Source organism: Xanthomonas cucurbitae (genome assembly GCF_002939885.1).
Classification (GTDB): domain Bacteria; phylum Pseudomonadota; class Gammaproteobacteria; order Xanthomonadales; family Xanthomonadaceae; genus Xanthomonas; species Xanthomonas cucurbitae.
In genome coordinates this window covers 1-56,267 of the sequence record NZ_MDED01000022.1, presented here as the reverse complement: position 1 = coordinate 56,267, position 56,267 = coordinate 1, and the positions used below count along the sequence as shown (strand labels likewise).

Genomic DNA, 56,267 nt, shown 5'->3' with positions numbered 1-56,267 from the left:
GGGTGGGCGTTGGGCGGGTGCGCACGGCCGCAGGAGGAGATGGCCGCAGACGCCGGCGCTGCGGCGGCGCCGGCGTCTGCGCCGGTCACATCCGGCGCGTCACTGGCCTACGAACACGATGTCCGCATCGAATTGCCTGCCGATCAGATCGGCGAGCGCGTCGCTGCGGTGCGTAGCGCCTGCCAGGGCGCGCAGTACGGCAACTGCGCCGTGTTGACGGTGGAGCAGAGCGGCGGGCGCGACGCCAGCGGCAGTGTCAGCGTGCGGCTGGTGCCCGAGGGTGTCGAGCCAATGGTGCAACTGGCCGGCGAGCATGGCGATGTGGCGGCGCGCAGCACGCGTGCGCAGGACCTGGCCCAGCAGATGGCCGATACTGGCCTGGCGCAGGCACGATTGCAGAAAGAACACGCGCGACTGCAGGAGTTGCAGCAACGCCGTGATCTGGCGGTAGGTGACCTGCTGGCGGTGTCCAAGCGCCTGGCCGAGATCGAGGCCGAGTCACAGCAGACCCAGCAGGACGCTGCGCAGCAACAGCGTCGTGTACGCACCCAGTTGCTGACGCTGCATTTCAGCGGCACCTGGAGCGAGCAGGGCAGGGGCGAAATTGCGGAGGCGGCTGCCGAATTCGGTCAGGTCTTTGCGGTCAGCATGGCCTTCGTGATCCGTGCGGTGGCGGCGCTGCTGCCGGTGGGCGCGGTTGCCGCCGTGATCGGCTGGCTGGTGCTGCTGGTCTGGCGCTGGCGCCAACGGCGTCGCAGGATGCCCTGAACCAAGGTGTGGCGCTGTGCCGCGTCGCCGAGGTGGCGCGCGCATGCCGTACCGCGCGGTCCTGCGGCGAAGAAACCGTGTTCTGCAAGGGAATGCGCCGTCTGCTCCTTGCAGGCGGCGCACAGCAAACCGGGTCGGGTGGCGGGCCGGCGCAGCATTGCTACGCACGCAGGCGGCGCTCAGCCCTGAACCGATGCTCAGCCTTCGTCGTATTCGTATTCGACAAACACGTCCAGCTGCAACGCCAGTTCCTGCACCGCGTTGCGCACCTTCTGTGCGGTGGCTTCGTTGCCAGCTTCCACTTCGAATTCGTGGCTGCCCGGACCTTCGTCGTCCGAAAGGCCCGCCGAGCTGGAATCGTCGTCGTCCAGGTGTGGCATCAGGTCGTCGACTTCTTCCACGTGCTCGATGCCTTCGATGCTTTGCAGCAGGTTGGCGATGGCGCGCGCGTCGTCGTCGGTGCCGGTGATACGCAGGCGAACAGTGGGCATGGGCGTGTCCTGGGGATTGGGGACCCCAAGCCTAGGCAGCGCCAGGACAAAACGAGGTGATGGTGCCGGCGCATCCGTTCACGGCGAATGCGCCAGCCAGGCAGCGCTTTCCGCGTGTTCGGCATGTAGCAGGCGCTGCGCTGCGGCACGCAGCATGGCCGGCACGATGTAGTGGTGGTGCACATGGAGGATGGAGGCTATGTACACACGTCCCAGCCAATTGCGGCAGCTGACTTGCGTGGCCATGGTCAGCGCGATGCGCTGGTCGCCGATGCGGCGCAATGCGATCAAGGAACGAAAACGCAGATGCTTGTCGTCGGCGCCGAGGACGACCTGAATCTGCTGTCCATCGGCATCGCTGCGTTGTGCCAGCACCGGGAAGCGCCCGGCGAACAGGTGTGTTGCGGACGGATCCAGCAACGGCGACACGGGACAACCCCGACGCGAGGTGCGCCACCCCAATGGCGCAACCAGCAGATTGCGCAGCTGCATCAACCCGCTGACACCCCTGGGTGGCTGGTCCACGAACGCTTGCAGCAGATCACAGAGCACGCCTTGCAGGGTGTCGCTGTGCAGCTGGCGCGCATCCAGCTCCAGTTGATGGCCATCCTGGAAATGCACGGCGCTACCGAGCTGCCCATGCAACAACGCCTCCGGCGGCAGTGCCGGTAGCGGGCTGACCTGCGGCAGGGGCAGATGGGTGGCGACGAATCCCGGCCGGCGCGCGCGCGTCAGCGCCTGGCGCAGCCGGCCGCTCCAGCGCCGCGCGCGGCTGCAGGCGCGTTGCTGCCAGCTCTCAGGGCTGGCGTGCAGCGACAGCGACACGGTGGGGACATCGGCGGCGGCCGGCGGCGCGGCCTGCAACAGGGCAGTGACCGCAGCGGGCAGCAATTCGGTCAGGCTGGCGATGGTGGCCTGGCCCTGGTGGACCAGTGTCTGCTGCGCGTCGCTCAGCACGCCGCCGGCTTCGTCCGGGTGGCAGGACAACGCAAAGAACGCCGAATGCGCAGCATTGCTCTGCGCCGGTGCGAACTGATGCCAGGTGCCGCCGCCGAAGCGCACGGTGAACAGGCTGTCGCCGGGCAGGTTCACATAACGCAGCGCGCGCACGAACGCGTTGGGGTCGGCGTCGAGCTGTTGCAGGGAAGCGGTGGAAAAGCGCAACTGTGCACCGCCGCTGCCGGTGATGGCAGTGAACACGCGATGGCCGGCGTGGCAATGGAACGGGTGTCCCTGCGGGCCCACCGAAAACGAGAACAGCGAGGTGGGGTCCCCATGACTAAGGTCCGGTGCCGACAACTGCGCGGAGGGTTCGTCCAGCGCGTCGTGATGGGCCGGGTGCTGCCGCTGCCGCTCCACTGTCTGCGCGATCAGGCTGTCGCCTGCGCCGGGATCGAGCTGGGCGATCAGTATCACTTCCACCGGCCGGCCGCCGCTGTGCGAGGGCAGCGTCACGCGCGGAAAACTGCGGTCGGAAACAATCCGTGGGTGGTCCATGGCAACTCCTTGCGGTGGGAAGACGGCAATCAGCGAGATTTTTTGGCCAATTTGCGCGATTCGCGTTGCAACGGACCGGCGACCGGGCAGATTTCGAAAGCGAATCCGCTGAGCGTGTTGACCATATTGTCCGGTGTCAGCCGATACACCACGAACTGCCCGCGCCGCTCGCTGCTGACCAGGCCGGCCGCCGACAGCACCGACAGGTGACGCGAGATGGCTGGCGCGCTCATCGCAAAGCGTTCGCCGATCTGCCCGGCAGTCAGTTCCTGCGCGGACAGGTAGGCCAGGATTTCCCGGCGCGGGCGCGAGGCCAGGGCTTCGAAAATGCGGTCAGCAGACATGATTTGGTTTAGATAATTAACGAATTAGCTAATTAATGATCTTGATGGAATGCTTGTCAAGCGATTTCTTATCGGCCTGCCAGGTGACGTTTGCAAGCCCCCCCCCTCCTTACGGGGCGGGAAGGCACCGCTTGCGCGCCACTGGCGCGCGTGCCGTGGAGCGCCCGCGCCGCAAGCGCGGGCCGGGGCACGGAGCAGGGGGTGAGGGGGCGGGGCGAAGCCACACCTGTACCCAGACTCCACCAGACTTCGCTCTCCCCCTCATCCGCCCCTTCGATGCACCTTCTCCTCCATGGAGGAGAACAATGTCCCGCAGAGAGATGGCACATCGAGATTTTTCACGCACTGCCAGGATTTTAGTGCGACTTCAATTCGCTGCCGATGCCTGACGCGAGTTCCGACGCCCCCGCAGCTTCTGCACACTTTCGCTCGGCGGCAATGCCAACAGCTCGGCGGGCAGCGCCGGCATCGGCGTGCGTTCATCCAAGGCTTCGCGCTTGAGCCAGTCGATGAACACCGCAGCGGCGGGGCTGGGCTCGCGGTGGCTGGGGTGCACGATGTAATAGGCGTAGCGCGCCTTGAGCGTGGGCCCGGGCAGGCGCACCAGCTCGTAGCGCTGCAGGTAGGGCTGGGCGATGTGCTTGCGTGCCAGCACCGCGCCCAGGCCGTAGACGGCCGCGCGCATGGCGTCGGTGCTGTCGTTGAAGGTGTGCATCGGCGGCAGCGTGGTGCCGCGCACCTGCGCGGCGCGGAACCAGTCGCGCCAGCCTTGCGGTGACATGTCGCTCAATAGCGGCAACTGCGCGATCTGCGCCGGGGTGCGCAGCGCAGCCACTTCCGGCAGCGATGGCGATGCCACGGGGAACAGCTCGTCGTCCATCAGATGCTGCGAGGTCAATCCGGGCCAGGCACCCTGTCCATAGCGAATGCCCAGCTCGGGGCCGCCTTCTTCGAAGCGCGAGAACGCCGGGTCCGATTGCAGGTCCAGGCGGATATGCGGATGCGCGCGGCAGAAGCGCGGCAACCGCGGCAGCAACCAGCAGTACGACAGCGAGCGCAGCGTGGTGACGCGCAGCGGAATGGCGTCTTCGCGCGGATGCAGGTTGCCGGCCACCGCCGCGATCTCGGACAATGCGGCGGAGGCGGCATCGGCCAGCTGGCGCCCCTCGGCAGTGAGCTTGACCCCGCGCGCCAGCCGCTGGAACAAGGTGACGCCCAGTAGCGCTTCGAGCTTGCGTACATGGTGGCTGACCGCACTGGCGGTCAGGTGCAGTTCTTCGGCCGCGTGCGCGAAGTTCTGGTGGCGGGCGGCTGCGGCGAACACGCCCAGCGCGGGCAACAGGGCGGGGCGCAGGTTCATCCAGGCATGAGTCAGATTTGTGGCTGGCTGCGATACTACGCGCTTGTCGCGCCTGCGGGCGCGGCCGATGCTGCACCCTCCCATCGCGATGATCGTGCCATGCCTGTGCAGCTGCCGGATGTTGTCCTTTGCCTTTGCAGCACAGCACGGCATGCCGCCGGAGCGCGGCGATGAGCGCGCAGCCGTCGATGCAGCCGGCCGTTGCAGCACGGCAATGGCGCACGCCGCTGGAGCTGGGTTTTCTGGGCATTGTCTGGGGCTGCTCGTTTCTATTCATGCGCGTGGCCGCACCCACGTTCGGCACCGTGGTGCTGGTGGAGATTCGCCTGGCGCTGGGCGCGCTGGTGCTGCGGCCGTTCCTGTGGCTGGCGCGCGAACGCTTCCCGCTGCATCGCTGGCCGATGCTCGCGGCCATCGGCGTATTGAATTCCGCATTGCCGTTTCTGCTGTTCGCCTGGGGCGCGCAGCACGCGCCCGCCGCCGTCGGTGCGATCTGCAATGCGATGACGGTGTTGTTCACCGCGTTGATCGCGTTCCTGCTTTTTTGGCGAAAAGATCGGCACGCGCCGCGCGCTGGCCTTGCTGGTCGGATTCATCGGCGTGCTGGTGCTGGCGACCGGCAAATCGGCCGGATTGAGCGTGGGCCCGGCCGCACTGGCCGGCGCCACTGCCTCGCTGCTGTACGGCATCGGCTACAACCTGGTAAAGCGCCAGATGGGCGACCTGCCACCGGCGGCATCGGCGGCCTCCACGTTGGGCTGCAGTGCGTTGCTGCTGGCGCCACTGGCCTGGTGGCAGTGGCCGACCACGCCGGTGCCGGCCGTGGCCTGGGCCTGCGCGACCGCGCTGGGCGTGGTCTGCACCGGGTTGGCATTCCTGATGTACTACCGTTTGATCCAGCGCATCGGCCCGGCGCGTGCATCCACCGTGACCTACCTCGTGCCGGTGTTCGGCGCACTGCTGGCGTGGTCGCTGCTGGGCGAACCGCTGACCTGGACCATGTTGTTCGCTGCAGTGCTGATCCTGGGCAGCGTCGCCTTCAGCCAGCGCGCCCGCTGAGCAGGCGTGGCCCGCTCTTGCGATTCCCGATTCCCGATTCCCGATTCACCCAGCAGGCGGCGCCCGCACCGGCAGCGGCACATTGCACAGGTCGATATGCCCGGCCGGGCGCTTGTAGAAATCGTCCTTGCGATTACGGCGCGCTTCGGCCACCTCGCGGAAGGTCGGGCTGTCGGTGCGCAACAGCTGCAGCGGCGTGCGTTCGGGCGCCGGCACGTCGCTGACCAGGCGGATCGCGCGGATCGGCGAGCGTTGCGCCGCATCAGCATAGAAGCCCATCGGGTCTGGCCCGCGCGGAATCACGCTGAGCAGCTCCATGCCCTTGACCACGCGGCCGACCACGGTGATGTTGCGATCCAGCTGGCGCGGCGACTGCCCGGTGACCACATACAGTTCGGCGCCAATGCTGCTGTCTTCATCGTTGTTGCGGCCTGCGCCCAGCGTGCCGTAGCAATGCGCCAGCCAGGTCTTGCCGCTGGCGGCATCGCGCCCGACCGGGAAGCCGTCGACGAAGCCTACTTGCGGCGCCCAGCCATCGCTGTCGGGCAGGCGCTGAAACGCCAGGCCCTGCGAGGCGCGTTCGAATTCGGCCGGCAGATGCGTCCTGGCTGACCCGAGCGACTTGGCCTTGCCCGGCGTCTCGCCATCCGGGTCGCCGAACTGCACCACGAAGTTGTCCTGCGAGCGGTAGATGCTCAGCCCGTCCCAGAAGCGCTCATGCGCCAGCGTGCGGATATTGGCGACATGTTCGGGCGCAAACTGCGGCGCCAGCTCGATGACGACCCGCCCTTTATCCAGCTCCAGGTACAGGGTGCGCTCGGGATCGAGCACGCGCCATGCGCTGGCCGGTGAACTGTCCAGTATCTGTTGCGGGCTGCGATAGGCCGCGTTGGCGGCAGCGGGCAGGACCAGGGCGAGCAGGCAGGCAGAAGCAACGGTGCGCAGCAGCATGAAGGCAGCCAGTCGGGAAGATGCCCGATTCTTGACCAATGCGCGCCAGGACGCAAAGCGCGGGTTCGCTGCGCGGCGCCATCGGCGGCGTGCGCATCGTGGATGTGGGTGGAAGTCTGTCTGCCTGCAGTGGTTGGCGTTCGGCGTGGGTTGGCGCTGCACTCGCGTGCTGGTCTGTTGGTCAGTGCGCCGGCTTGCGTTTGACGTAGAGCTGCTTGCGCACGCGTGCCACCACCTCGCCATCGCGGTTGTGGATCTCGTTTTCAAACCAGTGCAGATGCTTCTCGCCGTTGGCGGTGGCCTCGCGCAGTTCCTCAAGCACGCTAGTGTCGATGACGAAATCCGCGCTGACCGTGCCGCGCCCGGGTTTGACGAAGTCGATGCTGCCGGCCTTGTCCCACACGTAGTAGTCGCGGCCCAGGTTCTGCATCACCAGCAGCATCCAGAACGGGTCGGTCATGGCGAACAGGCTGCCGCCGAAATGGGTGCCAACGTAGTTGCGGTTCCATGGCCGTTGCCGCAATTCCACCCGCGCGAAGCGATAGTCGGCCGACAGCACAATGACATGGATGCCGGCGAACAAATATGGCGGCCACAGGTTGATACCGAGCTTGAACAGTGAAGCGCGCATGCGGGCCTGATGCGATGGCGGAGGCAGTGCATAGCGTAACATTCGCATGCGTATGGATATGGGCCGCAGCGACTGTAGGAGCGGACCCGGCCGCGACGGCGCGTTACCGGGAATGCCTCATCGCAACCGGGCGCCGTCGCGTCGCGGCCAGGTCCGCTCCTACGTGTGCTTCGGGTTGGCGGTGTTGGGGCCGGTGCTGCCGCTTGTTGCAGTGCTGCCAGGTGACGTCAGTCCTGCCGCCCGCCTTGGTAGGAGCGGACCCGGCCGCGACGGCGCGTTACCGGGGAAACCCTCTTCGGCGACCGACGGTAATGCCTCGTCGCGGCCAGGTCCGCTCCTACGGGTCCATGTGGCGCCGCAGCGCCATTGGCTGTCAGAACACCAGCGCCGACATCTTGCGGCGGTAGCGGCCCACCAGGTCTTCGTCTTCGATCACACGGAACGCATCGATCAGGCTGCGGCGCGGCAGGTTGTCGTCGAAGGCGCGGTCCTGGCGCAGCATTTCCAGGAACTGCTCCAGCGCCGCTTCGTCGTTGCCGTCGAGCAGATGGCGCACGCCCAGCAGATGACGTGCGCGCAGGTCGGCCTCGTTGGCGTCCACGCTGGCCTGCAGTGCGCCCGCGTCCGGGGCGTCCTTGAGCACATTGGCAAAACCCAGACGCGCCTTGGCGCGCACCGCGCGGTCGTCGGTGGCCAGGTTGGCGGGCAGGGCGTCGATCAGTTGCTCGGCCTCGGCGGTGTCGCCGGTCTTGAGCAGCGCCAATGCCAGATCCAGCTTGAGCTCGTCCTTGTCCGGCTCGGCGGCGATCGCCTCGCGCAGCGCGGCGGCCTGGGCTTGCGGGTCCAGCGGTGCCTCGGGCGGCAGTGCTTCGACGACCTGCGGCTCGGCCGGCAACACGCCGTGCTGGGTCAGGAATTCGCGGATCTGGCCCTCGGGCATCGCGCCCGGGAAGCCGTCCACCAGCTCGCCGCCCTTGACCAGGAATACCGTTGGCACCGAGCGGATCTGGAACGCGGCCGCGATCTGCTGTTCCTTGTCCACATCGACCTTGGCCAGTTCGAAGGCGCCGTGGTAGTCGGCCGCCAGCTTCTCCAGGATCGGCGTCAGGGTCTTGCAGGGCCCGCACCAGGTGGCCCAGAAGTCCACCAGCACCGGTGTCGTCAACGATTTCTGCAGGACCTCGGTCTCGAAGGTGTCGGTGGTGACATCGAATACATGCGGTTTGTCGGACATGGGTTTCCTGAAGTGAGAACGGCAACAATGGACCGTAATGGTGGCAAACCCGGCCGACACAAGGCCGGCGTGACACGTGCCAGGGGTTCACGCCACGCCCGCCCGGCCCGACAATGCCGCGTTCTGGTGGCGCACGGTGCCACGATGCGGAGCAGCACAATGGCAAGTACCGACGGCGCGCAGCGCTACCTGGGCCTGGTCGCGGCGAGCGTGTTCGTGCTGGCGGTGGCCGGTTTCGGCGCCACGCTGCCGGGCTACCTGCAAGCCAGCCACCCGGTGGCCTTGCTGGGCGCAGCCGGGGTGCCGCATGCGCTGGGCTTCAATCTGCTGGCCTTCGTGCTGGTGGGCGCGCTGGGCATGCTGACGGGGGTCAGTCTGCTGGCGCGGATGCCGCTCAAGGCCAGTTGGAGTCTGCGGGTGGGCGGGCAATTGATCGTGCTGGCCGGGCTGGCCTTTGTCGGCATGGGCCTGTTGCCGCTGGATCCTGCCGACCTGGATGGCCGCGCCAGCCAGGCGCATGCCACTGCCTGGCTGCTGTGGGCAGTGGCCTTCGTGCCGGCCATGCTGCTGATCGCCGCCGCGCTGCTCAACGCCCCCGGCACCCGTGGTCTGGCCTGGCTCAGCCTGGCCGCCGGCCTGCTGGTGGCGGTGCTGGCATTCGGCCCACCCGGCCTGCTGCGGCAGGCCATCGCTCAGCGCCTGGCGTTTCTGGCGTGGGTGGGCTGGCTGGCGGTGGCGTGCTGGATCTGGCCGGCGAAGGCGCCCGCACGGCGGTAATGGTTTGGAGCACCTGCTGCACTGCGGTACCCTGTACCGCTTTGCACCGCCCGAGCATCCGCTCCCAATGTCCACCGTCGAACCGAACGCCTACGACCCGCAGCAGGTCGAATCCTCCGCCCAGCAGTTCTGGGACGCCACCCGCGCCTTCCAGGTCGATGAAACGTCGGACAAGCCGAAGTTCTATTGCCTGTCGATGCTGCCGTACCCGTCCGGTGCGTTGCACATGGGGCATGTGCGCAACTACACCATCTCCGATGTGGTCAGCCGCTACAAGCGCATGACCGGCCACAACGTGATGCAGCCGATGGGCTGGGATGCGTTCGGATTGCCGGCCGAAAACGCCGCGATCAAGAACAAGACCGCGCCAGCCAAGTGGACCTACGCCAACATCGCGCATATGCGCGGGCAGCTGAAATCGCTGGGCTACGCTATCGATTGGTCGCGCGAGTTCGCCACCTGCACTCCCGAGTATTACGTGCACGAGCAGCGCATGTTCACCCGCTTGATGCGCAAGGGTCTGGCCTATCGCCGCAACGCGGTGGTGAACTGGGACCCGGTCGACCAGACCGTGTTGGCCAACGAGCAGGTGATCGACGGCCGCGGCTGGCGCTCCGGCGCGCTGGTGGAAAAACGCGAGATTCCGCAGTGGTTCCTGCGCATCACCGATTACGCGCAGGAACTGCTGGACGGCCTGGACCAGCTCGACGGCTGGCCGGAGTCGGTCAAGACCATGCAACGCAACTGGATCGGCCGCTCGGAAGGCCTGGAAATCCAGTTCGACGTGCGCGACACCAACGGCGCTGCACTGGACCCGCTGCGCGTGTTCACCACCCGCCCGGACACGCTGATGGGCGTGACCTTCGTGTCGATTGCTGCCGAGCACCCGCTGGCGCTGCATGCGGCCAGATCCAATCCGGAACTGGCGCGCCTGCTGGAAGAACTCAAGCACGGCGGCGTGTCCGAAGCCGAGCTGGAAACCCAGGAAAAACGCGGCATGGCCACCGGCCTGACCGCGGTGCACCCGATCAGCGGCGAGCAGGTGCCGGTGTGGGTGGCCAACTTCGTGCTGATGGGCTACGGCACTGGCGCGGTGATGGCTGTGCCCGGCCACGACCAGCGCGATTTCGAGTTCGCCAACAAGTACGGCCTGCCGATCGTGCAGGTGGTCAAGCTGCACGAGCCGCGCAACGAAGACGAACAGAGCTGGGACGCCACCCAGTGGCGCGACTGGTACACCGACAAGAGCCGCGCGCTGGAACTGATCAATTCGGCCGAGTTCGACGGCCTGGATTTCGGTGGCGCCTTCGAGGCACTGGCCGAGCGCTTCGAGCGCAAGGGCCAGGGCCAGCGCCGGGTCAACTACCGCCTGCGCGACTGGGGCGTGAGCCGCCAGCGCTACTGGGGCTGCCCGATTCCGGTGATCTACTGCGCCAAGTGCGGTGCGGTGCCGGTGCCGGAAGACCAGCTGCCGGTGGTGTTGCCGGAGAACGTGGAATTTGCCGGCACCGGTTCGCCGATCAAGACCGATCCGACCTGGCGCCAGACCACCTGCCCGGACTGCGGCGGCCCGGCCGAGCGCGAGACCGACACCTTCGATACCTTCATGGAATCGAGCTGGTACGTGGCGCGCTACACCAGCCCGAACGCACGCGACATGGTCGACCGCCGCGCCAATTACTGGATGCCGGCCGACCTGTACGTGGGCGGCATCGAGCACGCGATCCTGCACCTGATGTACTTCCGCTTCTATCACAAGCTCATGCGCGACGCGCGGCTGGTGGACAGCGACGAGCCGGTGACCAACCTGCTCACCCAGGGCATGGTCATCGCCGACACCTTCTACCGCGATGCCGACAACGGCGGCAAGGATTGGATCAACCCGGCCGACGTGGAGATTCAGCGCGACGAGCGCGGCCGCGTCACCGGTGCGGTGCTGATCGCCGACGGCCAGCCGGTGCACATCGGCGGCACCGAGAAGATGTCCAAGTCCAAGAACAACGGCGTGGACCCGCAGTCGATGGTGGCCAAGTACGGCGCCGATACGGTGCGCCTGTTCTCGATGTTCGCCGCACCGCCCGAGCAATCGCTGGAGTGGAACGAAGCCGGCGTGGACGGCATGGCGCGCTTCATGCGCCGGCTGTGGGTGCAGGTGCACAAGCATGTGGGCGAGGGCAGCGCAGCGGCGCTGAATGCCGTCAGCCTGAGCGCCGAACAGAAGGCCGTGCGCCGCAAGACCCACGAAACCATCGGCAAGGTCAGCGACGACTACGGCCGCCGCCACAGCTTCAATACCGCCATTGCCGCAGTGATGGAGCTGTCCAACGCGCTGGCCAGGTTCGACGACGCCAGCGACCAGGGCAGGGCGGTCCGCCAGGAAGCGCTGGAAGCGATGGTGCTGTTGCTCAACCCGATCACCCCGCATGCCAGCCATGCGCTGTGGCAGGTGCTGGGCCGTGGCGAGACCTTGCTGGAAGACGTGCCGTTCCCGCAGGCCGATGCCAGCGCCCTGGTGCGCGATGCGCTGACCCTGGCGGTGCAGATCAACGGCAAGCTGCGCGGCACCATCGAGGTGGCGGCGGACGCGGCGCGCGAGCAGGTCGAAGCATTGGCGCAGGCCGAACCCAATGCTGCGAAATTCCTCGACGGGCTGACGGTCCGCAAGATCATCATCGTGCCTGGCAAGATCGTGAATATCGTGGCGGGCTGATCGTTACTGCTCGCTCGGGTTGCCATTGCCGCTCCCGGTAGTTTCCCGGAGCAGCGTGCTGGGCGAGCCGGTGCAAGGTGGCTGCGGCGGTTTTGGCAATGTGTTGCACTGGCGCGTGGTGCTGCGCAGGTAGGGATGCCGCAGTGGTATTCGGCAATGCGCTGCACCGGCGCGTGGCGACGCGTTTTTCATGTTGGGCGCCGCAGTTGTAGTGCGGCACCTTATCAAGCCCCGTTCACGCCGGCTGCGTCAGGCTAGCCGCCTGTTGCCGCCGCCGGGGCGCTCCTCCAGACTGTGCCCATGATCCGATTTCCTACTGCGTTCGCTGCGTCGCTCGTGCTGGTCTCCAGCCTCACCGCCTGCGGCTTCCATCTGCGTAACTCGCTTGCGCTGCCCCCCGATACGCCGGCGGTGAAGGTGCAGTCCAGCACCCAGTACAGCGAGCTGGCCAAACTGCTGCGCCGTGGGCTCAAGGCCGCTGGTGCCACCGTGGCCGATGAAGATGCCAAGACCGGCTTTGCGCAGTTGCAGGTGTTGTCCGAGCGCTGGGGCGACCTGCCGATCGCCATCGACAGCCAGGGCCGTGCGCAGGAGTTCAGCCTGCGCTACGCCGCCATCTTCACGCTCACCACCGCCAATGGCGCGGTGCTGGTGCCGCAGCAGGTGATCGAGCTGTCGCGCGATTACGTGTCGCCACCGGTGGACGCCACCGGTACCGCCACCGAGCGCGAGATCCTTGCCGACGAATTGCGCAAGGACATGTCGGCCTCGATCCTGCGTCGCATCGACAGCGTGGTCCGCGCACGCGTACAGCGTGGCGAGGGCCTGGAAAGCACGCCGAGCGCACCGCTGCCGCCAGCCACCACGCCACCGCTGCAGCCATCCACACCCGAGTCCAGCGTGCCGGCATCGCTGCCGCCAGCACCGACGTCCAACAACTGAGGCCGTGGGCATCGAGACGACCTCGCCAGCGTCGGACCAGCGCGGCCTCGGCCTGAGGCTGCTGCGCGAAGTGCCCCGACAGCGCCGCTGGCATCGGGTGTGCGCGCGCGCGTTGGCGTGTCGCCTCTGGCCGACCACCACCGACCCGAACGTGCGCCGTTAGACATGGAACTGCGCCCCGAGCAACTGGCCGGCCAGTCCAACCAGCCCCTGCAGCCGGTTTACCTGATCGCCGGCCCGGAGACCTTGCGGGTGCTGGAAGCGGCCGACGCCGTGCGCGCCCGCGCGCGCGCAGAAGGCATCGGCGAGCGTGAGGTCTTCGATGCCGATGGCCGCGACTTCGACTGGCACCAGCTCGACGCCAGCTTCAACGCGCCCAGCCTGTTCAGCCCGCGCCGGCTGGTGGAGGTGCGCCTGCCCAGCGGCAAGCCGGGCAAGGACGGTGCCGAGGTCATCACCCGCTTCTGCGCCAACCCACCACCGGACGTGGTGCTGCTGATTACCGCCAACGACTGGAGCAAGGCGCACCAGGGCAAGTGGGCCGATGCGGTGGGCCGTTTGGGCACCATTGCGGTGGCCTGGGCGATCAAGCCGCATGAACTGTCCGACTGGATCGAACGCCGTCTGCGCAGCCAGGGCCTGCGCGCCGACGCGGCCGCGGTGCAGCGGCTGAGCGAGCGGGTGGAAGGCAACCTGCTGGCCGCCGCGCAGGAGATCGACAAGCTCGCCCTGCTGGCCGACGGCAAGACGCTGGACCTGGAAGCGATGGAATCGTTGGTGGCCGACGCCGCCCGCTACGACGTGTTCCGGCTGGCCGAGACGGTGTTTTCCGGCCACCCGGCGGCGGTGATCCGCATGCTGGCCGGCCTGCGCGCCGAGGGCGAAGCGGTGGCCGCGCTGATGCCGATCCTGATCAAGGAACTGCTGCGCACCGCCGCGCTGGCCAAGGTGCAGGCCAGCGGCGGCAACCTGGCTGCCGAAATGAAATCGCAAGGCATCTGGGAATCCCGCCAGGCCCCGTTCAAGCGCGCACTGCAGCGCCACCCCGAAGCGCAGCGCTGGGAGCGCTTCGTCGCCGAAGCCGGGCTGGTCGACCGCATGGCCAAGGGCCGCGCGGACGGCGACGCCTGGGTCGGCCTGGAACGCCTGCTGGTGGCGGTGGCCGAAGCGCGCGCGGTGAGATTGCTGGCGTGAGGGCGGGGAGAGCCGGGACCCGGGACCCGGGACCGGGGGCCCGGGAAGGGCAAGGTGAAGGGCAGCGGGTCCATTCCGACCAGCGTGCGCAGCCCAGCCTTGTAACCAGCTCTTCCGGATCGCAGGAACAGCAACACTCCCATCCCGACCACGGTGCGGACCCCGGCTCTTCCGATTCCCGACTCCCGATTCCCGATTCCCAGCTCCATCTTTACTACGGCGGCACCTTCGACCCGATCCACCTGGGCCATCTCGCCATCGCCTGCGCGGCGCGCGGGGCGCTGGGCGTGGTGGTGCATGTGGTGCCGGCCGCCGACCCGCCGCATCGTTCCGCCCCCGGTGCCACCGCCCCGCAGCGCGCGCAGATGCTTACGCTTGCGCTTGCCGGCCAGCCCGGTCTGGTGCTCGATACCCGCGAGTTGCAGCGCGCCTGTGCCAGCGGTGCGCCGTCCTACACGGTGGAGACGCTGCGCGAGCTGCGCGCAACGCTTGGCCCGCAGACCCCGATTGCCTGGTTGCTCGGCGCCGATGCGTTTGTCGAGCTGAGCCAATGGCATGAATGGGAAGCGCTGTTCGGGCTGGCCCATTTCGTGATCGCCGCGCGCCCGGGGACGGCGCTGGATCTGGCCGATTCCCCTGCGCTTGCCGCAGCGGTACAGGGCCGTTGGGCGACCAGCGTGGACGAACTGTCCGCTTCACCGGCCGGCCGGCTGTGGCGTCTGCAGGCGTCGTTGCGCGGCGAATCGGCCAGCGCGGTGCGTGCACGCATTGCCAGTGGCGGCGACTGGCGGGCGCTGGTGCCCGCAGCAGTGGCGGACTTCATCGCGCAGCAAGGGCTATACGGTTGCGCCTGCCCGGCTAGCTGAACACGTCGCGGCCCGGACGGGCCTATAATTCACGCTAATTCCATCGAGTTGCCCGCTTTGACCAGCCAAGCCCAAGTCATCAAGACCTCCATTCCGAATCCGCCGCCGTCCGTGCCGGCCCTGTTGGCCACCGTGCGCGAGGCCGTGGAAGAGCTGAAAGCCAAGGACGTGGTCGAGATCGATGTGCGTGGCAAGTCCAGCGTCTGCGATTACATGGTGATCGCCTCCGGCACCTCGACCCGCCACGTCAAGTCGATCGCCGACGAAGTGGTCAAGTTCGCCAAGCGGCTGGACGTGATGCCGTTGGGCGTGGAAGGCGAGCGCGAAGCCGAATGGGTGCTGGTGGACCTGGGCGATGTGGTGGTGCATGTGATGCTGCCGCGCGTGCGCGAGTTCTATGCGCTGGAGCGCCTGTGGACGGTGGGCGACCAGCGTCCGGACGAAGCGTCTTCCGCCGATTTCGAGTAAGTGATCCACTGAGTCATTGATCCTCCATGCCCAAAACTACCGCTGCCTCTCCTTCCAACGCACCCGTGTCCACGGCATTGCAGCAACTGAGCCGGCAACCCGGCGATGCCGGTGGCCAGGAAATGTCGCCCGCACGCAAGCGCTTCGACCGGCTGCTGCGCGATCTGCAGCGCCATCGCACCGACTTGCATGACTGGCGCGAGGCGGTCGAGCAGTGGCGCGCACGCTATCAAGCCGAAGTGCTGCCGCTGTTCGAGCAACAACGCGTGCTGGAGATCGAGCAGATCCATCTGCTCGATCGCATCGATGCCACGGTCAAGCTGAGCAGGATCGATCGGGACTTCGTGTCCGATGAAATCTGCGATCTGGCCGGTCCGCTGATCGAGATCGGTCATGTCGAGCTCAAGCCCATCTACGAACGGCACAACGAGGTCGGCTACGACGATGAGCTCGATGAATCGGATGAGCTGATGAAACAGGTCATCGGCCAGTTGTATGGGCTGGATCCGGAGGAGCTGGCCTCGGTCGATTCGCCCGATGAACTCTTCGAACGGGTCAATGCGCGCCTGGACCAGGCGCAGGCAGAGGCCGACGCTGCTGGCGAGCACGCCAGGCAACCAGGTGCCGGCGAGCGGCGGCGTCGCCCGGAGAAGAAAACCGCCAAGGCCAAGGCCCAGGCCGAGCCGCCTCCGCTGCGCGAGTTGTATCGCAAGCTGGCCAGCAACCTGCATCCGGATCGCGCCAGTGACGCGGACGATCGCGCTACGCGCACCGAGCTGATGCAGCGGCTCAATGCCGCTTACAAGGGCAACGACCTGCTTGGCCTGCTCGAACTGCAGGCGGAGATCGGCCTGCTCGATGCACAGGGCGTGGACGCGATCAACCCGACGCGGTTGAAGGAGTACAACCGCGAGCTGGATCGCCAGTGCAAGGAACTCAAGTACCAGCTGGCACAGCATGCAATGGATTTCTGCTACGCCTACGATCTGGATCTGCCAGCACAACCCAAGCCCGAGGGGCTGGACAGACTGATGACCAAGTTCAAGCGTCAGGTCGCCAACGAAGTGCTTTACCGGCAAGCGCTGCTGCGCGAGATACGCGAGTTGACAGACACAAAGGCGATCAAGCGCTGGCTCAAGCTGCAGCGCGACAGCGTTGGGTTCTACTGACTGCTGCGGCAACCAGGTGACCTACCCGCAGTGGGTAGGCGCTGGCCTGGACCAAGCCATGCTGTGCGACTTGTGACAGCAATGCAGACGCCCGTTGCCTGAGCGTCTCGGCGTGGGCAAGCGTTGCCGGCGGATCGCCCGCAGGGGCGGCTGCCTGAAGGGTGCCCGCCCTCCAGACAGCGGCCACTGCCTTACAACGGCCCGCGCTCCCATGGCCCGGTGATGGCCAGGGTGATGCCCGGGGTCTGGATGTTGACGAACAGGGTGCGCGCCAACGGGTCCCAGCAGGCGCCGCAGAACTCGGTATCGCGGTAGTCGCCCTCGGCGATCGTCTTGCCGGCGTTGGCGATCTGCTGCGAGGTGAGCTGCACGTTGTTCTTGGCCAGATAGAACGACTCGCCCTGGCGGGTCAGGCCCAGCAGGCGCGCGCCGGGGCCGTATTCGTCCGGGCTCTCGCCGCCGTCCTCGCACAGCACCACGCCGCCGCGCGCGCTCACCGTCACGTTGTCCGGGTTGTGCGCCGCCAGCTGGTTGCCGCTGACGAACAGCGCGCTCAGGCGCTGGGTGAACAGGTCCAGCACCCACACCGCGCCATTGCCGTAGCCGCGCCGGCCCTGCGCATCCACGCCGGTGCTGGTGTCGACAATGAACAGCTTGCCGTAGCTGTACCAGATGCCTTCGCCGCGGCTCATGCGCAGCGCGCCATCGGCCCAGGCCTGCGCAAACGGGCCGCTCAAGGTGTCGTTGGCGCCGATATCGGCAAAGCCTGCCGGCGCGGCGATGCTGTCCAGATCGGGCTCGCTGATATCCACCCATTCCAGCTGGAACTGCTGGCCGATGCTGGCCACGGTCAGATCGGCATTGCGGCGCCCGCGCACGCGTGCGGCCTGCAGCCGGCCACCGTTTTCCAGCGACCCGTTACGTCCGTGGCGATCATTGGGAATGAAACGGTACAGCCCGGCCTTGTTGCGGTCGTCTTCGGTGAGATAGACGATGCCGGTGCGCGGGTCGATCGCCACCGCCTCGTGGCTGAAACGGCCCAGGCCCACCAGCGGCCGGCCGGTGGTGCGGTGGCTGTCCGGGTCCACTTCGAACACGTAGCCGTGCTTGCGGCCGGTGCTGGACACCGCATTGGTCTTGATCTCTTCGCAGCTCAGCCAGGTGCCCCACGGGGTGGGGCCGCCGGCGCAGTTGACCAGGGTGCCGCCCAGGCTGGGCTCCAGGCTGCCCCAGCCACGGCGGCCGTAACTCAGCGTGGTGGTGCCGCCGCCGGCGGACTGGGTGCCGCTGACGATGCCAGTGTCGTACATCGCCGGTGCGCGGAACGGGCTGCCGGCGCCGCGTTCGTGGTTGCGGATCAACACGTATTCCAGGCCGCGCAACGGGTCGCTGCCGGGGCGCCAGTCGGGCCGGCGCAGGCCGACCACGGCCATGCCGTCGTGACGGTCGGGACAGGGCTGGCCATCGTCCATGCGATCGCCACTCCAGCCGAACGAGCGGTAGCTGAAACCGCGCGGCAGCTGTAGCAGCGGTAGCCCGGTGCTCTGGTCGGCCACCGGTGCCAGCGGGCCGTAGCGGCTGGGAACCGGCGCGAGCCGCACCGACGGGGACGTGGCGGCCTGGGCCTGGCGGGATTGCAAGGCGCCCAAGCTGCCAAGGGCACCGGCGGCCATCACGGCGGCGCTGCCCTTGAGAACCTGGCGGCGGGCGGGATCGAAAATCGGCATCGAACGACTCCTGCGGGCTGGGTGGTCGGGCGACACTAATTGCCGGCTGTAACCACGCCATGACACGCGCCGACAAATCGTCGCGGGATGCCCGGGCTGTGACGCGGATATCATGTGGCGATGAAATGCCGATTGATCGCCACTGGCGAACGTGCCCCGTCGTGGGTGGCGCAGGGGTTTGCCGAATATCAGAAACGTCTCTCGCACTGGATGCCGCTGGAGCTGGTTGAGATCGAACCCGGCCTGCGCGGCAAGGGCCGCGACGCGCAACGTGCCATCGACGACGAAGGCCGCCGCGTGCTGGCGGCGTTGCCGAAGAACGCCTATGTGGTGGCGCTGGACGTGCCGGGCCGTCCGCTCAGTTCAGAGCAGCTGGCCCAGCGCATGGAGCATTGGCGCGGCCAGGGGCGCGACCTGGCATTCCTGATCGGCGGCCCGGAAGGTCACGCCGCCGATGTACTGAGAAGCGCCAGCGAACGCTGGTCGATCGGCCCGTTGACCCTGCCGCATATGCTGGTGCGCCTGATCGTGGCCGAGCAGTTGTATCGTGCGGCGGCCATGTTGGCCAATCATCCTTACCATCGCGCCTGATCTTGCACAGCCAACTGCGGCGGTCGTGTTAGCCGCCGCGGTTGACTGCCCTTCCATCGCCGGTGTCGTCAGTTGAGTGAAAAGCTCACCGGCACCAGGCCATAGGCCTGCACCGCCTGGCCGCTGCGCATTGCCGGCTGGAAGCGCCAGTTGCGCAACACCTGGCTGCGTGCCGCCAGGTCGAGGACGCGATGGCCGCTGCTGGTCTGCACGCTGACCTCGGCAGCACGCCCATCGGTGCCGACCAGTACGCGCAGCAGCACCGTGCCTTGCTGCCCGGCACGCAACGCCGCGACCGGATAACCCGGTGCCGGCGAACTCAGGTATTGCAACTGGCCTGCCTCGACCGGCCCGCTGGCGGGCGTCGCTGTGACCGGCGCCGTTTCGGCCACCGGGTTGGCCGCCGCAGGGATGGCCAGTGGTGTGCTGTCCACCACCGGCGCCTGGTTGAGCGTGGGGGTCTGCACCTGCACAGGCACCGGCTTTGGCGGCACCTGCGTCTGCGGGGTGAACTTCACTTCGATCGGAAACACCGGCGGCGGTGGCGGGGTGGCGATCGTGACTGGCATGACCCAGCGCGGTTCCGGCGCCGGTTGCGGGATCGCCCGATACGACAGCGGAATCAACAACAAACTGCCGGCCAGCAGATGCAAGGCCACCGCGGTGCTCATCGCCAGGACGCGCGAAGCATCGATGCCTGTGGGACGGGAGGAAACCTGCGATTGCGTGCGAACCATCATCCACCTCCAGAACGGAACTGCGGAAAGGACCAGCGCGTCCCGGACGCACTACACCATCCGGTCGCGTAGGTTTACCGCAGCCGGGGCGGCCGTACAAGGGATCCCCGGTGGTGCCCCTGGTTTTTTGTTCGTCCGCGCGCAGCTGCGGTGGTCGCGCTGGCGAGGTTTGCAGCGGTCCAGAAAAGCCCGGCCCTTTGCAGGGCCGGGGAAACGACGCTGACGGGAGAGGGCGTCAGTAGTCGTAGGACACCGAGAACATGGCATAGCGCGGTTGGGTGAAGAACGCGCCCATGCCGTAGGTATTGGACAGCGTGAACGGGTTGTCTTCCCAGGTGGCATCGACCTGCAGCGGCTTGCGTTCGTTGAAGACGTTGAAGGCTTGCAAGGTCATGGCAAGCTTGTTGTCGGCGAAGGCGGGGCGGTAGGTCAGCGCGAGGTCGACGATCTTGGTCCACGGCAGCCGTCCGGCATCGCCTGGGCGCGACGGCTGGCCGTTGCAGGTGTGGTACGAGGAGCCATAGCCCACCGGGTCGCCAGCATCGGAATCTTCGCTGATGCCGTTGATGCTGACGTAGCCCAGGCAGGACTTCGGCGTGCCGGACAGCACGCGGATATTGCCTGCGACCAGCCATTCGGGCGCGATCTGGTAGGAGCCGTAGAGCTTGATCTGGTGGCGCCGGTCGTTGGCCAGATAGCCGCCGGAATACCACATCAATGCGGCCGCATCCCAGTCCTGCGTCTTGGACACATCGGTCTGGCCGATGTCGGACTTGATCTGGCCCTCGGTATTGCCGAAATTGCGCGACCAGGTGTAATCGATGCGGCCTTCCCACTTGCCGTCGAACGGATGCTGCAGGAACAGGTCGACCGCCAGATAGGTGCGTTTGGCCTGCTTGTCAAAGCCCCAGTCCGAGGGCGACATCGTCACCGCCGTGCGGCCGGGGCCATTGAGGTTGGCCAGGCTGAAGGAGTTGGTTTCGCCGGGATTGAAGATGACACAGCCCGGCACGTTCACGCTGGCCGGATCGATGCCCGAGGCGGTGAGCTTGGTGCGCATCCGGTCCGAATCGCAGACGTCGTCGATGGTGGCTCCCAGCGTGCGGTAGGTGGCCTTGGCGCCGGTGACCCAGTTAGTGCCCAAGGTCTTGTCGAAGCCGAGCATGAACTCATCCTGGTACATCGACTTGAGGTCGGTAGCAGCGATGCCGGCCGCATCCGGTGCCTGGCCACATTCCAGACCGGCGGAAACGGTGTTGCCGGCGCAGGTGAAACCTGCCGATCGATCGACTGCAACCGGCGTCAGCCCGGTCGGATTACCCTGCGCGTCGATGCCGGTATAGGTGAAGTATTCGTTGGTGAACGTCGAGGGCGATGCACCGCGGATCGCCACGCTGTTGGGCAGCGCCAGATAGTAGCGACCGGCGTTGCCGTACACCTTCAACGAGGAATCGCCGAACACGTCCCAGCTCATGCCTAGACGCGGTGCCCATTGATCGCCGCTGCGCACGTAGGGCGTACCCACGTCGTTGAAGTTGGTGAACTTGTCGTTGCGAATGCCCAAGGTCAGTAGCAGCGTATCGGTGAGCTGCCACTTGTCTTCGAGGAAGTAGGCTTTTTGTTCGACCGACATGCTGGTTGCCGTGTTGAAGACGGTCCGGTTGACGAAGTAGCCATTGCCGCCGGCCGGGCCGACGCCGAGCGCAGCCCTGATCGGCGATGCGGGGCGAGAGGAGAAGCCATACGTCCAGGTGAAGCCGGGCCCGGTCGTGATGACGCCCTCGTTGCGTGCGTTGAAATACATGTTGTCCACACCGGCGGTCAGGGTGTGGTTGCCCAGCACGTACTCCAGATCGATGCGCAGGCCGCGCGTGGCGTTTTCTCCGTCACGCGCCTGGCTGGAGGTCTGGTTGTTGCGAATTTCCTGGCCGCCGTTGATCGCGGGGTCCTGCTGGCTGGTGCCGGACATGAATGCCGCAGTGCTGGGATTGTTGCGGAAGTCGGTCTGCTGGCTCTTGCCGTAGGTGGCACTGAGGGTCAGATCGCTGGTGATGTAGCTGGTGTATTTGCCGATGTAGTAACGATCGTTGACCTTCACCGTGTCGGCGAAGGCGCCTTCGGCATTGCTGGGAACACCCGGATAGCCGGTGAAGTCGGAGTAGGCGCCCCGGTCGCGAGAGCCGTTCTTGATGCCGGTCAGTTCGAGGAGATTGCTGTCGTTGATGTTCCAGTCGATCTTGGTGTAGATCTTGGGCCTGTCGGTCCGGAAGTTGTTGCGGCCGATGACCGATGCATCCCTGCTCGCGGTCGAGACGCCCTGGGTGCGCTCCTGCTCTGCGGCAACGAACACGAACAGGCGGTCCTCGATCAGCGGGCCGCCCGCATAGGCGCTGTAGACGGTGTTCCATGAGCGATCGTCGTCGCGGCTGCGATACAGCGTGCCCGGCAGGCTGCTGTTGCTGTATCTGTAACCGGCTGGGGGCGCAGTGTCGGGGTAGAAGACATTCTTGTTGTCGCTGGCGAGCGACTTTGGACGCCACAACGTCTGCGCGCCAAAGTGCCATTCGTTGGTCCCGCGTTTGCCGACCTGGCTGAGCACGCCGCCCGCAGAACGACCAAAGCGCGCGCTGTAGCCGCCGGTATAGGTTTCCTGCTGATCGATGGCGCCGAAGGGCAGGCTCACGCCGCCGATGTTGGAGAGCGGGTTGGAGCTGAGGTAGCCGTTGAGGTAGTAGGCGTTCTCGGTGACACCGGCGCCACCGAAGGAAATGGCATTGCCGAAATAGCCGCTGCCTTGCACGGCACCGGGCGATAACAGCGCAATGGCCTCGCCGGTACGCGCCAGCGGCAAGCGCTGCAATTGTTCGGCAGTAATCACCGTGCGCGAGGCGGTCGCCGAGACATCCACCGGCGAGATGTTCTTGCCGGTCACCGTGATGGTGCCCAGGGTCGTGGCATCGCCGGACCCATCGCCGCTGCCGAAGGACACATCGGTGCCGGCACCGACGCGCAGAGCGATGTTCTGGCGCGTCTGTGCAGCTTGGCCTTCGCGCTGCAGGGTGACGGTATAGGTGCCTACCGGGAGGTTGCCGATCGCATAACGGCCATTGGCGTCGATGGTGGCCGATCGGGTGAAGCCGGTGTCGCTCTGCGCGGTCACGGTGGCCCCGCTGTTGCCGGGGGCGCTTCCGTAGATGCTGGCGGTTGTGCTCTGTGCGGCTGCGGGGCCGGTGGTCAGCACCCCCACGGCTCCGCTGAGTGCAAGTGCCAGCACACTGATGCGGCACAGGCGCGTGTGCTGGCGGGAATGGCGTGGCGAGGCGTTGCAGGCATTCATCGTCTCTCTCCAGATGTGCGCCATCACGAATGTGACGAAGCGCTGACAACCGATGCTAGAGAGAGGTCGAGCTCGCTTAAAGAATGATTTCTCTAAATTTCATGTTTTTTTAAGCACAAATGCCTGTCAGCGCCTATTCACTATCGCAGTATGCCGTGGGGCACTTGCAGATAACCTGCTTTTTTGGAGCCAAGCGGGTGATGCCGCAGCGCCTTTCCGATCTCCAGGCATCGCGCGGTATCGGCCATCTGCCCGCCGGGCGGCAGATGGCCAACGCCGTCGCGGGGAATCGGATGCGCTATCAGCGCCCCAGCTCGAAGGTCACATCCAGGTTGATCGACAGGGTGCTTTCGCCTGGGGCGACCGGTGTATCCATCTCGGCCTTGGCCGAACGCATCGAGGCGGCCATCATCATCGGGCGCACACCGCCGCCACTGCGTCCTTCGGAAATGCTGACGATGCGGCGTACCTTCAGGCCCAGCGACTTGGCGTAGGTGTCGGCGCGGGTCTGGGCCTTTTTCAGTGCGGCCACGCGGGCTTCGTCGTAGACCGGTTCGGGTTGGTCGATCGAGAAGCTGGGGCCGTTGATATCGTTGGCACCATTGGCGACCAGGGCGTCGAGCACCTTGCCCAGCCTGGCGATGTCGCGCACCTTCAGGCTGACGGTGTTGCTGGCCTGGTAGCCGTTGATCTTGGGCGCCTCGTTGTCCTTGTAGGTGTACTGCGGGCTCAGGTTGATGCCGCTGGTCTGCACGTCCTTGTCGGCGATGCCGGCCGCCTTGACGGCGCTCATGACCTTGCTCATCTGCTCGGCGTTCTGGCGCATGGCGGCGTTGCCGTCGGTAGCTTGGGTGACCACGCCAGCCGACAACGTGGCAATGTCCGGTACACGCTTGGCCTCGGCTTCGGCCGACACGTTGAGCAGGGTGCCGTCAGTGGGAAGGGCGTAGCTCGGCGCGGGTTGGGCGTGGGCGGTCATGGCGGTTCCGGCAGCGAGGGACAGGGCCAGCAGCAGCGGCTTGAGGGTGGTACGCATGGGATCTCCTTGTCTGTCCTGCGAGCGTGTTGGGATGTGGATGAACATGTTGTGAGCCGCGTGTGGCGTGGCGGCGACACGCCTGCGTCAAGCAAGCGGGTGAGTGCGGGCAACAGGTATGCTGGGCGGATGCTCTATCTCGCCTCCCGTTCGCCCCGCCGACAAGAACTGCTGCAGCGCCTGGATGTGCCGTTCCAGACCCTGGAACTGGACGTGCCCGAGCGGCGCGCGCCGGGCGAATCGCCCGACCACTATGTGCAGCGCGTGGCGCTGGACAAGGCGCATACCGGCCTGGCGCAGGTGCAGGCCGGCGACCCCGATGCGATCGTGCTCGGCTCCGATACCGAAGTGGTGCTGGGCGAGCGGGTGTTCGGCAAGCCAGCCGATGTGGACGATGCGATCGCCATGCTGCGCGTGTTGTCCGGGCGCACCCACCAGGTACTCACGGCGGTGGTCCTAGTCTGCGCACAGCGCGCGCCGGCGCAGGCGTTGGTGGTGTCCGAGGTGACCTTTGCGACGCTGGACGATGCCCAGATCGCCGCCTACGCCGCCTGCGGCGAGCCGATGGGCAAGGCCGGCGCGTATGCGATCCAGGGGCGCGCGGAGCGTTTCATCACCCATCTGTCCGGTAGCTATTCCGGCGTGATGGGGTTGCCGTTGTTGCATACCTCGCAGTTGCTCACAGCCTTCGGAGCGCATTGATGTCGGAAGAGATTTTGGTCAACGTCACCCCGCGCGAGACCCGTGTGGCGGTGATCGAGAACGGCATGCTGCAGGAACTGCATATCGAGCGCGGCTGGCGCCGGGGCGTGGTGGGCAATATCTACAAGGGCAAGGTGCAACGGGTGATGCCGGGCATGCAGGCAGCCTTCGTCGAAGTGGGGTTGGAGCGCGCCGCGTTCCTGCACGCCAACGACGTGGTGCGCCCGGTGCCGGCACCGGCCAGTGTGGTCGATACCGAAGAAACCCCGCTGCCGCCGCCGGCCACCTCGGTTCCCATCGTGGAGTTGTTGCGCGATGGCCAGGACATCGTGGTGCAGGTGGTCAAGGACCCGATCGGCACCAAGGGCGCGCGCCTGACCACCCAGATCAGCATCCCCTCGCGCTATCTGGTGCTGCTGCCGCAGTCCAAGATCGTCGGGGTGTCGGCGCGGATCGAGGACGAGGCCGAGCGGCTGCGCCTGAAGACCATCGTCAGCGAGGTCTCTGCCCAGCACGGCGGCTTCGGCTACATCATCCGTACCAATGCCGAAGGCCAGCCGGCAGAAGCCTTGGCCGAAGACATCGCCTATTTGTCGCGGGTCTGGGCCGTGGTCGAGCGGCGCGGCCGTGAAGCGCCGCCGTGCAGCATCATCTACGAAGACCTGAGCCTGCCGTTGCGGGCGGTGCGCGACCTGATCCGTCGCGACGTGGAGAAGGTCAAGGTCGATTCCAACGAAACCTTCGGGCAGCTGCAGGCCTTCGTGGCCAAGTACATGCCGGTACTGGCCGAGCGGCTGGAGCTGTACACCGGCGACCGGCCGATCTTCGACCTGTACGGCGTGGAAGACGAGATCGGCCGGGCGTTGAACAAGCAGGTACCGCTCAAGTCCGGTGGCTACCTGGTGATCGACCAGACCGAGGCGATGACCACCATCGACGTCAACACTGGCTCGTTCGTGGGGCAACGCAATCTGGAAGAGACCGTGTTCCGCACCAACCTGGAAGCGGCGCAGGCGGTGGCGCGGCAACTGCGGCTGCGCAACCTGGGCGGCATCATCATCATCGATTTCATCGACATGGACGATGCCGAGCACCGCCGGCAGGTGCTGCGCACATTGGAAAAGGCGCTGGCGCGCGACCATGCCAAGACCACCGTGTACGAGTTCTCGCCGCTGGGCCTGGTGGAGATGACCCGCAAGCGCACCGTCGAAAGCCTGGAGCGGCAGCTGTCGGAAACCTGCGGGCACTGCGGCGGGCGTGGCACCATCAAGACCGCCGAGACGGTGACCTACGAGATCTTCCGCGAGATCACCCGCGCGGTGCGCCAGTTCGATGCCGCCCGGCTGCTGGTGATCGCCTCGTCCAAGGTGGTGGCGCGCATCACCGACGAGGAGTCGGCCGCGGTGGCCGAGCTGGAAGAGTTCCTCGGCAAGAGCATTCGTTTCCAGTCCGACGACCAGTATCTGCAGGAACAGTTCGATGTGGTGCTGCTGTGAGGCCGGGAATCGGGAATCGGGAGTGGGGAATCGGGGTGGAGCAACAGCCGCTCCACGTCGCGTCTGTCAGCCCTTCAACGTCGTTGCGCCATCAGACGGCTAAGCGTCCACACGCCAGCGCTGGTGCTCTTACGATTCCCCATTCCCCATTCCCCATTCCCCGCCGTTAATGCCCGCCCCGCTGCGCCGCCGTCTGCGGCTGTTCCGCCGCTATGCGATCACTGCCGCCGCACTGGCGGTGGTGGCGATCGCGTTGCTGGTCGGTGCGGCCAGCCAGGCGTTGCCGCTGGCGGAAGAGCATCCGCAGCAGATCGCCGCCTGGTTGAGCCAGCGCGCGGGGCAGGCGATTAGCTTCGATCGGCTGGAGACCGAGTGGACACGGCGGGGGCCGCTGCTGCGGCTGGATGGCCTGCGGATCGGCCCGCATGGCGAGGTGCAGGTGGGGCAGGCGGAAATCCTGCTGGCGATGTATGCCGGGCTGTTGCCCGGGCATTCGCTGACCGAAGTGCGCCTGCGCGGGCTGGCGCTGACCCTGCAACGCAGCAACGATGGCGTGTGGTCGGTGCAGGGGCTGCCGAGCGGGGGTGACTCCGACCCGCTGGATGCGCTGCGCCGTCTGGGCGAGATCCAGCTGGCCGAGGCGCGCCTGCAGGTACGCGCGCCGTCGATCGGCGTGAACACCGCACTGCCGCGCATCGACCTGCGCCTGCGCGTCAGCGGTTCCACCGTCAAGGTGGGCAGCCGTAGCTGGATCGATCTCAAACGCGCGCCGCTGACTGCGGTGCTGGAGTTCGACCGCGACAGCGGCGACGGTAGCGCCTATGCACAGGCCGATCCGGCCGATCTGTCGGCGTGGGCGTCGCTGCTGCAGGTCGGCGGCATGCGCGTGGATGGCGGCGGCGGGCGGTTGCAGGCCTGGGCGCAGCTGCGGGCGCGTCGGGTGACCGGCGTCACCGTGGATGCGGATTTCACCCAGCTGCAGTTGTCGGGCACCGCACTTCCGGATGAAACCGCGCGGCGCACGCTGCGCTGGGAGCGGCTGCAGGCGCGCGCGCGCTGGCAGCTCATCGACGGCGGCTGGCGGCTCGATGCGCCGCTGCTGCGGCTGGGGCAGGCCACCGCGTTGCAGCATCTGGACGGACTGAGCATCGTTGGTGGGCGTCGCTATGCGGTGGCCGCTCAGCAGGCGGATGTTTCGGGTCTGATTGCGGCCGCCGCGTTGAGCGACCGGCTCTCGCCGGGCCTGCGCCGCTGGCTGAGCCTGTCCAGGCCGCAACTGCGGGTGGCCGAGCTGCAGCTTGCCGGCGAGCCGGGCGGGCCGATGCGTGCGCAAGGCCGCATCGACGAACTCGGCTTCCTGCCGGTTGGCAATGCACCAGGCATCAGCGGCCTGCGCGGGCGCATCGATGGCGATGCGCAGGGCGGCGAACTGGAGACCGACGCCGACGCAACGGTGCGCTTCGACTGGCCCACCGGCTTCGGGGTGGTGCATCAGATCCAGCTGGCCGGCAAGATCGTCGGCTGGCGCGAGGGCGCTGGCTGGCAGGTCGCCACGCCGGCGCTGCGTGTGCAGGCCAGCGACTACGGCGCCAACGTGCGCGGCGGGCTGTGGTTCCAGAACGACGGCAGTCGCCCGCGCATGCAACTGGCCGCGCAGCTGGACGACGTGGCGCTGCCGGTGGCACGCAAGTTCTGGATCCGCTCCAAGATGAGCAAGGCCGCCATCGATTGGCTGGACATGGCCGTGGCCGGCGGTGTGGTCACAGGCGGCACCGGGCTGGTCAGCGGCGATCTGGACGACTGGCCGTTCGACAACAACGATGGGCGCTTCGAAGCGTTCGGGCAGATCCGCGATGGCATGATCCGCTTCAACCCGGACTGGCCGGCGATGGAACAGGTGCAGGCCGAGCTGAGCTTCATCGGCAACGGCTTCTCGCTCCACGGCAAGGGGGGGCTGGCCGGCACCCCGATCGCGCAGCTGAGCGCGGGGATCCCCAGTTTTGCGACCTCCGAGCTCTACGTGCGCGCCTCCACCCAGGCTGACGCGGCGCAGCTGCTGGGCATGCTGCGACAGAGCCCGCTGGAGCGCCGCTATGGCGACACCTTGCGCAACCTCAGCGTGTCCGGCCCGGCGGCGGTGAGTTTCGATCTGCTGCGCCCGTTGCGGACCAAGGGCGTGGGCGGGCATCTACAGGGCACGGTCGCGCTGCAGGGTGCCAAGCTGGCCGATGCGCGCTGGGACCTGGCTTTCGACCAGGTCAGCGGGCAGGCCGAGTATCGCGACAGCGGCTTTGCCGCCGAGCACCTGAGCGTGCAGCACCAGGGCCACACCGGCGAGCTGGCGCTGCGTGCCGGCAGTTTCGTGCAGGACCCGGCGCAGGCCTTCGAAGCGCGCTTCAACGCCACCCTGGACGCCGAGGAGTTGTTCGACCGGGCGCCGCAGATGGACTGGTTGCGCCCCTACGTGCATGGCAGTGCGCCGTGGCAGGTGGGGGTGGACGTGCCGTTGCCCACGTCGGGCCAGCCGAATGCGCAGGCGCTGCTGACGCTGCGCTCGAATCTGGTGGGCACCATGCTGGATCTGCCCGCGCCCCTGGACAAGCCGGCCGGCCGCCCGCTGGACACCCAGGTCAAGGTGGCCTTGCCGGTGGGCGATGGCGATATCGATGTGGCCTTCGGCAAGCTGGTGGCAGTGAAGGCCAATCGCCACGGCGAACAGACCGGCGTACGCGTGGTGATGGGCAGCGACACGGTGACCGAGCGCCCGCCGGCCAACGGACTGGTGGTCACCGGCCGCACCGCGTCGCTGGATGCGATCGACTGGATCAGCTTGGCACGCAGCAGCCGCGATCCCGACATGCCGCCGCTGCCGGGCCAGCCGGCGGTGCCCAGCAAGGAGGCAGTGCCGTTGCAACAAGTGGACGTGCAGGCCGACAGGCTGCTGCTGATCGGCGGCGTGTTCCCGCAGACGCGGCTAAGGCTACGCCCGACCCGCGATGCGGTGGCGGTGACCCTGGACGGCCCCTCGCTGGCCGGCCAGCTCACCGTGCCCAATGCCAGCGGCGGCACGGTGCAGGGCAAGCTCAGCACCGTGCGCTGGCAGCCGGTGGCCGAGGCACCGGCGCCCGCCGAGCCCGAGCCGGGCGACCCGCTGGCCGGTGCCTTGCCGGAACCGGCACGCCGCGCGGTGGCCGAGTTCGACCCCGTCTCGATCCCGCCGCTGGCGCTGGACATCGACGACCTGCGGGTCGGCAAGATGGCCCTGGGCGCGGCGACCCTGCGCAGCAGCCGGCTGACCGATGGCATGCAGGTGGATCAGCTGCAGCTGCGCTCGGACGACCAGAGCATCGGCCTGACCGGCGCGTGGCGCGGCAAGGGCGGGGCGGCCAGCACGCGGCTGTCGGCGCGCGTGGACAGCCGCAACCTGGGCAAGCTGCTGCAGACCCTCACCCTGGGCGGGCAGCTGCGCGGTGGCGAAGGCCAGCTGGAACTCAATGCCGGCTGGCAGGGCTCGCCGGCTGGCTTTGCGCTCGGCTCGCTGGACGGCAATCTCAAGGTGGACGTCCGCAACGGCCAATTGCTGGAAGTGGAGCCGGGCGCCGGCCGTGTGCTCGGCCTGCTCAGCGTGGCGCAGTTGCCGCGCCGGCTGATGTTCGACTTCCGCGATTTCTTCTCCAAGGGGTTGGCTTTCAACACGTTGGCCGGCGAGGTGCGCTTCGGCGAGGGCCTCGCACGGACCGATGCCATCCGCATTGCCGGGCCGGCGGCCGACATCGCCATCCGCGGGCAGACCGATCTGCGCGCGCAGACCTTCGACCAGACCGTGGACGTCAACCCCAAGGCCGGCAACCTGCTGACCGTGGTCGGCGCGGTGGCCGGCGGCCCGGTGGGCGCGGCGGTGGGCGCGGCCGCCAATGCGGTGCTGGGCAAGCCACTGGGTGCGATCGGCGCCAAGAGCTACCACGTCACCGGGCCGTGGAAGGACCCGCAGGTGGATGTGGTGGAACGCGAGCGGGAGCGCGCGCCGAGCAAGCCGACGCCGGCTGCTGCGCCAGCGCGCTGACGCCTGCTGCTCAGTCGCCTGCTGATGACTCCTCGTCGCTGCCGGCGCGCGTGAACATCGGCAGGCGCAGGCGGGCACGGTGGCCCGGTTGCGGCGTCGGGTCTGTTGCGGTCACGCCGCGAAAATAACCGCGCTGCCACTTCTCGCGCGCCGCCGCCGATTGCGCATCCGGCAGGTCCTGCAGAAAGCGCGTGCGGCTGTGCGTCCAGTCGGCATGCTGCTGCGCCAGCTGCGGCGTTTCTGACAGTGGCCTCCACTGCGGCTGCACCTGCTCGATCAACTGACGCTGTAACGGAAACAGATGGCAGAACGGCTCGCCGGCCGCGAAGTGCACTTGGCCTGGGCGGGTGAAACGCCAGTTCATGGTGAAGGTGGACGGGCTCCAGTCGGTTTCCACCAGGCCGCTCAATGCGCCGATGCCGTCTTTGGGCCGGTTCAACGGGCCGGTGACGAACAGGTCGATGCCGGTGTCGGTGCGGAACAGGCAGGGCACATGGAAGGTCAGCACGCCATAACCGAAATGGCTGATCGCCGGCGCCGCAGTGCCGGCATCGGCGCGGATGGCAATAGCGTCCAGCCCATCGCGGCCATCCCACGCCGCCTCGAAACCGGACGGGCACAGCAGTTCCCAACCATGCGCATTGGCGATTGCCAGCGGCAGGCAGCGGTAGGCGTAGCGCTGGTCGGTGGCATCCATCCAGTCGCGCGCAGGCGGGGCAGGGCGGATGTCCAGCGTGTGGCCATCCAGGACGTGGGCGATGAGCTTCATGCACAGGCGCGGCAAAGGACACGAGGCAGCCATGATAGCGGCGCGCCCGATTCAGCCGGACGACTTGTCTCCCCGGCGCGCGGGCCCCATCCTGATCGCATGACCGATAACGCTCTCACTCTTGCCGAAACCCGGCTGCTGCTTCCTTCCGGCCTGGACGCCGGCCATCTGGACCGCACCTTCGGCGCCCTGCTGGGCCCCGGTATCGACTTCGGCGATCTGTATTTCCAGCACTCGCGGCGCGAGAGCTGGAGCGTGGAGGACGGCATCGTCAAGGACGGCGCGCATTCCATCGAACAAGGCGTCGGCGTGCGCGCGATCTCCGGCGAAAAAACCGGCTTTGCGTACTCCGACGATATCCAGCGCGACACCTTGCTGGAAGCGGCGCAATCGGCGCGCGCGATTTCGCGCGATGGCGGTGCGCACCCCAGCCGCGCGCTGGTGCGTGGCAATGGCCGCGCGCTGTACCCGGCCACCGACCCGATCGACGACATGGACAGCGCCACCAAGGTGGACCTGCTACGCCGCATCGACCAGTTCCTGCGCGCCGCCGATGCGCGCGTCAAGCAGGTGATGGTGAGCCTGTCCGGCGGCGTGGACACCGTGCTGATCGCACGCAGCGATGGCGTGCTGGCGGCCGACGTGCGCCCGCTGGTGCGTTTGAACGTGCAGGTCATCGTCGAGCACAACGGCCGCCGCGAGTCCGGTTACTCCGGTGGTGGTGGCCGTTACGGCTATGCCGAGCTGTTCGCCGATGGTCGCCCGGAAGGGTTCGCGCGTGAGGCGCTGCGCCAGGCGCTGGTCAATCTGGACGCCATCCCCGCACCGGCCGGGGTGATGCCGGTGGTGCTCGGCCCGGGCTGGCCCGGCGTGTTGCTGCACGAGGCAGTCGGCCACGGGCTGGAAGGCGATTTCAATCGCAAGGGCACCAGCGTCTACGCCGGGCGCATCGGCGAGCGCGTGGCCTCGCCGGGCGTGACCATCGTCGACGACGGCACCCTGGACGGGCGCCGCGGCTCGCTCAACATCGACGACGAAGGCACCCCGACGCAGTGCACCACGCTGATCGAAGACGGCGTGCTGGTGGGCTACATGCAGGACAGCCACAACGCCCGCCTGATGGGCGTGGCGCCCACCGGCAACGGTCGTCGCGAATCGTTCGCGCACCTGACCATGCCGCGCATGACCAACACCTATATGCGCGCCGGCCAGCACGACCCGGAAGAAATGATCCGCTCGGTCAAGAGGGGCATCTATGCAGTGAACTTCGGCGGTGGCCAGGTCGATATCACCAGCGGCAAGTACGTGTTCTCGGCTACCGAGGCCTACCTGATCGAAGACGGCAAGGTCACCGCGCCGGTCAAGGGCGCCACCCTGATCGGCAATGGCCCGGAAACCATGCAGAAGGTGCGCATGATCGGCAACGACCTGGCGCTGGATGAAGGCGTGGGCGTCTGCGGCAAGGACGGCCAGAGCGTGCCGGTGGGCGTGGGCCAGCCGTCGCTGTTGATCGACGGCATCACCGTTGGTGGGACGCAGGCCTGAGATGCCGGGAATCGGGAATGGGGATTCGGGAATCGTAACGGCGGGGGCATCGGCATCCGATGCGCCCCGCGTGGCTGGGTTCTTATTCCTCGGTATCCGGGTCGGCGTCGTCGATCTCGAGATCGCTGCCGTGCGCGTCGTCGGGTTGTTCGCCGGCTTGCGTGGAGATGTCGCGCAGTACCTGAAACAGTTCGCGGTAGGCGCGCGGGGGTTTGTTCTTGGCGCGTTCGTGGATCGCGTTGCGCACCAGCTGGCGCAGCTGCTGGCGGTCGGCGGCCGGGTAGGCCTCCAGCAGTTCGGCCAGCGCGGTGTCGCCTTCGGCGAGCAGGCGTTCGCGCCAGCGCTCGACGCGGTGGATCGCGGCCACTTCGCGGCGCGCGGTGTCGCTGTTGGCATCCAGCGCGTCGCGGATCGCTGCCAGGGTCTCATCTTCCTCGCGGCGCATGTGCTTGGCCAGAAACGCCAGTTGCCGCTTGTGTGCGATATGCGAGGTGATGCGCTTGCTCTCTTCGATATGCGGGATCAGCGACTCGGGCACCGGCAGCTTGGCCAGTTGCGCCGCCGTGAGCGCCACCAGCTTCTCGCCCAGGTCAAAAATTTCCAGCGCCTCGCGCCGTTGCTGGCTGCGGCTGGCGCCACGAAACTCACCGGTGTCTTCATCGCGTCCGCGCATTGCCACTACATCCCGAAACTTGGTTGATAAATATCTCCGGCCTTGGACGGCCGGGTTCTTGCGGACGGATCCGCATCCAAATCAAACAGTCCGGCCAGGGACGGCCGGGTTCTTGCGGACGGATCCGCATCCAAAGGATAAAGCATTGAACGCACTCTCCTCCGAAACCCGTGTCACCGACGACAGCCTGCAGCGCCTGGATGCGCTGACCGACATCTCCCAGCGCCTGCTTGAGCGCGCCCGCGCCGCTGGCGCCACCCAGGCCGAAGTGAGCTGCAGCGAAGAGCGCGGCCTGGATGTGAACGTGCGGCTGGGCGAGGTGGAAACCGTCGAATCCACCCGCGACCGCGGTATCGCGGTGACGGTGTATTTCGGCAAGCGCAAGGGCAGCGCCAGCACCGCCGATCTGCAGGAGTCCAGCCTGGAAGCCACGGTGGCGCAGGCCTGCGCGATCGCGCGCTACACCGAAGACGACGTGGCGGCCGGCCTGGCCGACCCGGAGCTGATGGCGCAGGAGTTCCCCGAGCTCGACAGCTGGCACCCGTGGGCGCTGGATGCCGACACGGCAGTGGATCTGGCGCTGGCCTGCGAAACTGCCGGGCGCGAGGCCGATGCGCGCATCAGCAACTCCGACGGCGCCTCGGCCAGCACCGGTCTCAGCCTGTCGGTGTATGCCAACTCGCATGGCTTCGTTGGTCGCGAGCGCGGCACCCATCATTCGATCAGCTGCGCACTGATCGCCGGGCAGGGCGACGGCATGCAGCGCGATGGCTGGTACAGCAGCGCACTGGCACGCGAAGACCTGGAGGCGCCGGATGCCATCGGCCGGCATGCCGCCGAGCGTACCGTGGCGCGGTTGCAGCCGCGTTCGCTGCCCACCGGCCAGCTGCCGGTGCTGTTTGCACCGGAAGTGGCGCGCTCGCTGGTCGGCCATCTGCTGGGCGCGGTGTCCGGCGGCGCGCTGTATCGCCGCGCCAGCTTCCTGCTCGACAGCGTCGGCACCCGGCTGTTCCCCGAGTGGTTCAACATCGAGGAGCTGCCGCATCTACGGCGCGGGCTGCGCTCGGCCGCGTTCGATGGCGAAGGCGTGGCGACCCGGCGCGCGGCCCTGATAACCGACGGGGTGCTGCAGCGCTACGTGCTGGGCAGCTATTCGGCGCGCAAGCTGGGGCTGCAGACCACCGCCAACGCCGGCGGCGTGCACAACCTGCAGGTCAGCGCCAACGCCGGCGATCTGGCGTCGATGATTGCCGGCATGTCGCGCGGGTTGTTAGTCACCGAGCTGATGGGCAATGGCGTCAACCCGGTGACCGGCGATTACTCGCGCGGCGCCGGTGGCTTCTGGATCGAGAACGGCGCCATCGCCTATCCGGTGGACGGCCTGACCATCGCCGGCAACCTGCGCGAGATGTTTGCCGGCATCGACGCGGTGGGCAGCGACGTGGACCGGCGTTCGCACGTCAAGATCGGTTCGGTGCTGGTCAATCGCATGACCGTGGCCGGCGAAAGCTGAGCGAGCCGCTCGCCTGCGCACCGATGCCAGCAGGCGCGCGGCCGGCAACGCGGTGCATCGCATGGGGTGCGCTTTCGTCATGCCACTTGCCGCAACAGCGGTCGCGGCAAGCGGCGCCGTCGTTGCGCACCGGTGGTCGGCTGTATTGTTGTTATAGTCCGCCGCACCACAATCATGTTTGGGAAAACAGATGAGCGAATTCGAGACACACGCCGCACCGCCGCCGCCGCCGATCGGAACCGATACCCCCTCGCAGGAGCGCACCCTGGCGCTGGCGGCGCACCTGCTGGGCATCGTGACCTATTTCGTCGGCGCGCTGGTGATCTGGCTCATCAGCAAGGACGCCAGTCCGTCCAAGCCGTTCGCCACCGACCAGGCCAAGGAAGCGTTGAATTTCCAGATCACCGTGACGCTGGCCGTGATCGTGGCGGCCATCCTGTCCGTGGTGACGTTGGGACTGCTCGGGTTCCTGCCCGCCTTGGTGTGGGTCGTCAGCCTGGTGTTCTGCATCCTGGCGGCGGTCAAGGCCAACAACGGCGAGCATTATCGGTATCCGTTCTCGCTGCGCCTCATCAAGTAATGTGGCATGGCAACCGACACAGGCCCGGCAGCGACGCCGGGCCTGTGTCGTTGCGACCTGCTGCGGTCAGTTCTGCGCCGGGGTGTTTTCAGCGAAGTATTCGTGGCTATCGGCATTGGTGATGGCCTGGGCCGGATTGTTGATCGCCAGGCTGCGCGACCCGGACTGGCCATACACGCGGTCCTGGGTGCCGGCCACCACGGTGAAGTGGCTCATCTCGTGCACCAGGGTGCCGGCCTTGGAATCGGTGCCGCGCACCGGCGCGCCCCAGAACGCGTTGCAGATGTAGATCTCGTACGGGGCGTTGGCGTAGACGTAGGCGTATGCGCTATCGCTGCAATTGCAGTTGAGGGTGATCTGGCCGTTGTTCTGATCCAGCGCATTGTCGATGGCCACGAAGTTCGCGCTGACCCGGCTATAGCGCGAGGCGTTGTAGGCGCCAAACCAGGTGGTGTAGCGCGCACCGGTGCTGCCACCGTTGAGATACGTGCGCGCATTCTGCGAATAGGTGCGCGCCGCACCCACTGCCGTGGCGAGCTGGTTGGTCTGGGTGGTGCTGCAACTCTGGTAGTTGATCCCGTTGATGACCGCCTGCGGGCCGACTGCCAGCTGACGCTGCAGGCCGCGATTGACGCCGTTCAGCCAGAGGGTGAGCGGGGCGCTGGTGGCCACGGCCGGCTGGCCGTTGGCCGCCTTCATCAGGCTGCCGTCCGACAGCGAGGCATAGTGCAGCGCCGAGCGCACCTGGATGGTGTAGTTGCCGCTGCTGGACAGGTCGTACGCGCCGGCCAGGTCGACCTCACCCTTGACGCTCTGGCCAGGCTGCAGGATGGTGAAATCGGCCGCTTTGGGCAGGCCGCGCTTGACCAGCCGTCCGGTGTAGGCCACCGGCGCGCCCTCGTGGCTGACCTCCAGGATGCCGTTGTCCAGCGAGGTCAACGGCAATTGATAGCTCGGCACGCGGGCGGTCCGGTTGCCAGTGTTGGTGACGGTCACCGCGATCCTGCCCTGATGCCGCCCGGCCTGGTCGGCCACTGGCGACAGTTCAATGGTCAATGGAACCGGGCCGCGCAGGGATTGCGCCTGTGCCGAACCCAGTACGCCGACGACGGCCAGCGTACCTGCAGCAAACGATGCGAGAAAAACATTCTTCACCAGAGACTCTCCTTGATCGGGGGATGCCCGCAGGCGCGGGCGATCCAAACCTAGGCACAGCCAGCAGGCGCGACAAGTGGTTCAATCAGTAACATTTCAGTTAAGAAGTGAGTCCGGCCGGGCGCAACGTGCCGCTGGTGTGGTTAGTTCAGTTATAAAACGTGCGACCGGTCATGAATGGCGCCGTTTCGGGTGCTTTCAGCTGCAGCAGGGCGCAGACAGGGAAGTTGCGTTTTGTGACGTGGTACTGGAGTGGGGCGCGCCTGCACGCCGCGCCGACCGTGCGCTGGCGCACGCAGTGCGCGAACGTGGTCTTGGATGCCGCGGCGGGGTCGATCCGGTGGGCGTGGCTGTCGATGGTTTGCGTGGCCGGTCGCTGCGCGGTTGTGTCGGGTACGCCTGCCAGCGAGCATTGTGCTGCGCGTGGTTGCCAGCCCGGTCGGGCGCGCAGCGCTCAGTGCGCGCGGTCGACCGCAAACCGGGCCAGCGTCGCCAGGGTTTCGCCCTGGCGGCCGTAGGGCTGCAGAACCTCGTGCATGCGCGTGGCCAGTTCGGCCAGCTTGGCCTTGGCGCCGGCCATGCCGAGCAGGGCGGGATAGGTCGATTTGGCTTGCGCCACATCCTTGCCGGCGGTCTTGCCCAGCTGGGCCGAACTCGATTCCACATCCAGGATGTCGTCGCGGACCTGGAAGGCCAGCCCCAGCGCATCGGCGAAGTCGTCAAGACGCTGCTGGTCGGCCGGCGCAGCCGCACCGCTCAGCGCGCCCATGCGCACCGCCGCGCGAATCAGCGCACCGGTCTTGAGCGCATGCATGCGTTGCAGTTCGGACAGCGATTGCAGCTGGCCGGTGGCGTCGATATCCAGCGCCTGGCCGCCGCACATGCCGGCGGCGCCCGCTGCGGTGGCCAGGCTCTGCAACCAGCCGACCCGCAGCTCGGCGCCCACTGGCGCGGCGGCCAGCAGTTCGAAGGCCCGCGCCTGCAGGGCGTCGCCGGCCAGGATCGCGGTGGCTTCGTCGAAGGCGATGTGCACGGTGGGCTGGCCACGGCGCAAGGCATCGTCGTCCATCGCCGGCAGGTCGTCATGCACCAGCGAATAGGCGTGGATCAGCTCCACCGCCACGGCAGGCGAATCCAGCACGTCTTCCGCAGCGCCGAACAGCGTGCCGCTGGCGTACACCAGTAGTGGCCGCAGGCGCTTGCCGCCGCCCAGCACGGCGTGCCGCATCGCTGCGTGCAGACGCTGTGGCGGCAGCGTTGCTGCGGGCAGGCACGCGTCCAGGCCGCGCTCGGCACGAGCGATCCAGTGGTCGAACAGGGCGGGGTTCACCTCAGCCGCCGTCCTGCGCGGGCGGATCGAAAGGTTCGGCAAGCTCGGGACGTGCGGGGTCGGTCAGCATGCGCACGCGCAGTTCGGCGTGTTCCAGCGCCTGCTGGCAATCGCGGTACAAGCCGATGCCGCGTTCGTAGGCGCTGAGCGACTGCTCCAGGCTCAGGTCGCCGAGCTCCATTTTCTGCACCAGTTGCTCGAGTTCCTCCAGCGACTGTTCGAAGCGGGCAACCGGGGAGGTTTCGTTCAAGGACTTTTTAGCCATCGCGCAAGTGTGCGGGGCGTAGCCAGGGCGGTCAATTCGCCGGGTTGCTCGCCTGCCATCGCAGGCGGGCGTGATGGGCTTGCAGCCAGGCGTGCAGGGTGGCCGAGACGATGCGATCGCCGGCGGCCAGGACCTGCGCGCCGTCCCACAGGATGGGCAGGCGCTCGCGTTCCCACGGCGGCAGGTCCGAGGCCTGCAGCAGGTGCTTGAGCCGATGCGAGTGGCGCCGCTGCGGCAGCACGATGCGCTCGCCGCCGTGACGGGCACGCACCCGCAGCGGATGGTCGAAGCGCACCGCCTGCGGCCCGTGCAGGGCTAGCGTTGCACCATCGGGTAGCTGCAAGGGCTGGGCGCCGTCCCAGTGCGTGGACCACGCAGCCGGCCAGGCTGCCGTGGGTTGCAGGAGGTACAGATAATGGCGCCAACGCCGCACCTGCACCTGCTGCCAGGCGAAGCAGGCCTGCCGGTCGGACGCGGGGGTGGCGATCTCCCGCAGCAACGCTGTCACGCCCTGCGCGGGGAGCGGTGGCGCGCCTGCCGCGTTGACCCAGGCGCGCAGCAGGCGTGGCTGTCGTGCGGCGGGATGTGCGGCCAGCAATTGCAGATCCAGCGCGCCACTTCGGGTGAGCAGGCCGGGCAGCAGCGCCAGATCGTCGTGCAGCAGCAGGTCGCCGGCGTCGGCGCTCAGTTGCGCGCTGCGTGCCAGGGACTCGCTGGCCTGCGGCCAGCGTTGCCGCAGCAACGGCAGGATTTGGGTGCGCAGGAAATTGCGGTCGTAGCGTGGGTCGGCGTTGCTGGAATCTTCGATCCACTGCAGGCCATGCGTGTGTGCGTAGGCCTGCAGCGCGGCGCGGGCGTGCACCAGCAACGGGCGCCACAAGGTGCCCGTGGCAAATGGCCGCTGCGTGCGCATGGCCGCCAGCCCCTCCGGACCGGAGGCGCGCAGGGCGCGCAGCAGGAACGTTTCGGCCTGGTCGTCGCGATGATGCGCCAGTGCCAGCCATTCGCCATCTGCCAGAACATCGGCGAAGGCGGCGTGGCGCGCCTGGCGGGCGGCCGCTTCCAGCCCCAGGCCGCTGTCGCGGGCGACCTGCACATGCACCGTCTGCAGGGGGACGCCCAATGCCTCGCAGGTCTGCCGGCAGTGCGCCGCCCAGGCATCGGCATCGGCATGCAGGCCGTGATGGACGTGCAGCGCGCGCAGGCCGTGCTCGCGATAGGCCGGCGCGGCGGCCAGCGCATACAGCAGCACCGTCGAATCCAGGCCGCCGCTGTAGGCGATCAGCACCGGGCCAGGTGGCGCGGCAGGCAGCAGTGGCGGCATGGTAGTCATCGGTGCCTCACGCTGCACAATGATCGACCGGTGCAGTCAACACGTTGCTGGCAGGCGCTCGCACGTCTTCTGCGCGCTGGCGGACAGTGTGCATCCGCCTTGCCAAGGCTTGCGCCGATGGCGCGCCGGCAACTGCCAGTCGCCACGCATCGATGCGCCCGTCGCGCCTCGCGCGCCCGCCAGTCTGCCGCCGCACACCAGCCTGCATCTCAGCGCCTGTCCGCCGCCTCGAACGTGGCCGGCCTGGGCAGCTCCACCGGCACGCCGGCGGCATCGCAGGTGCCCGCCTTGCATAGGCGCTCGCGCAGCCGCGGGGTGGCCTGCACGATGACGTGGTAGATCACGTTCTCCTCCAGCGTGCCGCGGAACGCCGCGCTGCCCGGGCCGGTGGCCCAGATGCCGACATCTTCGCCGCCATGGCTTTCGGACTTGGTCGGCACCAGCGACTCCTGCAGGTAGCTGGGCGCTTCGGTGTCCACATGGGTCAGGTCCGGGCGGCCCGCGGCCGGTTCGCTGCTGCTGGGGTCGTGCGGGAAGGTCTTCGGGCCGGCTGGCTGCGCATTGCTGGCGCCGGTGTAGCCAGGGCCATTGGCGTAGCTGAGCGTGGTGTAGGGGTGGCCGGCCATGTCGGTGGCCAGCTGGCTGCGGTCGCCTTCCTCGCCGCCGCCGCCGCGCACCTTGCCCAGGATCGGATTGCCGCGCACGGGGTAGCCGACGAAGTTGAGCGTGTGCGAATGGTCGGCGGTGACGATGATGAGCGTGTCCGCCGGCGCGGTCTGCACCGCAGCGCGCACTGCGTCCGATAGCGACACGGTTTCGTCCAGCGCGCGGTACGCATTGCCGGCGTGGTTGGCGTGATCGATACGACCGCCTTCGACCATCAGCACGAAGCCGTTGGGCGCGCGCGCCAGCGATTGGATCGCGGTGCGGGTCATTTCGGTCAGGCTGGGCTCGCCCTGCGGGCTGCGGTTGCGATCGTGGTCGAACTGCATGTGGTCTGGCTCGAACAACCCCAGCACTGCCGGTGCACCGGCTGCGGCCTGCAGCTGCTGTGCGTTCCAGACATAGGCGCCCTGCGGGTGCGCCCGCTTCCATTCGGCCACCAGATCGCGTCCGTCCAGGCGCAGGCCGACCTTGCCGTCGTACTCGGGGTCGCGCTGCTGCACGGTCTGGAACTGGCGGCGGCCACCGCCCAGCACCACCTGCGGGCCACGTCCGTAGCGGGCGGTGGAGAGCAATTGCTGGGCGATGTCCTGGCAACCGGCCGCGCGGGCGGCGTCCGGCAGGTCGGTGTCGTTTTCCCAGTTGCGATCCGGCGAGTGCGCGTAGGTGGCGGCCGGGGTGGCGTGGGTGAGCCGGGTGGTGGTGACGATGCCGGTGGCCATGCCGGCGCTGTCGGCCAGCTGCAGCCAGCTCAGCAGGCCCTTGCCCAGGCTGTCGGCACAGTCGCTGCGGTTGCCGCTGCTGACGCCGATGGCGCCCATGTGCGACTTCACCCCGGTGGTGATCGCGGTCATGGTGCCGGCCGAATCGGGCGTCTGCGAATCGGTGTTGTAGGTCTTGCTGAAGGCGGTGGCCGGGAACTGCTCCCAGGACAGCAGGTTTTCTTCGCCGGGGCCGCCCTTGCGCTGGCCATCCAGGATGCGTGCGGCCGCCACCGTGGTCAGGCTCATGCCGTCGCCCAGGAACAGGATCACGTTGCGAGCCTTGCCGGCCATCGCGCCATTGCCGGCCGCGCGCGCGGCGCCGGAGCGATACCACCACTGCGGGGTTTCGCCGGCCGGATGCATCACCGGCGGCACCTCCACCGTGATCGCGGCGGAGGCAGCCGCCGTGGGTCCGGCGGTGGACGCACAGGCAGCCACGCACAGCGTGGTCACAGCGGCGAGGGCAGTCAGGCGGTAATGCATCGGGTTTGAACTCGTGGCTGGATCGGTGCCCATTATGCCGGGCGGCGTCCGTCGCACCGATGGCATGCTGCTGTTCCAGTCGCGGCCTCGCGGGTAGCGCGGCGCTGCGCTAAGGTGCACGCATTCCCCCCGGATGATTCGATGACATGAGACTGGTTGCGGCCTGGTTGCGCATTCCGTTCTGGCAGCGCGTGGTGGCCGGCTTCGTCCTGGGCGCGCTGGCTGGCTGGGCCATGGGGCCGGCTGCCGATGTGTGGTTCGGTCCCCTGGGCGATCTGTACGTCACCCTGATCAAGATGATCGCCATTCCGCTGGTGTTCTTCGCGGTCATCAATGCGATCTCCTCGCTGCATGGGCAAAAGTCCGTTGCCGCACTCGGTGGCCGCACGTTCCTGTGGTTTGTGCTCACTGCTGCGCTGGCCGTGGGCGTGGGGCTGGCGGTCGGCACGCTGCTGCAGCCGGGCGCCGGCCATTTCAGCCTGAGCGTGGATTCGGCCTGGAAACCGCGCGATGTGCCCAGCCCGGTCCAGGTGCTGCTGGACGTGGTGCCGTCCAACCCGTTCTATGCGCTGACCGGCATCGGCACCAGGACCAATGCCGCCGGCGACACCGTGCTGGCGGCCGGGCGTGGCTCGATCCTGCCGGTGATCTTCTTTGCCGCGCTGCTGGGCTTTGCGATGGTCAAGCTGGGCGAGCGCGTGGCCGAGGCACGCAAGCTCACCGCGCAGATGAGCGAGATCATGATCCAGGTCACCCGCTTCGTGCTGGAGATGACCCCGCTAGGAACCTTCGGCCTGATTGCCGGCCTGGTCGGCAGCTATGGCTTCCAGAAGCTGCTGCCGTTCGGCAGTTTCGTGTTGGCGTTGTACCTGGCCTGCGCCATCCACATCGTGGTGGTCTATAGCAGCCTGTTGCTGGTGCATGGGCTGAACCCGTGGAAGTTCTTCCGCGGTGCCGCGCCGGGCATGCAGGTGGCCTTCGTCAGTTCGTCGAGCTTTGCCGCGATGCCGGTGGCGATGCGTTCGATCACCCAGAATCTTGGCGTGAGCAAGGACTACGCGGCGTTCGCGGTGCCGCTGGGTGCCAGCATCAAGATGGATGGGTGCGGGGCGATCTTCCCCGCGTTGTGCGCGGTGTTCATCGCGCAATACACCGGCGTGCCGTTGACCGCCAACCAATACTTCGTGGTGCTGATCGCCTCGGTGCTGGGCAGCTTCGGCACCGCCGGCGTGCCGGGTACGGCGGTCATCATGGCCACGGTGGTGCTGAGCGCGGCCAACCTGCCGCTGGAGGTGATCGGGTATCTGTATGCCATCGATCGGGTGCTCGACATGATGCGCACCATGACCAATGTGACCGGGCAGATGCTGGTGCCGGTGCTGGTGGCCAAGGAAACCGGGCTGCTGGACAAGGCGGTGTACGACGCGGCCTCCAGCAATGTCGGGCTGGAAGATCCGCCCGCCGATGGCGCCAGGCCGCTGCGCTGAGTGCCACGATGACGGCTGGATTTCCCGTGCTGCGCGAGCGACTGGCGCAGCTGCCCGAGCTGGAGCTGATCGACGGTGTCTTCGTGCAGCGTGGCCTGGCCGGTGATCCGTTCGAGGACCGCTATCTGCAGGTGCGGCGCAAGGAAGGCCGTGTGTACACCGATGCCCAGGTGCGTCGGTTGCCACATCCTGGCGGCAAACTCGGCGCCAGCCTGGAATGGCAGGTGCGCGCGGTGTCCAGCGCATTGCTGGTGCACCACCTGCAACTGCGCGCGGGCGAGGGCGCGATCCTGGAGCTGGGGTGCGGCAATGGCTGGCTCTCGCAGCGGCTGGCCCAGGCGCTGCAGCGCGATGTCTGTGGCATCGACGTCAACCGCGCCGAACTTGCGCAGGCCGCACGCGTGTTCGGCCACGAGCAGCGGCTGAGCTTCGTCGCCGCCGATATCCACAGCGTGGCGCTGCCGCGCGAGCTGTTCGATGTCATCGTGGTGCCGGCCTGCATCCAGTACTTCCCCGATCCTGCCGGCCTGGTACGCCCGTTGCTCGCGCAACTGCGCGGCGGCGGCGAGCTGCATATTCTCGATAGCCCCCTGTATGCGGATCGGCGACGCGCTGCCGAAAGTGCCGCGCGCAGCCTGCGTTATTTCACCGGACTGGGCGTGCCCGCGCTGGCCGAGCAGTACCACCAGCACACCTACGCCAGCTTCGACGCGTTCAAGGTGCGCTGGCTATTCGACCCGCGTCGGCCCATGGCACGGCTCGGGCGGCTGCTTGGGCGACGGCAGCCGCATTTTCCCTGGCTATGCCTGCGCAAGCAGGACAACCAGGGGGCGGTCGCTGGCTGATCGCGGTGGCTGCACCCCGGGGAGCGGGGCGCTTGTTCTTCAGCGGTTGCGGTGTGGTGCTGTTGGTCGCTCGAACGCCCACATGGCGCATGTCGCGCCGATCGCATGCTGCAGACGTCCTCGGTTGTCCATGGAGTGCAGTGCCCCCTTGCGCAGAACGCGTGGGCCGGCTGGCAGGCACATGGCACACTTGCGGCACATTTTCTGGTGAGAGCCCGCAGTGACTGGTCAACAGCGCGATCTGACATTTCGTTTCCTGGCCGAGCCCAGCGACGTCAACTTCGGCGGCAAGGTGCATGGCGGGGTGGTGATGAAGTGGATCGACCAGGTCGGTTTTGCCGCCGCCAGCGGCTGGAGCGGACATTACTGCGTGACCGTTGCGGTGGGCGGCATCCGCTTCGTGGCGCCGGTGCGCATCGGCGATCTGGTCGCGGTGTCGGCCAAGCTGGTCTACACCGGTCGCAGCAGCATGCATCTGGCCATCGACGTGCGGGCGCGCAGCCCGATGGGCGGCGAGTCGCGCCTGTGCACCCATTGCATCATCGTGTTCGTGGCGATGGACCCGGATGGCATCACCCCGGTGGAAGTGCCGTCATGGCGGCCGGACACGCCCGAAGACCAGCGCCTGGCCGAATACGCACTGAAGGTCATGGAGCTGAGCAAGGGCATCGAGGACACCATGGCGCACTACACGGCCGATACCTCGCGGTAGCCGGCACGGCGCGCTGCCACACGGCAGTCACACGACCACGCCGGCTGCGCATGGGTCCACGAAAAAGGCCGCGGGATCGCCGCGGCCTTTTTGTCATCGACGCACAGCGCCCGGTCGTTACAATACCCGGCGCGCCTGGATGAACTTCTCGCTCCAGTAGCCACTGGCGAGCGAGTCCACGCGCACGTCCTTGCCGCGGCTGGGCGCATGCAGGAACTTGCCGTCGCCGACCACCAGGCCCACATGATCGATGCGGCCGCGCTTGCCGAAGAACACCAGGTCTCCGACCTTCAATGCATTGGGGTCCTTGATGAGCTCGGCCGACTCGTCGCGGGCGATGTCGCGCGACACGCGCGGCAGATCAATGCCCAGCGCGGTCTTGAACACGTAGCCCACCAGGCCGCTGCAGTCGAACCCTTCGGTGGACTCGCCGCCCCAGACGTAGGGGGTGCCGAGCAGGGCCATGGCGCGCTGCAAGATTACCTGCACGCGGCTGTCGGCCACCGCGTTCTGCGCGGCGTTGGCGGCACTTTGCGAGACGTCGTAATTGGCGAGCAGGCGGCTGAGGTCGCCGGCGAACATCGCCGAACGGTCCATCAGCGGAATGGCGTCGTTGGCGGCCAGGTGTGGCAGCAGGGCGGCCAGGGTGGCAGTGGCGGCCGCGTCGGCACGGCTACGGGTGGCGGCTTTCTCGGCGGCGACGGCGCTGTCTGGCGTGGTCGTCTGCGGAGCGGATGGGGCGCTGTTGGCGGTTTGCGCCAGAGCGGGCAATGCGGCAATCCAGAGTGCGGTTGCGCAAAGCAGGCGGAGCGGTTTCCGGAGCGGAAGCGGTGCGGCGCCAGGGTTGATCTGTTCGTCGTTCGTCACGCGGGAATCACAGTTCTGCTGTCGATACGGGATGATGCCTTGGTGAAAGGATCGGTACGTTCAAAAAGAGTTAACTTTCCGTTTTATTACTTGTGACGTTCATCACAATTCAGTGCAAAACCCGTTTGGAACCTGAATAATGGTCACGCCAATAGACACCGTCCAGGAAATCCAGGCGGACGGTACCGCCACTGGTCGGGGCGTGGACGAAGCGGCCTTCACCCACATAAATCCCGACGTGGGTCACGCTGCCGCCGGCGCCGAAGAAGACCAGATCGCCGGTTGCCAGTTTTTCCGGGGGAATCCTCGGACCCTGGACCGCAGCCAGTTCGCGCGAGGTGCGCGGTAGCGCCAGCGCCAGCACGTCCTTGTAGACATAAGTGACCAGGCCGCTGCAGTCGAAGCCGGTTTCTGGCGTATTGCCGCCATAGCGGTAGGGCGTGCCTACCAGGCCAAGGGCGCGCATGAGGATGTTGTTGGCGGCCGCCGGATCGACGGGGGGCACCTGCGGCCAGACGCGCGCCGTGGGCGGCGGCGTCGCCGGACGGCGCACCGGCGCCTGCGACGAACAACCGCCCAGCAGGAGCAGGCCCAACAGCAGGCAGGCCGTCGCGCGCGGTGCGCGGGCGGCGAAAACTGGCGTGATATGCATGCAGCCGGGATAATGGGCGGTTCGGAAGGTCGCCATCATGGCGGCGCAGCCGGCGGCCGACAAGCCGTCCTTCACCCTCTGCCACCGGGCAGCCTTATTCAGAGCCATGCATGAAGATCGAAAAAGACAGCGTCGTCCGCTTCCATTACACCGTTTCGGAGATCGGCCAGGAGCCGATCGAGAGCTCCAAGGAGCGTGACCCGTTGGCGATCCTGATCGGCCACGGCAACATCATCCCGGGCCTGGAAACGGCCATGCTGGACAAGCAAGCCGGCGAAAGCTTCGGCGTCGACGTCAAGGCGACCGAGGCCTATGGCGAGTACCGCGAAGGCCTGAGCCAGCGCGTGCCCAAGAAGCATTTCGGTGCCACCAAGCTGGTGCCGGGTACCCAGGTGGTGTTGCAGACCAACTTCGGCCCGCGTGCGGTGACCGTGCAGAAGGTCGGCATGAGCGTGGTCGATGTCGACCTCAATCACCCGATGGCCGGCAAGGATCTGCATTTCGACGTGGAGATCATCGAGGTGCGCGAAGCCACGCAGGAAGAGCGCGACCACGGTCACGTCCACGGCGACGGCGGACATCACCACTGACGGCAGCCATCACAGCGGCCGCAAAGGCTGTATTGCAATGACATCGCGCGCGCTGCTGGCGCCGATTGCCGCCACCGAACGCATCGTCGTGCTCGATGTGCTGCGCGGTTTTGCGTTGCTCGGCATCCTGTTGATGAACATCGAAGCCTTCGTCGGCCCGCTGGACCTGGCGCTGACGGGGGTGGAGCCGCATTGGCAGGGTGCCGACCGCATCGCCGATGCGCTGGTCTACTTCTTTGTGCAAGGCAAGTTCTACACGCTGTTCGCGTTGTTGTTCGGGATGGGCTTTGCGGTGATGGCGCAGCGCGCCGAACCGGCCGGCGGTGCATTCCTGGGCACGTATCTGCGTCGCACCGCTGGCCTGCTGGTGATCGGCCTGTTACACGCGTTGCTGTTGTGGTCCGGTGACATCCTGGTGAGCTACGCGCTGCTGGCGCCGCTGCTGCTGGTCGTGCGCCGGCTGCCCACCGTGACGCTGCCGTGGCTGGCCGGGCTGGTCTACGCGTTCGCCCCTGGCCTGGTTCTGCTGTATGCCCTGGTGGGGGCCCTGGCGCAGACCGATCCGGACATGGCGGCGGCGTGGAACACCGCCCTGGCCGATATCGCGCAACAGTCCGCTGCCAATGTGCAGGCACAGCGCGCGGCCTTCGGCAGCGGCACTTATCTGCAGGCGACACTGCAGCGTTGGCATGACCTGGGGCAGGCCTTGAGCGGGCTGAGTATCAACGGCCCCACGGTACTGGGCATGTTTCTGCTGGGCGCTTGGTTCGTGCGCAGTGGCGCGATCGCTGCGCCCACGCGCCACGCGCGCCTGTTCGCCCTGCTGCGCCATGTCGCGCTACCGCTTGGGTCGGGCTTGATGCTGGTCAGCTATGCGTTGGAGCCGTGGATGGATCCAACCCGTGCGACCGTGCGTCTGTCGGTGGCATTCGCGTTGTCGCTCATCGCCGGGCCGTTGATGAGCCTGGGCTACGCGGCCTGGGTGGTGCGCCTGGCGCCACGCCTGGGATGGCTTGCGCCGGCCGGCCGCATGGCGCTGAGCAATTACCTGCTGCAGTCCGCGCTGTGCACCTGGATCTTCTACGGTTATGGGCTGGGCTATTTCGAGCAGCTGCCGCGCTGCTGGCAAGTGCCGTTCGCGCTGGGGGTGTTCGGCATGCAGCTGGCGCTCAGCCGGTGGTGGTTGCAGCGATGCTGTTTCGGGCCGGTGGAGTGGCTGTGGCGCGGCGCGACCTATCTGCGCCTGCCGCCGATGCGGCGCGGCCAAGCGGGTACCGGCTAGCGCCAGTGGCAGCGCAGGCGCCAGCGGCAGACGGTCGGCGGCGCTGGCACCGGGCTACCCCTCACGTCTGGCTCGCAGCCGCGCATGGCATGCTCGGAGCCCGCATGAATACCGCAAGTGGAACACTGATGGCCAAGTTGATCCCGGGACGCGCGTCGGCGACGAATCCATATTCTCGACAGGCGGGGTGCCTTGCATGAGTCCACGCTATGACTATGACGTGTTGATCCTGGGGGGCGGTTCCGGCGGTCTGGCCGCCGGTTTTCGTGCCGCCGGGCATGGTGCGCACGTGGCGATCATGGAGCCCGGTGCATTGGGCGGTACCTGCGTCAATCTCGGTTGCGTGCCCAAGAAGGCGATGTGGCTGGCCGCCGATCTGGCCGGCAAGATCGAACTGGCGAGCGCACTGGGCTTCGCGCTGCCGCGACCGACCCTGGCCTGGGAAGAGCTGGTCACGCATCGCCAGGGCTACATCGCCAACATCCATGCCAGTTACCGGCGTCGCCTGGACGCGGATGGCGTGGTGCTGATCCCACGCCGGGGCGTGTTGCAGGACCGGCATACGGCCATGGGCGATGACGGCATCGCGGTTACCGCCGAGCATATCGTGATCGCCACCGGGGCGTACCCGCGGCGTCCGGATGTGGATGGCGCCGACCTTGGTGAGGTTTCGGACGACTTCTTCAATCTGTGTCATGCGCCTGCCCAGGTGGCCATCATCGGCGGCGGCTACATCGCGGTGGAAATCGCTGGCTTGTTGCAGGCGCTCGGCAGTCGCGTGCATCTGTTCGTGCAGGGCGAGCGCTTGCTGGAGCGCTTCGATGCCGAACTCACGCAACAGCTGGCCGACAACCTGCGCCATCTTGGCGTGCGGCTGCATTTCGGCTTCACCACCACCGCGCTGGAGCGCGACGCGCAGGGCAAGTTGCGCGTGCGTGGCCATGGCATGCATCCCGGCGAGCAGGGTAACGATGTGTTCGACAAGGTGTTCTTTGCCACCGGTCGTCGCGCCAATACCGCCGACCTGGGACTGGAGGCGGCCGGCGTGGCGCTCGGTGAGAAGGGTGAAGTTCTGGTGGACGCAGGGCAGACCACCAACGTGACCAACATTCACGCGATCGGCGATGTAGCCGGCAAGGTGGGACTCACGCCGGTGGCGATTGCCGCCGGACGCCTGCTGATGGACCGCTTGTTCGGCAACCAGCCGGAGGCGCGCATGGATTACGACGGCGTGCCGAGCGTGGTGTTCTCGCATCCGCCGCTGGGCCAGGTCGGCCTGACCGAAGAACAGGCGCGCGCGCGGCATCCCGGCAAGGTGCGGGTCTACCGCAGCAATTTCCGCCCGATGTTGCATGCATTGGCCGACGCGCCACAGCGTAGCCTGTTCAAGCTGGTGTGCGTGGGCGAACAAGAGCGTGTGGTGGGCGTGCACCTGCTGGGCGAGAGCGCCGATGAAATCCTGCAGGGCTTTGCCGTGGCGGTGAACATGGGTGCGACCAAGCGCGACTTCGACCAGACGGTGGCGATTCATCCCACCTCGGCAGAAGAAATCGTGTTGATGCATTGATACGTGTGGAGGCTGGCGCGGCGTAGCTGTGACGCGCGGACGGCGTAGCTGGCATGCTTGGTGACATGACTACGTCCCGCCGAACACGCTCCGCGACGTCCGCCAGACCGTTGTTACCGGCTGGCGCAACAGCGACCGCAGCGCTCACCGCCGAGCAGGCGCGGCTGCGTCTGTGTCAGGCGATCCGGGCGATTCCCGCAGGGCAGGTCGCCGGCTACGGCGAGGTGGCCGCGCGCGCCGGCTTGCCTGGTCGTGCACGGTTGGTGGCGCGTGTACTCAGCGGCAATGACGATCCGCAACTGCCCTGGCACCGCGTGCTGCGTAGCGATGGGCGCATCGCGTTTCCGCCGGGGTCGGCAAGCCATGACGAACAATGCCAACGCCTGCGCGCCGAAGGCGTGCCGGTAGTGCAGGGACGCGTGCGCCGTGCGACTGCCGCGCAGCGCCTGGATGCTGCCGTGTGGGGGCCTTCATGACGCTGCCGTTATCATGGGCGGCACTCCAAGGGATGCCGCCATGCCTCAGTTGCCGCCTGTCACCAAAGCGTTGTTGATCGCCAATATCGGGTTGTTCCTGCTGCAATGGGCCGTCGGCGACCTGGGGGCCGGGGCGCTACCGTCGGACAGCGTGTTGTCGTGGCTGATGCTGTGGCCGTTGTCCAATGGGTTCGATGCGTTTTCGCCCGGCGCCAGTTTCATGCCGTGGCAGTTGTTGACCTATGCGTTCCTGCACGGTGGCTTCAACCACCTGTTCTTCAACATGCTGGCGCTTTTCATGTTCGGCGCGCCGCTGGAGCAGACCTGGGGCCAGAAGCGTTTCCTGACCTATTACCTGGTGAGCGTGGCTGGCGCTGGCGTGTGCCAGTTGTTGATGGCCTGGTTCACCCAGAATGGTGCACCGGTGATAGGCGCATCCGGTGGGGTGTTCGGCCTGCTGCTGGCCTACGGCATGCTGTTCCCCAATCAGCGGGTGATGCTGCTGTTCCCGCCGATCCCGATGAAGGCGCGCACCTTCGTGATCGTGTTCGGTGTGATCGAATTGCTGCTGGGCGCCACCGGCTGGCAGCCGGGCGTGGCGCATTTTGCGCACCTGGGCGGCATGCTGTTCGGTTGGCTGATGATCCGCTACTGGCGCGGCCAGCCGCCGTTCGGTGGCAAGGGTGGAAAGGGCGGCGGCAAGGGACGCAAACCGCCGCTGCGTGTGGTGCGCTGAGGGCATTGACCATGCCCTGGACCTGGACGCGATGGGGCGTTCTCTGTAATGCCTTCGCGGCCGGGGCCGCTCCTACAGGTTGGTCGTGCTGTGTTGGGTAGAGGGCAATGCGCGATCTGCGCATTGTTGATTGACCATGATCCTCGTAGGAGCGGACCTGGCCGCGACGGGGCGTTCTCGGTAATGCCCTCGCGGCCGGGGCCGCTCCTACAGGTTGGTTGTGCTGTGTCGGGTAGAGGGGCAATGCGCGATCTGCGCATTGCTGATTGACCATGCCCCCCGTAGGAGCGGACCTGGCCGCGACGGGGCGTTCTCGATGATGCCCTCGCGGCCGGGGCCGCTCCTACAGGTTGGTCGTGCTGTGTTGGGTAGAGGGGCAATGCGCGATCTGCGCATTGCTGATTGACCATGCCCCCGTAGGAGCGGACCTGGCCGCGACGGGGCGTTCTCGATGATGCCCCCGGAGGCGAGGGGCGCCGGGCAGGCAGCGGCACAAAAAAAGAGCGCGGATTCCGCGCTCTTTTTCAATGCCATCGGGCGGGTGGCTCAGCGCCAGAGCTTGATCTGGTCCGCGTCCACGCGCTGCATCGGCTGGCCGGCCTTGCAGCTGAAGGCTGCACCGAATTCCGGCAGGTTGGACAGCGGGCCGTTGGTGCGCCACTGGCCGGGTGCGCGGATGTCGGCGCTGGCGCGCTGCACCGCTTCGTTCGGCGACAGCTGCTGCGCCCACAGGCCGGCCCAGGCGGTGAAGAACGCCTGCTTGTCGGCCTCGGTGGCTGCCGGCTGCGCCTTGCTGAAGGCCTGCCAGGCCAGTTCGACGCCGGCCAGGTCGGCCAGGTTCTCTTCGGCCGTCTGCGCGCCATTGACCTTGGCATTGGGCACGCCCGGATACGGGTAGGCGGCGAACTGGTTGGCCACCTTGCCGGTCAGCTGGGTCCAGCCCGCCTTTTCGGCCGGCGTCCACCAGCTGCGCAGTTCGCCCTTGGCATCGACCAGCGCGCCCTTTGCATCGATGGCACGGGTGAGTTCGTGCGCCACCAGTGCGCCGTAGGCGCCGTACTGCGCGGCCGGGGTGCTGCCGGCAGTCAGTACCGGCGCCTGCAGGACGGCGGCGGTGACGATCAAGCGGTTCTGTGCAATGTCGTAGGCCACGGCCGGCTGCTGCGGCAGCACGTCCCAGCGCCGGTCGGCGTTGCCCTTGCCGATGCGCTTCATTTCCTCGCGGTGACGCCAGGTCGAGGCGATCAGCATGTTGCTGCCGAAGCTGCCGCGGCCCATCGGCTGTACGGTGTAGTCCAGGTCGCGGCGCGGTGCGCCGACTTCGATCTTCATCGCGGCCAGCTTGGCCTTGGCTTCGGCCACCGCTTCGCCGTTGCCCCAGCCGGTGCGCTCCAATGCTGCCAGCTGCGCGTCGCGGACCTCGCCAGCGATGCTTTCAGCCTGGCGTCGGGCATCGCTGCTCAGGTAGCGCGCCACGTATTCGCGGCCGAGCATCGGGCCGGCTGCCACGTTGATCGCGTCCAGCACCTGCTGCCAACGCTGCGGCGGCATTGCATCGCCACGCAGCAGGCGACCGCGGAACTGGTACTCGGCGTCGTGGAAGCTCTTGGACAGGTACGGCGCCATGGCATCGCCCACGCGCCAGCGCAGGTAGGCCTTCCACTGGTCCGGCTTGATGCTCACGATCATGCTGTCGAGCTGCTTGAACATGGCCGGGTCGGCCATGGACACCAGGTCGTCCTTGACGCCCTGTGCTTCCAGGAAGTCAGCCAGGCGCAGGTTCTTGTACTGCTTGCTCAGCTCCTTGGTGGCGATCGGGGCGTAGTTGTTGAACGGATTGTTGATGCCCTGCACCGACTGCGCGCTACGTGCCAGCGCGGTCTCGATCTGCAGCACCGAGGCGGCATCGGCATCGAGCTTGTCGGCGGCGGTGCCGGTGAGCGCCAGGATCTGCTTGACGTAGGCGCGGTAGCGGCCCATCAGCGCCTGGGTGTCGGCATCGGTGCGGGTGTAGAAGGCCGGATCGGGCAGGCCCATGCCGCCCTGCATGAAGTAGCCGATATGGCGGTCCAGCGCCTTCAGGTCCACGTCCGGGCCAAAGTTGAAGCCGACCGGGATGCCGACCTGGTGCAGCGCGGCGATCGAGGCGGGCACATCCTTGGCCTTCTTGATCGCATCGATGCGCGAGAGCAGCGGCGCGATCGGATTGGAGCCGTCCTTTTCGACGGCGGCTTCGTCCAGGCCGCTGGCCCAGAAATCGCCGAGCAACTTCTGCACGTTGCCCTGCGGAGCCTTCATCGACGCATCCAGCAACTCGCGCTGCTGCTGCAGGGCACGCTCGGACAGCTGGCCCAGTGCGGTCACGGCGCCGGCCTGCGGGACCGGGTTGGCCTTGAGCCAGCCGGCATTGGCGTAGTCGTAGAAATTGGTGCAGGCGGCGGACACGGCCGGAGCCTTGGGGGCGGCCTTCTTCTTGCGAGCGGCGTCGGCGTCGGGGGCGGACAGCAGCGAGATCAGGCTGAAGCCGAGAGCGAGGGCAAGCGGGCGAATGGTGGGCATCGAGAAGAAGGGTGGCCAGATTGAAGTCGCCGGAGTTTAGCAAGGCTGGGGGCGATGCAGGCAGGCCGCAACGCCCGTTCGTCCGTGCCCTGCGGCGCTGGCATGAACGCGACAGGCCCGCAGATGCGGGCCTGTGTGCAACGCGCGGTGGTGCAAGCGCTTGCCGCCGCTTACCAGATCACCACGCGGTCCTTGTCCGGGCGCACCATCGCATCGCCAGGCTTGCAGGAAAAGGCTGCGGCGAACTGCGGCATGTTGGACGGGGAGGCGATTGCGCGCAGTTTGCTGGGCGAATGCGGATCGGAAGCCAGATTGACCAGTTCCTGCTGCTCGCGGATCTGCCCGCGCCAATTGCGCGCAAAGCCGAGGAAAAACCGTTGTTCCGGGCGGTAGCCATCGATGGCCTGAGCGCGCTCGGGATGCGTACGCAGCGCGGTCTGCAATGCGTCGTAGGCAATGTTGATGCCGCCCAGATCGGCGATATTTTCGCCCAGGGTGAGCTTGCCGTTGACGTGCAGGGTTGGATGGTTCGGCAGTGGCACATAGGCATCGAATTGCTTGACCAGTAGATCCGTGCGCGCTTCGAAGGCCTTGCGATCCTGCGGTGTCCACCAATTGACATTGTTGCCGGCGCCATCGAACTGACTGCCCTGATCGTCGAAGCCATGCGAGGCTTCATGGCCGATGACAGCGCCGATCGCGCCGTAGTTCAACGCATCATCGGCATTGGGATCGAAGAAGGGTGGTTGCAGGATGCCGGCCGGGAAATTGATCGTATTGGTAGTGGGGTCGTAATACGCGTTGACGGTCTGAGGCGTCATCGACCAGCGCTTGCGGTCGGTGGGCTTGCCGATCTGTGCAATATCGTAGCGGTAGTTGAACTTGTCTGCGGCCTGCAGGTTGCGGTAATACGCGCCGGGCACGATCTCCAGCCCGGACCAGTCGCGCCAGGTGTCCGGGTAACCGATCTTGGGCAGGAATGTTTCCCATTTTGCCAACGCTTTGGTCTTGGTCTGCTCGCTCATCCAGTCGACATGTTCGATCCGCGTCTTGAGTGCGGCACGGATGTTGTCCACCAGTTCGGCAGCGCGTTGTTTGGTGTCCGGCGTGAACACCTTGGCGACATACAGTTGCCCCAGGCCTTCGCCCATGGCCCCGTTGACCGCGCTGAGGACGCGCTTCCAGCGTGGGCGTTGTTCGGGCTGTCCGGACAGCGTCTTGCCATAAAAGGCGAAGCTATTATCGACGAACGCGCTGCTGAGCCATTTGGACGCGGCATTGATGGTGTGGAAGCGCAGGTATGCCTGCCACTGGGCCACCGATGCGCCGGCCAGCTGCTGGTCGAATGCCGCAAAAAAGCGGGGTTGCGACAACGAGAAACCAGGGCCGACCTCCACCCCTTGCGCGGCAAAGAATCTTGTCCACGAAAAGTGCGGCGTCAGTTTGTCGGCATCGGCAACGCTGACGAAGTGATATTGATTCTTGGGTAGGCGGGCCTCGGTCGGCGTAAGCGATGCAGCGGCCAGGCGCGATTCGAGCGCCATGACATCGTTGGCCTGGCGCTTGGCCGTCTCGGCATCGCTTCCGGTCAGTTCGAACGATCTGGCGATATAGGCAAGATAGGCCGCGCGGATCGGAGCGTATTGTGCAGCGGTGTAATAGTCCTTGGTCGGCAGGCCCAGGCCACCTTCCTGGGCGAACGCGATCTGCTGCCCGGCATGACGGAAATCGGCGCCAGCACCGAAGTCGAACACCATTCCGTCGCCTTCTGCGTGACGCTTGGTGATGTACTCGGCGACCTCGCTGCTGGAGTTGAGCGCTGCAATTTCCTCCAGCTGGGGACGGATCGGCTGGTCACCCGCCGCTTCGATGGCGGTTTCGTCCATGCCCGATGCGTAGAGCAACCCCAGCTTGTGGGTCAGGGGATCGGCCGGCGTGTCCGCCTGCGTTGCTGCCGCTTCGACGATCTGTCGCTGCGTGACCAGGCTGTTTTCCACAAGCTCGTTGAAGATGCCCCAACTGGTCTGGTCGGGCGGGATCGGATTGGCTTTGGCCCACTTGGCGTTGACGAATGTATCCAGGTTCGCGCATGCGCTCGATGCGGTATCCAGCTCGTCGACATCAAAGGCCGGCTTGGATGGGGTGGCGTGCGCAGCAGGCGCTGGCGCTTGCGTGGTCTTCGGTAGGCTGCTGTCATCGGATGCGCGCTTGCAGCCTGCCAGGGCGACCAGTAGGGCCAGGGCGAGTGTCGAAGTCTTGATGGCGGACATGGCGAAAAGGTGCAGGAGGGGAGCGGCGAGGATAGGCGGGCGCTACCATGTCGATATACACGTTTGAGCTTTGTTGAGACTTGTATTTAAGGTGTTGACGGTCAGGCCGCAGAGGCGCTGATGACACGACGTCGAAGAGCTAAGGACGCGGTGGTGTGGCGGGCTCGATGAGGGTGTAATCGTTAATTTCAGACGGAAGTAATGCGCGTCGGTGTGAGTGGCGCCTGCTGCGGCAAGGCGTGGCCCACGCACGACGTAGATCCGTGGCTTGTAAGCCTGGCACGCGACGTGGTCGGCATCACGCTTCATCGCTGCAAAAAAAGGATCTTCGCGGATCACTGTGGGTGCAATCGAGCGTTTTCGGGTAACGCGGGCAGGAAGCTGGCGATGATCTTGAGCTTGAGGAACTCCTCGTCGCGATAGCCGTAGGCGCTGCGCTGGATGACCCGGATCTTGTTGTTGAGCCCTTCCACCAGGCCGAGGCTGACCTTGTTCTCCGGCCTGCAGTACGCCGCGATGCCGTCCCAGTGCCGCTCGATCATCCCCACGAACGTCTGGTAGGGCGCCAGCCGCTGCCAGCGCAGACTCTGCTTCCAGCGTTCGAAGAACTCCCGTGCACCACGCTCGGTGCGGTAGCTCCACAGCTGTCCGAAGGACTCTTTCAGCAGGTACGCCGTGTTCAGACGTTTGTTGGCCGCCAGCAACTTGGCGAGCGCCTTTCGACCGTCCAGGGTGAGGTTTTCGCGATTGCTCAGCAGGGTGTAACGCTGGCCCTTGATGTAACTGCGATCCTGGCCTTGAAGGCGCTTGTATTCGTCGCGCCGCACCTGATCGAGCGCGTCGGACAGGTGGCGCATGATGTGGAATTTGTCGAACACGATACTGGCGTTGGGCGCATTTTTGCCCACAGAGTTGCGAAACGGCCGCCACATGTCCATCACCGCGACGTCGATGCCAGCACTGCGTTTTGGGCCCAATTCGGCGAAGAACTGGTCGATGTC

The 56,267-nt window shown here is 66.9% G+C and carries 46 protein-coding genes and 2 pseudogenes (1 of these 48 running past the window's edge); 25 read left to right on the top strand and 23 right to left on the bottom strand.

The genetic code is table 11. From position 1 onward, the window contains the following. A protein-coding gene (locus tag XcuCFBP2542_RS12650) for a DUF4349 domain-containing protein (RefSeq protein ID WP_104603919.1) crosses the window boundary here: on the top strand, nt 1–768 show its 3' portion. Its footprint begins 42 nt before the window's first position; only the last 768 of its 810 coding nucleotides appear in the window; its start codon lies beyond the left edge, outside the window; its stop codon occupies nt 766–768. Between the two features lie 197 nt (nt 769–965). Here the strand turns inward: XcuCFBP2542_RS12650 and XcuCFBP2542_RS12645 are convergent, their stop codons facing one another. The 4 genes from XcuCFBP2542_RS12645 to XcuCFBP2542_RS12630 form a co-directional block, all read right to left on the bottom strand. Beyond that, the gene (locus XcuCFBP2542_RS12645) at nt 966–1,259 is read right to left on the bottom strand and encodes a hypothetical protein (RefSeq protein WP_104603918.1); all 294 of its coding nucleotides are present in this window, start codon (nt 1,257–1,259) and stop codon (nt 966–968) included. A gap of 78 nt (nt 1,260–1,337) precedes the next feature. Then, a complete protein-coding gene (locus XcuCFBP2542_RS12640) occupies nt 1,338–2,672 on the bottom strand; it encodes a DUF2867 domain-containing protein (RefSeq protein WP_104603942.1) in 1,335 nt (444 codons plus the stop codon). Nucleotides 2,673–2,785: 113 nt separating this feature from the next. Then, nucleotides 2,786–3,100 (bottom strand): metalloregulator ArsR/SmtB family transcription factor, encoded by a 315-nt coding sequence (locus tag XcuCFBP2542_RS12635; protein ID WP_104603917.1) that lies wholly within the window; start codon nt 3,098–3,100, stop codon nt 2,786–2,788. A gap of 367 nt (nt 3,101–3,467) precedes the next feature. Next, nucleotides 3,468–4,460 carry a LysR substrate-binding domain-containing protein gene (locus XcuCFBP2542_RS12630; RefSeq protein ID WP_104603916.1) on the bottom strand — a complete coding sequence of 331 codons (993 nt, stop codon included), beginning with the start codon at nt 4,458–4,460 and terminating at the stop codon, nt 3,468–3,470. A gap of 170 nt (nt 4,461–4,630) precedes the next feature. Between XcuCFBP2542_RS12630 and XcuCFBP2542_RS12625 the strand changes: the two are divergent. Further along, nucleotides 4,631–5,519 (top strand): annotated as a pseudogene (locus XcuCFBP2542_RS12625) (DMT family transporter). A 45-nt stretch (nt 5,520–5,564) separates the two neighbouring features. On the opposite strand, the gene XcuCFBP2542_RS12620 reads toward XcuCFBP2542_RS12625, so the two are convergent. The 3 genes from XcuCFBP2542_RS12620 to trxA form a co-directional block, all read right to left on the bottom strand. After that, nucleotides 5,565–6,470 (bottom strand): peptidylprolyl isomerase, encoded by a 906-nt coding sequence (locus tag XcuCFBP2542_RS12620; protein WP_104603915.1) that lies wholly within the window; start codon nt 6,468–6,470, stop codon nt 5,565–5,567. 181 nt (nt 6,471–6,651) lie between these two features. Then, nucleotides 6,652–7,101 (bottom strand): DUF4442 domain-containing protein, encoded by a 450-nt coding sequence (locus tag XcuCFBP2542_RS12615; RefSeq protein WP_104603941.1) that lies wholly within the window; start codon nt 7,099–7,101, stop codon nt 6,652–6,654. 373 nt (nt 7,102–7,474) lie between these two features. Next, entirely contained in the window at nt 7,475–8,335 is an 861-nt protein-coding gene (trxA, locus tag XcuCFBP2542_RS12610; protein WP_104603914.1) for a thioredoxin, read from the bottom strand. A 159-nt stretch (nt 8,336–8,494) separates the two neighbouring features. On the opposite strand from trxA, the gene XcuCFBP2542_RS12605 reads away from it, so the two are divergent. From XcuCFBP2542_RS12605 to XcuCFBP2542_RS12575, 7 genes are all read left to right on the top strand, one after another. Then, on the top strand, nt 8,495–9,112 hold the full coding sequence (locus XcuCFBP2542_RS12605) for a DUF998 domain-containing protein (RefSeq protein ID WP_104603913.1): 618 nt from the start codon (nt 8,495–8,497) through the stop codon (nt 9,110–9,112). A gap of 67 nt (nt 9,113–9,179) precedes the next feature. Beyond that, a complete protein-coding gene (leuS, locus tag XcuCFBP2542_RS12600; RefSeq protein ID WP_104603912.1) occupies nt 9,180–11,822 on the top strand; it encodes a leucine--tRNA ligase in 2,643 nt (880 codons plus the stop codon). 300 nt (nt 11,823–12,122) lie between these two features. Then, the gene (locus XcuCFBP2542_RS12595) at nt 12,123–12,764 is read left to right on the top strand and encodes an LPS-assembly lipoprotein LptE (protein WP_104603911.1); all 642 of its coding nucleotides are present in this window, start codon (nt 12,123–12,125) and stop codon (nt 12,762–12,764) included. A 165-nt stretch (nt 12,765–12,929) separates the two neighbouring features. Next, the gene (holA, locus tag XcuCFBP2542_RS12590; RefSeq protein ID WP_104603910.1) at nt 12,930–13,958 is read left to right on the top strand and encodes a DNA polymerase III subunit delta; all 1,029 of its coding nucleotides are present in this window, start codon (nt 12,930–12,932) and stop codon (nt 13,956–13,958) included. Beyond that, the gene (gene nadD, locus XcuCFBP2542_RS12585; protein ID WP_104603909.1) at nt 13,955–14,824 is read left to right on the top strand and encodes a nicotinate-nucleotide adenylyltransferase; all 870 of its coding nucleotides are present in this window, start codon (nt 13,955–13,957) and stop codon (nt 14,822–14,824) included. The genes holA and nadD overlap by 4 nt, the downstream gene beginning before the upstream one ends. A 57-nt stretch (nt 14,825–14,881) precedes the next feature. Continuing rightward, nucleotides 14,882–15,292, top strand: a complete 411-nt coding sequence (gene rsfS / locus XcuCFBP2542_RS12580; RefSeq protein WP_104603908.1) for a ribosome silencing factor — start codon at nt 14,882–14,884, stop codon at nt 15,290–15,292. A gap of 26 nt (nt 15,293–15,318) precedes the next feature. Continuing rightward, a complete protein-coding gene (locus XcuCFBP2542_RS12575; RefSeq protein WP_104603907.1) occupies nt 15,319–16,461 on the top strand; it encodes a J domain-containing protein in 1,143 nt (380 codons plus the stop codon). A gap of 191 nt (nt 16,462–16,652) precedes the next feature. Here XcuCFBP2542_RS12575 and XcuCFBP2542_RS12570 read toward each other — a convergent pair whose 3' ends face one another. Next, nucleotides 16,653–18,188: an alkaline phosphatase PhoX gene (locus XcuCFBP2542_RS12570; protein ID WP_104603906.1), complete on the bottom strand. Its 1,536-nt coding sequence runs from the start codon at nt 18,186–18,188 to the stop codon at nt 16,653–16,655. A gap of 120 nt (nt 18,189–18,308) precedes the next feature. On the opposite strand from XcuCFBP2542_RS12570, the gene rlmH reads away from it, so the two are divergent. Then, a complete protein-coding gene (rlmH, locus tag XcuCFBP2542_RS12565) occupies nt 18,309–18,779 on the top strand; it encodes a 23S rRNA (pseudouridine(1915)-N(3))-methyltransferase RlmH (protein WP_104603905.1) in 471 nt (156 codons plus the stop codon). A gap of 68 nt (nt 18,780–18,847) precedes the next feature. Here the strand turns inward: rlmH and XcuCFBP2542_RS12560 are convergent, their stop codons facing one another. From XcuCFBP2542_RS12560 to XcuCFBP2542_RS12550, 3 genes are all read right to left on the bottom strand, one after another. Then, complete coding sequence (locus XcuCFBP2542_RS12560) at nt 18,848–19,519, bottom strand: energy transducer TonB (protein ID WP_104603904.1); 672 nt, start codon at nt 19,517–19,519, stop codon at nt 18,848–18,850. A gap of 232 nt (nt 19,520–19,751) precedes the next feature. Continuing rightward, entirely contained in the window at nt 19,752–22,853 is a 3,102-nt protein-coding gene (locus XcuCFBP2542_RS12555) for a TonB-dependent receptor (protein WP_104603903.1), read from the bottom strand. A 301-nt stretch (nt 22,854–23,154) separates the two neighbouring features. Next, entirely contained in the window at nt 23,155–23,889 is a 735-nt protein-coding gene (locus XcuCFBP2542_RS12550; protein WP_104603902.1) for an SIMPL domain-containing protein, read from the bottom strand. Between the two features lie 129 nt (nt 23,890–24,018). Between XcuCFBP2542_RS12550 and XcuCFBP2542_RS12545 the strand changes: the two genes are divergently transcribed. The 3 genes from XcuCFBP2542_RS12545 (at nt 24,019) to XcuCFBP2542_RS12535 (ending at nt 30,150) form a co-directional block, all read left to right on the top strand. After that, the gene (locus XcuCFBP2542_RS12545) at nt 24,019–24,591 is read left to right on the top strand and encodes a Maf-like protein (RefSeq protein ID WP_104603901.1); all 573 of its coding nucleotides are present in this window, start codon (nt 24,019–24,021) and stop codon (nt 24,589–24,591) included. Continuing rightward, entirely contained in the window at nt 24,591–26,087 is a 1,497-nt protein-coding gene (gene rng / locus XcuCFBP2542_RS12540) for a ribonuclease G (RefSeq protein ID WP_104603900.1), read from the top strand. Before XcuCFBP2542_RS12545 ends, rng begins: the two co-directional genes overlap by 1 nt. A gap of 169 nt (nt 26,088–26,256) precedes the next feature. Continuing rightward, entirely contained in the window at nt 26,257–30,150 is a 3,894-nt protein-coding gene (locus XcuCFBP2542_RS12535) for a YhdP family protein (protein ID WP_104603899.1), read from the top strand. A 10-nt stretch (nt 30,151–30,160) separates the two neighbouring features. Here the strand turns inward: XcuCFBP2542_RS12535 and XcuCFBP2542_RS12530 are convergent, their stop codons facing one another. After that, nucleotides 30,161–30,919, bottom strand: a complete 759-nt coding sequence (locus XcuCFBP2542_RS12530) for a DUF6065 family protein (RefSeq protein WP_104603898.1) — start codon at nt 30,917–30,919, stop codon at nt 30,161–30,163. A 99-nt stretch (nt 30,920–31,018) separates the two neighbouring features. Between XcuCFBP2542_RS12530 and tldD the strand changes: the two genes are divergently transcribed. Beyond that, a complete protein-coding gene (gene tldD, locus XcuCFBP2542_RS12525; RefSeq protein ID WP_104603897.1) occupies nt 31,019–32,464 on the top strand; it encodes a metalloprotease TldD in 1,446 nt (481 codons plus the stop codon). 82 nt (nt 32,465–32,546) lie between these two features. On the opposite strand, the gene yjgA is transcribed toward tldD, so the two are convergent. Next, nucleotides 32,547–33,137 (bottom strand): ribosome biogenesis factor YjgA, encoded by a 591-nt coding sequence (yjgA, locus tag XcuCFBP2542_RS12520; protein WP_104603896.1) that lies wholly within the window; start codon nt 33,135–33,137, stop codon nt 32,547–32,549. Between the two features lie 145 nt (nt 33,138–33,282). Here yjgA and pmbA point away from each other — a divergent pair, with 145 nt between their 5' ends. Then, on the top strand, nt 33,283–34,650 hold the full coding sequence (gene pmbA, locus XcuCFBP2542_RS12515) for a metalloprotease PmbA (RefSeq protein WP_104603895.1): 1,368 nt from the start codon (nt 33,283–33,285) through the stop codon (nt 34,648–34,650). Nucleotides 34,651–34,840: 190 nt separating this feature from the next. After that, complete coding sequence (locus XcuCFBP2542_RS12510) at nt 34,841–35,230, top strand: DUF4870 domain-containing protein (RefSeq protein ID WP_104603894.1); 390 nt, start codon at nt 34,841–34,843, stop codon at nt 35,228–35,230. Between the two features lie 66 nt (nt 35,231–35,296). Here XcuCFBP2542_RS12510 and XcuCFBP2542_RS12505 read toward each other — a convergent pair whose 3' ends face one another. The 5 genes from XcuCFBP2542_RS12505 to XcuCFBP2542_RS12485 form a co-directional block, all read right to left on the bottom strand. After that, complete coding sequence (locus tag XcuCFBP2542_RS12505) at nt 35,297–36,385, bottom strand: M35 family metalloendopeptidase (RefSeq protein WP_104603893.1); 1,089 nt, start codon at nt 36,383–36,385, stop codon at nt 35,297–35,299. A gap of 454 nt (nt 36,386–36,839) precedes the next feature. Further along, the gene (locus XcuCFBP2542_RS12500) at nt 36,840–37,715 is read right to left on the bottom strand and encodes a polyprenyl synthetase family protein (protein WP_104603892.1); all 876 of its coding nucleotides are present in this window, start codon (nt 37,713–37,715) and stop codon (nt 36,840–36,842) included. 1 nt (nt 37,716) lies between these two features. Further along, nucleotides 37,717–37,980: an exodeoxyribonuclease VII small subunit gene (locus XcuCFBP2542_RS12495; RefSeq protein WP_104603891.1), complete on the bottom strand. Its 264-nt coding sequence runs from the start codon at nt 37,978–37,980 to the stop codon at nt 37,717–37,719. A 31-nt stretch (nt 37,981–38,011) separates the two neighbouring features. Then, the gene (gene tilS, locus XcuCFBP2542_RS12490) at nt 38,012–39,313 is read right to left on the bottom strand and encodes a tRNA lysidine(34) synthetase TilS (protein ID WP_104603890.1); all 1,302 of its coding nucleotides are present in this window, start codon (nt 39,311–39,313) and stop codon (nt 38,012–38,014) included. 209 nt (nt 39,314–39,522) lie between these two features. Then, complete coding sequence (locus XcuCFBP2542_RS12485; protein WP_104603889.1) at nt 39,523–41,256, bottom strand: alkaline phosphatase; 1,734 nt, start codon at nt 41,254–41,256, stop codon at nt 39,523–39,525. Between the two features lie 113 nt (nt 41,257–41,369). Here XcuCFBP2542_RS12485 and XcuCFBP2542_RS12480 point away from each other — a divergent pair, with 113 nt between their 5' ends. The 3 genes from XcuCFBP2542_RS12480 (at nt 41,370) to XcuCFBP2542_RS12470 (ending at nt 44,267) form a co-directional block, all read left to right on the top strand. After that, the gene (locus XcuCFBP2542_RS12480; RefSeq protein WP_104603888.1) at nt 41,370–42,710 is read left to right on the top strand and encodes a dicarboxylate/amino acid:cation symporter; all 1,341 of its coding nucleotides are present in this window, start codon (nt 41,370–41,372) and stop codon (nt 42,708–42,710) included. 8 nt (nt 42,711–42,718) lie between these two features. Next, complete coding sequence (locus tag XcuCFBP2542_RS12475) at nt 42,719–43,555, top strand: class I SAM-dependent methyltransferase (protein ID WP_104603887.1); 837 nt, start codon at nt 42,719–42,721, stop codon at nt 43,553–43,555. A gap of 220 nt (nt 43,556–43,775) precedes the next feature. Continuing rightward, the gene (locus tag XcuCFBP2542_RS12470; RefSeq protein WP_104603886.1) at nt 43,776–44,267 is read left to right on the top strand and encodes an acyl-CoA thioesterase; all 492 of its coding nucleotides are present in this window, start codon (nt 43,776–43,778) and stop codon (nt 44,265–44,267) included. 117 nt (nt 44,268–44,384) lie between these two features. On the opposite strand, the gene XcuCFBP2542_RS12465 is transcribed toward XcuCFBP2542_RS12470, so the two are convergent. After that, nucleotides 44,385–45,134 (bottom strand): C40 family peptidase, encoded by a 750-nt coding sequence (locus XcuCFBP2542_RS12465; RefSeq protein ID WP_104603885.1) that lies wholly within the window; start codon nt 45,132–45,134, stop codon nt 44,385–44,387. Nucleotides 45,135–45,243: 109 nt separating this feature from the next. Beyond that, a complete protein-coding gene (locus tag XcuCFBP2542_RS12460) occupies nt 45,244–45,786 on the bottom strand; it encodes a C40 family peptidase (RefSeq protein WP_170066987.1) in 543 nt (180 codons plus the stop codon). A gap of 110 nt (nt 45,787–45,896) precedes the next feature. Here XcuCFBP2542_RS12460 and XcuCFBP2542_RS12455 point away from each other — a divergent pair, with 110 nt between their 5' ends. The 6 genes and pseudogenes from XcuCFBP2542_RS12455 (at nt 45,897) to XcuCFBP2542_RS12435 (ending at nt 50,437) form a co-directional block, all read left to right on the top strand. Next, nucleotides 45,897–46,376 carry an FKBP-type peptidyl-prolyl cis-trans isomerase gene (locus XcuCFBP2542_RS12455; protein WP_104603884.1) on the top strand — a complete coding sequence of 160 codons (480 nt, stop codon included), beginning with the start codon at nt 45,897–45,899 and terminating at the stop codon, nt 46,374–46,376. 37 nt (nt 46,377–46,413) lie between these two features. Then, a complete protein-coding gene (locus XcuCFBP2542_RS12450) occupies nt 46,414–47,658 on the top strand; it encodes a DUF418 domain-containing protein (RefSeq protein WP_104603883.1) in 1,245 nt (414 codons plus the stop codon). 59 nt (nt 47,659–47,717) lie between these two features. Next, nucleotides 47,718–47,858: pseudogene (locus XcuCFBP2542_RS20050) on the top strand (amino acid dehydrogenase); the annotation flags it as partial. Further along, the gene (gorA, locus tag XcuCFBP2542_RS12445) at nt 47,855–49,225 is read left to right on the top strand and encodes a glutathione-disulfide reductase (protein WP_104603882.1); all 1,371 of its coding nucleotides are present in this window, start codon (nt 47,855–47,857) and stop codon (nt 49,223–49,225) included. The pseudogene XcuCFBP2542_RS20050 and the gene gorA, both read left to right, overlap by 4 nt. A gap of 65 nt (nt 49,226–49,290) precedes the next feature. Beyond that, nucleotides 49,291–49,701 (top strand): MGMT family protein, encoded by a 411-nt coding sequence (locus XcuCFBP2542_RS12440; protein WP_104603881.1) that lies wholly within the window; start codon nt 49,291–49,293, stop codon nt 49,699–49,701. Nucleotides 49,702–49,741: 40 nt separating this feature from the next. Continuing rightward, nucleotides 49,742–50,437 (top strand): rhomboid family intramembrane serine protease, encoded by a 696-nt coding sequence (locus tag XcuCFBP2542_RS12435; protein ID WP_104603880.1) that lies wholly within the window; start codon nt 49,742–49,744, stop codon nt 50,435–50,437. A gap of 546 nt (nt 50,438–50,983) precedes the next feature. On the opposite strand, the gene XcuCFBP2542_RS12430 is transcribed toward XcuCFBP2542_RS12435, so the two are convergent. The 3 genes from XcuCFBP2542_RS12430 to XcuCFBP2542_RS12420 form a co-directional block, all read right to left on the bottom strand. Continuing rightward, entirely contained in the window at nt 50,984–52,996 is a 2,013-nt protein-coding gene (locus XcuCFBP2542_RS12430; protein WP_104603879.1) for a M13 family metallopeptidase, read from the bottom strand. Between the two features lie 170 nt (nt 52,997–53,166). Then, entirely contained in the window at nt 53,167–55,266 is a 2,100-nt protein-coding gene (locus XcuCFBP2542_RS12425) for a M13 family metallopeptidase (protein WP_104603878.1), read from the bottom strand. 335 nt (nt 55,267–55,601) lie between these two features. Further along, nucleotides 55,602–56,267: ISL3 family transposase (locus tag XcuCFBP2542_RS12420; protein ID WP_146090332.1), on the bottom strand; the 666-nt coding region annotated here is incomplete at its 5' end.

What these genes read in the sequence shown, in the direction of transcription:
- XcuCFBP2542_RS12645 (WP_104603918.1), bottom strand. Translation starts at nt 1,259, where the DNA reads ATGCCCACTGTTCGCCTGCGTATCACCGGCACCGACGACGACGCGCGC.
- XcuCFBP2542_RS12635 (WP_104603917.1), bottom strand. Translation starts at nt 3,100, where the DNA reads ATGTCTGCTGACCGCATTTTCGAAGCCCTGGCCTCGCGCCCGCGCCGG.
- XcuCFBP2542_RS12630 (WP_104603916.1), bottom strand. Translation starts at nt 4,460, where the DNA reads ATGAACCTGCGCCCCGCCCTGTTGCCCGCGCTGGGCGTGTTCGCCGCA.
- XcuCFBP2542_RS12620 (WP_104603915.1), bottom strand. Translation starts at nt 6,470, where the DNA reads ATGCTGCTGCGCACCGTTGCTTCTGCCTGCCTGCTCGCCCTGGTCCTG.
- XcuCFBP2542_RS12615 (WP_104603941.1), bottom strand. Translation starts at nt 7,101, where the DNA reads ATGCGCGCTTCACTGTTCAAGCTCGGTATCAACCTGTGGCCGCCATAT.
- trxA (WP_104603914.1), bottom strand. Translation starts at nt 8,335, where the DNA reads ATGTCCGACAAACCGCATGTATTCGATGTCACCACCGACACCTTCGAG.
- XcuCFBP2542_RS12605 (WP_104603913.1), top strand. Translation starts at nt 8,495, where the DNA reads ATGGCAAGTACCGACGGCGCGCAGCGCTACCTGGGCCTGGTCGCGGCG.
- leuS (WP_104603912.1), top strand. Translation starts at nt 9,180, where the DNA reads ATGTCCACCGTCGAACCGAACGCCTACGACCCGCAGCAGGTCGAATCC.
- XcuCFBP2542_RS12595 (WP_104603911.1), top strand. Translation starts at nt 12,123, where the DNA reads ATGATCCGATTTCCTACTGCGTTCGCTGCGTCGCTCGTGCTGGTCTCC.
- holA (WP_104603910.1), top strand. Translation starts at nt 12,930, where the DNA reads ATGGAACTGCGCCCCGAGCAACTGGCCGGCCAGTCCAACCAGCCCCTG.
- XcuCFBP2542_RS12575 (WP_104603907.1), top strand. Translation starts at nt 15,319, where the DNA reads ATGCCCAAAACTACCGCTGCCTCTCCTTCCAACGCACCCGTGTCCACG.
- XcuCFBP2542_RS12570 (WP_104603906.1), bottom strand. Translation starts at nt 18,188, where the DNA reads ATGCCGATTTTCGATCCCGCCCGCCGCCAGGTTCTCAAGGGCAGCGCC.
- rlmH (WP_104603905.1), top strand. Translation starts at nt 18,309, where the DNA reads ATGAAATGCCGATTGATCGCCACTGGCGAACGTGCCCCGTCGTGGGTG.
- XcuCFBP2542_RS12560 (WP_104603904.1), bottom strand. Translation starts at nt 19,519, where the DNA reads ATGATGGTTCGCACGCAATCGCAGGTTTCCTCCCGTCCCACAGGCATC.
- XcuCFBP2542_RS12555 (WP_104603903.1), bottom strand. Translation starts at nt 22,853, where the DNA reads ATGAATGCCTGCAACGCCTCGCCACGCCATTCCCGCCAGCACACGCGC.
- XcuCFBP2542_RS12550 (WP_104603902.1), bottom strand. Translation starts at nt 23,889, where the DNA reads ATGCGTACCACCCTCAAGCCGCTGCTGCTGGCCCTGTCCCTCGCTGCC.
- XcuCFBP2542_RS12545 (WP_104603901.1), top strand. Translation starts at nt 24,019, where the DNA reads ATGCTCTATCTCGCCTCCCGTTCGCCCCGCCGACAAGAACTGCTGCAG.
- rng (WP_104603900.1), top strand. Translation starts at nt 24,591, where the DNA reads ATGTCGGAAGAGATTTTGGTCAACGTCACCCCGCGCGAGACCCGTGTG.
- XcuCFBP2542_RS12535 (WP_104603899.1), top strand. Translation starts at nt 26,257, where the DNA reads ATGCCCGCCCCGCTGCGCCGCCGTCTGCGGCTGTTCCGCCGCTATGCG.
- XcuCFBP2542_RS12530 (WP_104603898.1), bottom strand. Translation starts at nt 30,919, where the DNA reads ATGAAGCTCATCGCCCACGTCCTGGATGGCCACACGCTGGACATCCGC.
- tldD (WP_104603897.1), top strand. Translation starts at nt 31,019, where the DNA reads ATGACCGATAACGCTCTCACTCTTGCCGAAACCCGGCTGCTGCTTCCT.
- yjgA (WP_104603896.1), bottom strand. Translation starts at nt 33,137, where the DNA reads ATGCGCGGACGCGATGAAGACACCGGTGAGTTTCGTGGCGCCAGCCGC.
- XcuCFBP2542_RS12510 (WP_104603894.1), top strand. Translation starts at nt 34,841, where the DNA reads ATGAGCGAATTCGAGACACACGCCGCACCGCCGCCGCCGCCGATCGGA.
- XcuCFBP2542_RS12495 (WP_104603891.1), bottom strand. Translation starts at nt 37,980, where the DNA reads ATGGCTAAAAAGTCCTTGAACGAAACCTCCCCGGTTGCCCGCTTCGAA.
- tilS (WP_104603890.1), bottom strand. Translation starts at nt 39,313, where the DNA reads ATGACTACCATGCCGCCACTGCTGCCTGCCGCGCCACCTGGCCCGGTG.
- XcuCFBP2542_RS12485 (WP_104603889.1), bottom strand. Translation starts at nt 41,256, where the DNA reads ATGGGCACCGATCCAGCCACGAGTTCAAACCCGATGCATTACCGCCTG.
- XcuCFBP2542_RS12480 (WP_104603888.1), top strand. Translation starts at nt 41,370, where the DNA reads ATGAGACTGGTTGCGGCCTGGTTGCGCATTCCGTTCTGGCAGCGCGTG.
- XcuCFBP2542_RS12475 (WP_104603887.1), top strand. Translation starts at nt 42,719, where the DNA reads ATGACGGCTGGATTTCCCGTGCTGCGCGAGCGACTGGCGCAGCTGCCC.
- XcuCFBP2542_RS12460 (WP_170066987.1), bottom strand. Translation starts at nt 45,786, where the DNA reads ATGCATATCACGCCAGTTTTCGCCGCCCGCGCACCGCGCGCGACGGCC.
- XcuCFBP2542_RS12455 (WP_104603884.1), top strand. Translation starts at nt 45,897, where the DNA reads ATGAAGATCGAAAAAGACAGCGTCGTCCGCTTCCATTACACCGTTTCG.
- XcuCFBP2542_RS12450 (WP_104603883.1), top strand. Translation starts at nt 46,414, where the DNA reads ATGACATCGCGCGCGCTGCTGGCGCCGATTGCCGCCACCGAACGCATC.
- gorA (WP_104603882.1), top strand. Translation starts at nt 47,855, where the DNA reads ATGAGTCCACGCTATGACTATGACGTGTTGATCCTGGGGGGCGGTTCC.
- XcuCFBP2542_RS12440 (WP_104603881.1), top strand. Translation starts at nt 49,291, where the DNA reads ATGACTACGTCCCGCCGAACACGCTCCGCGACGTCCGCCAGACCGTTG.
- XcuCFBP2542_RS12435 (WP_104603880.1), top strand. Translation starts at nt 49,742, where the DNA reads ATGCCTCAGTTGCCGCCTGTCACCAAAGCGTTGTTGATCGCCAATATC.
- XcuCFBP2542_RS12430 (WP_104603879.1), bottom strand. Translation starts at nt 52,996, where the DNA reads ATGCCCACCATTCGCCCGCTTGCCCTCGCTCTCGGCTTCAGCCTGATC.
- XcuCFBP2542_RS12425 (WP_104603878.1), bottom strand. Translation starts at nt 55,266, where the DNA reads ATGTCCGCCATCAAGACTTCGACACTCGCCCTGGCCCTACTGGTCGCC.